The sequence below is a fragment of the Bacillus sp. FSL W8-0640 genome (assembly GCF_038007725.1).
Classification (GTDB): Bacteria; Bacillota; Bacilli; order Bacillales; family Bacillaceae_G; genus Bacillus_A; species Bacillus_A cereus.
Window position 1 is genome coordinate 3,147,742 of record NZ_JBBOXT010000001.1, and the last position, 57,671, is coordinate 3,205,412.

The window sequence follows — 57,671 nt, forward strand, 5'->3', positions numbered from 1 at the left end:
CAAAAACAGCAATGGCAATTGCATGGGGCGATGCTTGGACGAATTTAATTCAACCTTTCTGGGCATTACCAGCATTAGCGATAGCTGGTTTAGGTGCTCGTGACATTATGGGATTTTGTGTTGTGAACTTACTATATGCGGGTTTTATCATTAGTCTATGTTTCTTATTTATTTAAACAAAAAGCTAGTTTTATACTAGCTTTTTTACATAATAAATCACTTATTTCCCATGCGATTTATAATCTTCTTCCACTCTACCTCCGTAAGATGTAATGACTCAAATGCAAAAAAATCTTCACACACTTTTTCAATTAAATGTGGATTTTCCCTCAAAAAATTCCACTGTAATACTTTAGGAAGAAAATGCATTTCATATTCTTTACTTCCCTGTACTACCTCATCTACTTCTCTTTCACAAATTCCTCTTATCAAGTAGTCATTTCTTAACTCTATTTGAATTTGCTGAAATGTTTTACTACATTTTTTCAATTGAAGTAAACACGTAACATACTTCCGAAAAAGTTCGCCATCATACTGAACACAGTTTATAATACGGTCGACTTCATTCATAATGTACGAGCCTTTTCTTCTATTTGTAATAACCATTTTTCACGCTTTGATACTTTACTCGTTTTCACAGATTGAAACACTGAACGTTTTATATCGCGAATGCCACAAAAACGTAAAACACCTCTCTTCATCATAATCCAATCTGCTGATCGATATAATAGTGCGACGTACCATAGGGGCGAGTCTAACTTATTAATAACCCATGCTTTTTTCCCTTGCAATAATCCTTTCGGCAGAGCCCCTTCATATTTATAAGCAAATCCAGCTACGAAAATACGATCGATAAATCCTTTTAAAATCGCTGGCATCCCCCACCACCATATTGGATAGATGAATAAAAGTGTATCTACTTCTTCTACTAACGTTCTGTACCGAGCTGTTTCTTCTTCATTTACTAAATCACGTCTTTTCTTCTCTTCATTAAATACGAGGACTGGATCAAATTGTTCTTTGTATAAATCAAGCAGCGTAACTGAATGATTTGTTTCCGGTAGTCCTTTTTGCACATGATTTAAAATCGCCGCGTTAAAACTTGAAGGATTAGGATGAGCGTATACAATTAGTACGTTCACTACATAACAACTCCCTCTATACGTTAAAGTTTCCCCTTCTTTAATAACTTCTCTACAATTTGTACGTTTTTCGAACTTTGCAATAATCGATTCAATAATATAAGTAATTCTTCTTTTTCTAAATCTTTCAGTTTCTCTTTAACTGCACTCTCACCAGCACCTTGCATATCATAAACAACTGCCGCCATATGCTTACAAAGATTCTCATATGGACATTCGCAGCTACTTTCTGAAAAATCTTCGAGATCGATAACTACTTCATAATTTCCGGCATTTCCAGTAACGAAAGCAAACACTTTTTTATCATGTATTTCAACATCTTCTACATGTCCATCTTCATAATATTCATATCCCTTATCTACAATGTACTTTGGGATCCATTTCGTTATATCTTTTAATAAGTAAGCGTACATAATTGTACCCCTTCCTTTAATTCCCTTTTGACTTCAAAAATCCTGTATGTTATTCTAATAACTGTCAAATAGCAAGTCTATATGACAAAACGACTGACACCTATTCGGCGAAGGTGTCTCTTTTCATTTGCAGCCGATATGAATTGCCTCTTTCAGGCACATTCAATTTTTGACACTACACACTCAACACCATTCCCTGTATCAGGCTGCTTTAGCAGTCTTTTACTCTACATACTCCGTTATTTTAAGAAAAAAAGAGAGCTTAGCTCCCTTTTCTCGCCTTATACAATACCCCTTTTTCAGCATAGAGATATTCATCAGCTAATGTAATTTTCCCATCCAGTTTTAGTTCGTCTAATAATCTTGATAAATAAAATTGATGCAACATCTTTTTCGTGAATTTTCCTTCATGATGCGAAACGATATGTTCTTGAATATCTAACAATGATATCGGCTTATCTTGCTCTATCATATATTCATAAACTGTACTACGCAGTTTTACGTATTTTTCGAGTGTCACAGTAATGCGCAACCCCTTTCTTCTTAATATAAATTTTCGTAATCGGTTTTTTTGCAATAAAAAAACCTCTCCGATAAGAAGAAGTTACGTATATATCTTCGTCTTATCTCCCAGAACAAATATGTTCTGCTGGAATTAGCACCTGCATCGCGGTTGCTGGGTTTCATCGGGCCAGTCCCTCCACCTCTCTGGATAAGAAAATATTCACTTAATTCTTACTATACGTAATTCCACTTTAATTGTCAAATAAATATAACAAATTATATTTTCTTCCTTACTGTTCATACTACCCATATACGAACACGCAAGGAGGATTATGAAATGCATCAAAATGCTCGCGGATATGTACAAGATTCTTTTCAATCATTACAAGAAGCTAAAAATTGTTTAGAAGAAGCGCTCGAAACAGTTGAAAAAGATTTTAATCGCGCTCGTATTGAACAATCACTTTATGCTGTTGAACAAGCTATTCAACGTTGCGAGTACACCGTTCACATTTTAGAAAAAGATTAAAAACTTCCCATCAATTGATGGGAAGTTTTTTCAAATGGCATACTTCATAATTATTGCCGTTATGATTAAAAAATATACAGAATTAGCAATTTCTAAAATTCCTACTTTTATAATAGAAATTTTTTTGCCATACAACACAATTGCTCGAATGACACTTGGTATAAAAATAAGAGAACACCACGGATTAATCGCAAATACAATTATCGTTAATACGATATGATATCCCCAAGATATAAGACGATACTTCGGGTTATTTTTTTCACGAATCATCGTTTTCACATAGAACGTACTACCTAAAAAGTATAAAAATGAAATAAGTGCAATGAATATAGCTGTATGATCGATTTGCTTCATTGAAAAGTAATAACTAATTAACCCACCGATACAAAACACAATAATCGCACAAATATCATTTAATAGTGCTCTTTCATTTTTTTGACGAGCGTAATACATATTCACTATAAATAATGGAATCATTACTATTACGAATAAAAGAATTCGCCACTCATATAATAAAGAAATCATCCCAAATAGGAACGCAATAATGAAATAAACAATGGCAGCTTGTAAAAACTCTTTTTTTCGTCTTTGCTTTATGTACGTAAGAAATGGATACGTGGCTAAATAGATAAAAAACCACGCTAAAAACAATGGAATATGATAAATAGTAGGTTTCCCAAGTATGACACTTAATAAAAAAGGAATAACAAGCATAGCCCATGCACCATGTTGCTTCGGAATAACTAACTTCATTAACTATACACCTCCCTTTTGAAAGAAGTTCTCACCTACCATTATACAAATAATTTTATATAATAACGGATGTATATTAAATCGATTTTTTGACAAAAAAATGCTCCTTACAATATGTAAGAAGCATGAAAGAGGCAAACGAATATGTAAGTCGCGACCCTACCTTATATGAGTATGCTTTTCTATGTCACGTTATGCTCATCTAATATACCGTATTTCTTTTTAAATCTTGTAAGAATCGTAATCCATGAAGTACTAAATAGTAATAAGAAAATAACATTCGAAATCGCATGGCTCAAATCAAAGTAAAAACTTGCGATATAATACGAAATGACAGTTTCCCACGTTGCTTCTCGTATAAAACCGAGAAGGCCCCAGAAATTCATAATCCAGCCAAATAAAAAGCCAACAATTACTCCGTAAAGAAGTCTTCCCCATAGCTTTTTCATAAAAAATGTATTACGAAGTAGACCTGCTATAAAACCAATCATGCCCCACGAAAACATTTGCCACGGTGTCCACGGACCTTGTCCTAAAAAAATATTAGATACAATTGCTGCTGTAGCACCAATCATAAAACCAGTTTCACTTCCAAATACAATTGCAGAAACGATAATGACAAAAGAAGTTGGTTGTACACTTGGTAAAATAGAAAATGGCACCCGGCTTACTGCTGCAATTGCCGCTAATACAGCAACGAGAACAATTTCACGTGAAACAAACGCCTTTCTTTCAAAACGGATATAGAAAGGTAACATAATAACCGCTAATATAAACAAACTACTTAACATGTAATAACCGTCCATGACAAGTGTCGTAAAGAGTAATGTGCCGATTATTACTGCAAAGATACATATTATGAATGCAACATATCGTTTGGACAAGCTTCGTACACATCCTCCCACGTTAATGCATATGGCAATTCTTTTCGAATGAATCGGTTAATAGATGTTGTATAAAAGAAGTTGCCGCTAAAAAATTCTTTCGGTGCATCATTCATAATGACTGTTCCATCAAATAGCATCATACATTGATCAACGTATTTCGCTGCAAACTCAATATCATGCGTTGCCATTACAATTGTTGTACCTTCTTTTTGTAGCTTCCTAAATAGCTCTCCTACTCTTTCTTTCTTCCATGGATCTAATCCCTTTGTCGGTTCATCAAGTAATAATAAAGTCGGCTTTGATAATAACGTTGTACATAATGCAAGAAGTTGTTGCTCTCCCCCGCTACAATCATGCGGATGGCGTTCTTTAAGCGAGTACAACCAAACCTGTTTTAGCGTATCTTCTGCTATTTCTTTTCCTTGTTCTCCGTATAATTCACGCGCACGTTCATAAACCTCGTCCCATACTGTATCAAATGTAAAATGGTAATACGGATGCTGCGATACATACCCAATACTTTTAAAACGTTCTTTCGAATCAATTTTATGTATTACTTTTCCGTTCCACTTTACTTTCCCTCTTCTCGCTTTTTGTAATCCTGCTAAAATCGTTAACAGTGTAGACTTACCTGTACCATTCTTCCCAACGAGTGCTACCCATTTTCCTTTTTCAATCGAAACTGATAAATCACGTAAAATAAGCGGACTATTTTTTTCATATTGGAACGAAATATGCTCTGCGCTTAAAATTACCTCTTGCTTTTCACTTTGTGCTATTGGCTCATTTACATATGATATCGCTGCAAAATCATTCATTTTCATTTGCGCCTCTCGCACTGTAAACGGAATATCTCTCACATTCCACTCTAAAAATAGCCTTGGAATTTGCGGAATAAATGGACGGAATGTTTCTACTCCCCACATATCCGTAATAACAATTTTAGGACTACCATCATACATAATACGGCCATTATCCATACAAACAACGCGTGTTGCAAGCGGGATAACTTCATCTAAACGATGTTCACTTAAAATAATCGTAATTCCAAGTTCTTCATTAATCCGTTTTAATAATCCTAAAAACTCTTTTGCAGCGATTGGATCTAACTGCGCTGTCGGTTCATCTAATAATAGCAATTTCGGCTGCATAACTAATACCGCAGCTAAATTAACAAGTTGCTTTTGCCCACCAGATAACGTGTGAACAGATTGATGCAATAAATCTTGAAATCCTAAAAAGCTAATAAGCTCTGCTATTCTTTTTTGAATAATATGTGATGGTAATCCGATATTTTCTAAAGAAAATGCTAATTCTTGAATCACTGTATCCATAACGATCTGGTTTACTGGGTTTTGAAATACCATCCCAATTTCTTGGGCAGATAACAAATCAGCTACTTCCTCTATTAAAACACCCTCATAAAATATCTCTCCAGAACGCGTACCAATTGGAAGTAACTCCTTTTTAAAATGTTTTAATAACGTCGTCTTCCCAGATCCCGATCCTCCAGCAAGTGCAATAAACTCACCTTTTTGAACAGAAAGAGAAATATGCTGTAACGCTTTTTCATTTTCATCAGCATATACAAATGATAAATTGTTTATTTCTGCATGCGCCACCATATCCATTCTCTCCCTTCCATTATGATTGGTAAACTAATAAACATCGTAAATACGACAAACATCATCCCATCGTATTGCTGAAATAGAATCGATTCGACTTTCGGATAAATAATCAATTTCCCCCCGCCATAATTACTACATATAATAGCAGCTATAAATAAAATGATTAAATAACTGAGCGTATACCAATCGCGCCTTTCCATTCTATAGCGAATATACGTCGTACGCTTCGTTACACCAAATCCACGAGCTTGCATAGAATCTGCCGTTTGCAGTGCATCTTCTAATGAACAAATTAATAATACTTGCAGCAATTGCATACCATTTTTGACGCGTTCAATTATCGAACCTGAATCTACCTGCACACCTTTCGTCTTTTGAACGAGTGTGATTTTCTTTAATCGCCTCATAAACAAAGGAACAAATCTCACTGTAATCATCGTTAACAATGCAACTTTCGGTGAAATTCTTGAAAACAAATATAAAAATTTATGACTGGAAATAATATCATTGTATGACGCAAACGTAAACATAACTGCAACTAGTAATAACCCCATTACTATTCCAAACATAATCGCCTCAAGCTTAATACGGCTATCACCTAACCAAAATAACGTAGTTCGACCTCTATGCGTTAATAACGAATTAAATAAAATTACCATAAAAAAGAAAACAATTGTGCTCGGTAGCATCTTTCTTATCTTTTCGCTATTTCCTTGCATCACATTTAACATAATAATTAATACTATTGCTCCAATTAAAAAAAGAGGATGAAGACACATCATACATAGTATCATCACCCCGATATAATAGAAAAAATTCACAAAAGGATGTAAAGAAGAAAAACTTATTTTCATAGCCCTTTACCGAATGCCTTTCTTATTGTAATACGTATACCCACTCAATTGTATCTCCTGGTTTTACCGTAGCTACACCAGCACTATGGTTTGGAAAAGCACCGTTCACACGATATTTCCATCCACTAGTATCCGCAATATCTTTTTCATATAAATCATTAATACCTTTTACATAAATACTATCTCTAGATCCGCTTGCATCAACATCTAATCCTGTACGTTGTAATACTTTATACACAGTATCGCCATCTTGTACATCCATCTTTTTCGCACCCATTATATATCCGTTATTTCCTTTTACCGAGATTGTTACTTGTTTTGCTTGCGGTTTCGGTACTGGTACTGGATCTGGTTTTGGTGGTTCAGGTTTTGGTACTGCCGGAGTCGGTATCGTTTTCTCCTCTTTATTCGGATCAACTTTTTGCTCCTGCTTCGGTGTTTCTTTCGGCTGATTCACAACCTTTGCTTCTTCTTTTACTTCTGGTGCTTTCGGTTGTTGTTTCTCTTCTTGTACTTGTTGCTGCTCTGGTTGCTTATTTACAGCAGGTTGCTCTTTCGGTTGTTCCTGTTGTTTCTCTTCTTTCTTTACCTCTGATTGTGCCTGCGGCTTTTCCTCTTTCGGCTTCTCTTCTACTTTTTGTTCTTGTTTCTCTTTCTGCTCTTCTTGCTGCTTTTGCTCTGATTCAGCTTGCTTTTCTTCTGTTTTTTCTTCCGGCTTCGCTTCATCTTTTTGTTCTTCTTGTTTCGCTACCTCTTCTTGCTTCGGTTCTACCTTCTTCTCAGGCTTTACAGCTGCCTCTTCACATCCGGCAAGTAGCCCGAGCGAAAGCAGTAAAGAAATGAACCATTTCACCTTACTCATCCTATCTCTCACCTTTCATACGAAAATTAGGAGCAAATATTTGCTCCTAATTTTTTGTTAAGCTGCTTTACGTCTCCATAATACATATGCAGAAGCAATACATAATACACCCATACCTACTTCTGTTGCTGCACTATGAGAAGATGCTCCTGTTTTTGGTAGACTGTTACCGTTTCCGATTTTTTTATTCTTAACCGGTTCGTTATCTACAACTACTTTTAGATTTTCATCTTTTGTTTCTTGTTGTACTTGGTCTTGTTCTTTCGGTTCTTCAGTAACTTCTTTTTCTACTACATTATTTTCTGGTTCAACGACCTTTTCTGGCTCTTCAATCGGTTTTGGCTTAATTACATCACCAGCGTCTACATTAGACCAATCATAAATAGATTTTCCCATTTCCTTAAATTGAAGTAATGCTAAAAGAGCCTGTTCTGTAGCCATTCCGTTACCATTTTGATCACTTGGTAACCATTTAAATTCACCATTTGAAAGTTGATATGATAATAGGTTTTGCATTGCCTTATGAAGACGATTTTGATCTACATCTTTAACAAGCGATAATCCAATAATTGCTTGCGCAGTACTATTTGAATTTTCTTGTCCATCAGCTGAAAAACCGCCATTTTGCAGCTGTTCGTTATATAAATACGCAACAGCTTTTTGTATAGCTGGTTTCACATCTGATCGCTCTTGATAAGGAGCTAATGCTGATAAAACCATACCTGTTACATCAACGCTACTAGCACTATCTTTACTACCTGAACTATTATAAGTCCATCCACCGTCTGTATGCTGATTATTTAACAGTGCTTCCACTAGAGCAACTCTATTCCATTTTGATTCAACTGGAATCTCATACTTTTTCGTATCAAATGCAAGTAAAGCAAATGCATAACCTGTAACAGAATTCACTTTATCTGACTCATACAATTTTTGAACTAAATTATGTCCACCTACATTTTTAGGGTCTGCACTCATTGCATTCATCATAATAATTGTTCTAGCTAAATCTGTCGCTGAAAAACGGTTAATACGCTTTTCTACTTTTTCAGTTACTGACTTAACATAATTTAATTTTGCCTCAATTGGCACATTCTTTCCAGAACGAGAAAGCGCTACAGCTACCCAGTCACTTTCAATTCCATCTTGTAACATCTTATCTGATGTTTTAGAAATGGCTTCGTTTAATTGTGCACTTGGATCTTGAATGTTCTCTTGCTTTGGTTGTTCTGGTTTTTTATCATCTTGACCTTCTGGTTTTGGATCAACTGTCGGTTTACCATTTTCACCTTCCGGTTTTGGATCGACTGTCGGTTTACCATTTTCATCTTCCGGTTTTGGATCGACTGTCGGTTTACCATTTTCACCTTCTGGTTCTGGTTCTTCTGTTTTGCCACCGTTAGGTTCTTCTGTTTTACACGTCCCGAACTTATCTAACGTTTCTTTCAATGTTTCCTGGCTTATATTGCTCCAGTCTGAAACAAAGCGAAAGACAACAACATCTCCAGATTTTAATTTATAACTATCTGCTCCGACTTCTGCAGACTTATCATTTACATCATACAGCCAAGCACTTGTAGCCCCGGCCATTAAACCATCGATGCCTTTTACATATGTTCCAAACGACATCGTTTCAGATTCTACCTTGTCCCCCATGACCTTTTGCAGCAAACTTAAAGCTGTTTCCCCATCTTTAATTTGCTCTTCTTTCGGACATAACATAATGCCTTTTTGTGATTCCCCAATAATTGCAAGTTTTGCTGTATTTTCTTCAGCAAACGTAATATGTACTGTATTCGCAAAAGAAACAAATACAAGTGTCACTGCCATTAACGACGTAAGCAGCCACTTTTTCAACATTGCCATCCCAAAATTTCCTCCCTTACTACCATTTACACAAAAAAAGGCCCTTCAAGGGCGTGCGATTGACACTCTCTTTTTGTAAGTGTCGAACAAAAATGTACAACACCTCCTACCCGCATTATTCGCGGCTATATTTGTATAGGAAAAATAATTTTGTTTATGAACGTATCATTGTGATAACATTCACTTTTCTTGGCACAACTTACTTCCATTTAAGTTATCGTAAAACGATAAACCTATACATTCTGTAAATTTTAAATTTCTGTATTATTTTACTATTGACAAAGAATTTTGTCCATGCTTTATCGGATTTATTTTCTAAGAATAATAACTTATTAACTCTTAACTATGTAAACTCTTTTCACTAATAATGACGCCATCTTCATCCGCATAAACATATTCATTTGGATTCCAATCCACTTGTCCAAAATGCAATGAAATATTTCGTTCTCCTTTTCCTTCTTTCACACTTCTATTTGGCATTGTCCCTAACGCTAAAATACCAATATTAATATTCTTTAGTTCACTAGAATCACGAACATACCCATTCACAATAATTCCTGCTAGCTTTCTTTCTTCCGCAATAGCTGCCAAATTATCACCAAGTAAAGCACAATTCCTAGACGCTCCGCCATCAACAACTAATACTGTTCCTTCTGGTAATGTTTGCAATCCTTCCTTCACTAGTACATTATCATCTTTCACTTTTACAGTTGCAATTTTCCCGTGGAATTGTTCTTTCTTCCCAAAAGACCGAAAAGACTGGCGACATATTTGTAATTCCTTTTCAAACTCATCACATAGATCTGTAGTTTTCCACATCTTGTTCCCTCTTTTCCTTTTTCTTTCTACATAACATATTCTTGGCTTATTATCGTTTCCCTGTCTAATATTGCAATAATTTGTATGTACGGGAAAAGGATACAAAAACTATTGCCTTAAGAAGCTACCTTTATTATAATCTATTTCACGGATTGAATTCAGAATATTAAAATTAATAAAGTGAAGAAGGAGGAATTTTATGCAAATACAAACTGAGGCAAAAAAACAACCTAGTAAACAAAAGTTTAAAATGCCTGATGCGTACGTACTACTATTTTTTATTGCCTTACTTTGCGCCATTGCTACGTATTTCGTTCCTGCTGGAGAATTTAAAAGAGTTACAAACGGGACCGTTACAACGACAATACCAGGTAGCTATCATTCTGTTCCGCAATCACCTGTAGGATTTGTTTCTTTTTTTACCGCTATTGAAAAAGGAATGACACTTGCTGCTCCGATCATCTTTTTAATTTTATTTACAGGCGGTGCCATTGCCATTCTTGAAAAAACAGGTGCTCTTGACGGTTTAATCTATCATGTTATAAACAAATTTCGTAATCAGCAATTACTTTTCATTTGTATCGTTGCCGCACTTTTTTCTATTCTCGGAACGACTGGCATTATCGTTAATTCAGTTATCGGTTTTATCCCCATCGGTATCATCGTTGCACGCACATTAAAATGGGACGCTATTGTTGGTGTAGCAATTATTTATTTAGGCACTTATGCTGGTTTTAACGCTACTATTTTATCCCCCTCACCTTTAGGCATTTCACAAAAGATCGCAGAACTTCCGATGTTTTCGGGAATTGGTTTACGCACAGCTATCTATATATCTTTTTTACTTGCCACTATCCTTTATATTAATTGGTATGTAAAGCGCTTGAAAAAATTGAATAAAGGAAGCATTCTTGGCGACAACTGGTTTCCAAGTAACGCTCTTTCAAGCGAAAAGGAAGCAGAGAAAAAAGAAGTTCCTTGGACGATACGTCATAAATTAATTTTACTCGTTTCAGCTTTATCATTAATTGCATTTTTAATAGGCGCTTTTCGTCTACATTGGACGGACGCAGAAATGACCGCTACTTTTATTTTCATAGCAATTACAGCCGGAATAATAGGTGGCATGAAAGCAAACGATATCGCTTCTACTTTTCTAAATGGCTGCCAAAACCTTATCTATGGTGCTTTAATTGTCGGAATGGCTCGCTGTATTTCAGTCATTTTAGAACAAGGCAAATTACTTGATACTATCGTTAACCAGCTCGCACAGTCTCTTGAAGGACAAAGCCCTGTATTTGGTGTTATCGGTATGTACGTAAGTAGTGCCGCATTACATTTCCTTATTTCATCCGGAACAGGAGAATCGGTTATTTTTATTCCGATATTAGCTCCATTAGCTGATTTCATGCACATTACACGCCAAGTTACAGTACAGGCTGTTATGCTCGGCGAGGGTGTAGTAAACTGCCTTAATCCAACTTCCGGTGTTTTAATGGGCGTTCTCGCAGCGAGCGGCATTTCTTATGGAAAATGGATTCGTTTCATGGCTCCACTTGCACTCATTTGGTTTATCATTGGACTTGTTTTTCTTATTGTTGGGGTGAATATTGAGTGGGGACCTTACTAAATACTTAACTAGATAAATAAGTACTATCGTTCCATATAAATATCTATTCTATTTCCCTCACTAGTCCTATAAAAATCATTTATTCTAGTAAAAATATAAGAAGGGATTGATCATAATGATCAATCCCTTTTATCAAAATATAATACCTTTAAAAATCTTAGTTCCAGATTTTATTTACCCATTCTGGATGATCAATAAAAGGATTGCGGTTATGTTGATATTTTGTAAAAATCACTTCATTACGCTTTCGCTCTAAATCATCGACCGGGTCTTGTTCATTCCATTTTAATAAGACAGATAGTTTCCCCATGTATGGATCTTTATTGTTATTCACTTTTTCATTTAGTTCTAAATCTATTTCGCCGTTGTCTCCCTCGTAACGAACAGCCATATAAAACAGCATTCTAGCAATATCTCCTTTTACACTATCACGAGGTTCCCAGGAATCACTATCATATTTACACTCTGTCGCTTCAGAATGATTCACACCACCATTATCAAAATCTAGATTTCCACGTGAACTATTTACAGATACATCCGTCGCTCTTAAATGATGTAGATCTGTTCCAGGTCCTGCAGTCGTTCCAAAGTCACCGTGAGATTTTGCCCAAACATGCTCTCGGTTCCAGTTATTTACTCCTGATCCATTCGTAAGTTTCCCTTGCGAACGACCAGTATATAAGAGTATCACATTATTTTTATTATTTGGGTCCTCATCAGTATCTCTTAGCGCTTCCCAAACCGCACTGTATGATAGCTTTGTATGATTATCAATAATATTATGCAGTTCCTTCTTTAATTCTAAACCCGTTTTTCCTATTGCGTTATTATAATATGTATCGTCATAATTTTTCACAATACTCTCTTGTGCTGATGCAGGAGCTACTTCACCGTGTATAGTATCTGTGAATGATAGCGATGCAGAACCTAAAATAAAAAATGAAGATAGTGTAACCATAGCAAGCTTTGTATTTCGAAACTTCATATACCCATTTCCCCTTTAAAATATAATTTGAAGCTATTCACTAAAAAATGCTTTCTAACTCCCGAAACCTTTTAGAAACCCCTACCCCTTTTCTGTTTATTTAATACAAGACTCTATCCAGTCTGTATCACTTCTAAACTTTTTATTTATTCACATTCCAAACAATTTCACTTTTTACAAGGAATATCCTTCTCTTATAAAGATTATTAACATATTCTTTACAACTAAAAAGTAGTTTAATATTAACTTATAAATTTTAATTTATTTATGCAATAATGCATATTTAATAAATACTTAAAAAAATAGTTTGAATAAAATGCATTCAAAGAAAACCGTGCAACAAAACAGATACAGTCTAAGACAGAAATAATAAAAATCAAGATGATAGCTCGACTTTTCCCTTTTCCATAACTGTCTTTATTTTTGTGTAAAACCTTTTTTTCTCTGAATAATACGTACAAAAATAGATTGGATACCATGTAGGCACCAATCTATTTTAATTAAAGAAACTGTGTCAATTCTGAGTTCACAATACGTTGTGCAGTAATGATAACACTGTCAGCTGTTAGTCCATAAACACTATATAGTCCACCAGGTTGATTAGGAACAATTTGAACTTCATATTCAAATGCTTGTCCAAAAGCAGGATGAACTAAACTTAGAGTTACAAAAGTAGAAGCATTAGAATTCACATTGAAGTTTACCTGTTCAATTAATACTAATGAACCGTCAAGTCTAAAAACTCTAGCTACTCCAGTAAGTGGGCCCGCAGTACGGTTAAGGATTTTCACCCTAACTCTATTTGCATTAGCAGGTTGATTTCCTACGTTTTCAATTGGTCCTGTAGTAAGAGCCATATAACATCACCTCCATTATATTATTATGATATTCAACGATAAACATTAATGTTATAGTCTAATTACCCAATTTATTTAAAATAAAAAAATGTTCGTTTTTATCGCGTTAATTAATAAAAACGAACATTTTATAATGAATGAATTCGCAAAAAATAAATTCATATACTAAACTAAATCAACCTACAACAACCGTTTTTTTTTACAGACAATTACTCTCCCTTCCGACTTCCTCACTTTCGCCTAATATTGAACCGGAACTCTTTCTACCCGCATGTTGCGAGATAAAATGCGTATCCATCCAATTCACAATTATTTCTTCCAGCTCTGGATGAAGGGGCTTTCCCGCTCCTTTTTCATAATTCTGTTTAAACTCTAAAGCTTTGAACTCCCCCTCAAAACTTTTTAAACTATGATCCATATCTTTTATTACATGTACTGCAGAATCACCCTTCACATACTCACCGATCCGCTTCGCTCTTTCAGGATCAGCCTGAATATCTTTATCACCAGCAATAGCTAGTACTGGACATGTTACTTGTTGTAAATCTTTATAAATATCATGCTGAAAATGCTCTCTAAACCATTTTGCATTCATCGGTTTAAAACCAACTTTAATCGTATCTTTTTCTGTGTTCATCATTTTCTCTTTTATTTTTTCCATCTGCTTTTCTCCACGTTTCTCCACATTGAGAAGACGCATTAACTTTCCTTTTATTCCTTTCTGCGCTTTTAATTCTTTATAAGCAATCTCTCTTTGTCTTTTCGAAGCCTCTTCTAATGATTCCGCAGCTCCGGTAAGAAGGATGAGCCCATTAACTGGTGTTCTTGCATTGACTACCGTTGCCAACATACACCCTTCACTATGACCAGCCAAAATGATATTTTCTGGATCAACAAATGGTTGTTCTTTTAAATACGTAATCGTAGACTCTATATCACTAACTAAATCCCACATTCCAGTCTTCAGAAATTCTCCGTCACTCTTTCCTACTCCGCGCTTATCAAAACGAAGCGTCACTACTCCAAGCTTCGCCATTACATGTGCTAAAGCTTTATATATGTTCGACTTAAGCTTTAGCGGTACTATCGTTCCATCACGATCAATCTCTCCAGATCCAGCAATAATGACAACCGCAGCACACTTCCCGTCGGCTTTCGGTTTAGTAATCGTACCGCGCAAAGTAAATTCATTATTTATCGTTACTTCATATTCATCAAAGGTCATTATATTTATCCTCCCTCTAATCTGTTATATCCAATTTAAACTTTAAACTCGCTATTATATTTTTGTACTCTCTTACATCCTTCATCGGAGCGAAAACTGGATTCTCTGCAATACTTTGTAACATGCTTCGCTTTATAACCTCTTCACTCCTAACAGTTTTAGTACCGAGCGGAAATTCTGCAAACCATTCATCAATTGCATCAAAATATGAATCGCCGTGTAAATGCAGGCTATTTACTGTGAAACTAGCTGCACAAACTGTTGCATATTTCTGCAACATTTCTAATGCTCTTTCAAAATCTCCTAGCATACAATATACTTGCGCAGCAGCATAGTATACTTTTAAAGTCATATTAGGATGTAGTTTTTCTATTTCATATATATCTATTAACAGGAAAGCTCTATTTAAAATTACCTCTACCTTTTCAGTGTTTGAAGCATTTACTACTATATAATTCGGTATTGTCGCAACGAGTTGTATTAAATGTTGGTACATACTAATTTGCATCATTTCATTCGCCTTCTCAGTATTTCCAAGCATTTGATACGCTTGTGCGATTAAATCCTCTTCTGGAAAATTAGGACGTATCGTTTCGCCAAGTAATTGAAGCACCTCATTTGGTTTATTGAGTATAAGATAGCAAGTTGCTTGAAACGATATCGCCTCTTTCACAAGTGAAACATCATCACTTTCTTCCTGCACCCTGCTAAAAAGAGACATTGCTTCTTCTAAAATTTCAATTTTTTTATCCGTATCCTCAGTTAACATATGGTGATTAATAAAAAGAAGTCCCATTTGAAGTAATAACGGAAAACAAGAATAATATTTTTTGATTATTCCTCTGCACTCTATCATTACTTCATCAAACGTTTTTTCACTAAAAGCTTCTGCGAGTCTATGATATAAATTTTTAATATCTTCCTGTTTCATTTGCGGTGTATAACTAATTAGTTCATCTATACTAATGTTAAAGTATGATGCTAACAGTGGTAAAAATGTTATATCCGGATAACTCTGTCCTGTCTCCCATTTGGAAACAGATGCCTTCGTAATACCGATATACGTCGCTAACTCTTCCTGCGTAATTCCCTTTTCTTTTCTCTTATCTGCAATGATTTTATGAATATGAATTTCTCTCACTGTATCACCTCATACTTTTATTATATGTTTTTTATTTCACACAAAATATGGATTTAAAATCAACTTTCATTAACAAAATCAACCGCTAGGAAACATCCCCCTAAAATAAAAAGAAGTCCCATAAAATCAGAACTTCTTTTTCTATGTATATTTACTTCGTTATCTCACCAAACTGCGCTCTCGTCACTTTCGCCAAGTCATCTACTTTAAGCTCAATTTGTATACCGATTTTCCCTCCACTTACAATGATCGTATTAAGTGATTGGGCACTTTCATCAATACATGTAGAAAATAGCTTTTTCATTCCGACTGGCGAACACCCACCGCGAATATATCCTGACACTTTCGTAATATCTTTAACGGGAATCATTTCAATTTTCTTTTCACTTACTGCTTTTGCGGCAGCTTTTAAATTTAGTTCCTCATCTACCGGAATGATAAACACATGATAATTTTTACTATTCCCTTGAGCAATTAACGTTTTATATACTTCTCTCACTTCTCGTCCAATTTTCTCAGCTACTGATACGCCATCAATTTTTCCATCGTCTGGATCATATGACATCATCGAATATTCAATTTTTTCTTTATCTAATATTCGCATCGCATTTGTTTTATCTTTTTTCATAACGTTCTCCTTAAAAGGTTATTTCATATTATTAAGTTTTATTATACACCCTTTTCCATTTCTCCTACATAACTTCACGTATATTTCAAAACTAAAAATATTGATAATTCAAAAATCATCTGATATAATTTGGAAAAACTTATGTTAAGGAGAGATTTGTCATGCGAAATGTTAATACTTCTTTCCAACTTCATCATCATACGTAACGCCGTGTATCCGAAGAAAAATTTTTCTTCGTGGGTACAGGGCTTTTCCTGTTGACCCACGAAGCGTTCATAAAGCTATGTGGGTATTTTTATACCTGCATAGCTTTTTTTAATTTAAAAAAGGAGTGATTATGATGGAAATGAGAAATGTAAAAGGAACGAAAGACTATTTACCAGAGGAGCAAGTGCTGCGAAATAAAATTAAAAGAGCTTGTGAAGATACGTTTGGACGATACGGATGCAAACCTTTAGAAACGCCGACGTTAAATATGTATGAGCTTATGTCTTACAAGTACGGCGGTGGTGATGAAATATTAAAAGAAATATATACACTTCAAGATCAAGGAAAACGTGATATTGCCTTACGATACGATTTAACTATTCCATTCGCAAAAGTTGTGGCAATGAACCCGAACCTCCGCCTCCCTTTTAAACGTTATGAAATTGGGAAAGTATTTCGAGATGGGCCAATTAAACAAGGAAGATTTCGTGAATTTATACAATGCGACGTTGATATTGTCGGTGTAGAATCAGTCATGGCTGAAGCGGAACTCATGAGCATGGCGTTTGAGCTGTTCCGAACATTAAACTTAGAGATATCGATCCAATATAATAACCGAAAATTGTTAAATGGTATTCTTCAGGCCATTAACATCCCTACTGAATTAACAAATGACGTCATTTTATCATTAGACAAAATCGAAAAGATTGGGATTGATGGTGTACGAAAAGATGTATTAGAGCGCGGAATTTCTGAAGAAATGGCTGATACAATATGTAATACTGTATTATCTTGTCTAAAGCTTACAATTGTTGACTTTAAAGAAGCTTTCAATAACCAACTCGTTGCCGATGGCGTAAACGAATTGCAACAATTACAGCAATATTTAATCGCTCTCGGAATAAATGAAAATACGATATTCAATCCGTTTTTAGCAAGAGGACTGACAATGTACACAGGTACTGTATATGAAATCTTCCTAAAAGATGGCTCAATTACATCTAGCATAGGTAGCGGCGGCCGTTACGATAACATTATCGGAGCATTCCGTGGTGATAGTATGAACTATCCAACAGTCGGTATTTCATTCGGTTTAGACGTTATTTATGCAGCACTATCGCAGAAAGAAACAATCTCATCTACAGCGGATCTATTTATCATCCCGCTCGGGACAGAATTACAATGCTTACAAATTGCCCAGCAATTACGTTCTACCACTTCCTTAAAAATCGAACTCGAACTAGCAGGACGCAAATTAAAACGTGCCCTTAATTATGCCAATAAAGAGAATATCCCTTATGTGCTTATTATTGGTGAAGAAGAACTTAGTACAAACACTGTTGTGCTGCGGAATATGAAGGAAGGTAGTGAGATGAAGGTTCCGCTTACTTCTTTGAAAAATAATACATTGAATAAATATTTTACTACGCCTACTACGTTATGACTGTGAAGTATTCTCAAAATGTAAATCAGGTAAACAAAAAAGGGCTGTCCGCGCATGACAGCCCTTTTCCCTTAATGAACAACACCTTCATAAGTGAAATTATATTAACGATTTTCCGAATATATCTATCATAATTTACACTATATCAACGATACATAGATTTTTCATTTGATAGATAACCGGGCAATTAGTTTACATAAAATAATTATACTCAATTTAATCTTACAAAACTTTAACATCCAATTACCTATTTTAATAATATATGGTTTTCTAATTTCACTACCAATTTAAGAAAAATTCATATCCTTCTCTACTATACCACTTTTATCTATTAACTTTTATTTTGTGCATTCCTACTCTCCAAAACTTTCTCCATATTATGAGTTGCCCATTCCATCATTAATAGAATCATTGGACGAAGTGATTCACCAAGCTCGGTTAACGAATATTCTACTTTAGGTGGCACTTCACGGTATACTTCACGATGTATGATGCCATCTGCTTCAAGTTCTCTAAGCTGCAGTGTTAACATTCTTTGTGTGATATTAGGTTTTAATCTTTTTAATTCATTAAACCTCTTTTTCCCATCTAATAAATGATACAAAATAACACCTTTCCATTTTCCACCAATCACCTCAACCATAGCTTCAACTGGACAAGAATATTTATTTAAAAATGGGTAATTTATATTATTTTCATTTGAACAATCCATAATAAATCCCTTCCCTTAACATTAGTATCTTTTTTGATACTATACCACATAAATGTGCGTACTTGTATCTATGTTACTTTAAAAATATAATTTACTTACAAAATAAATTAAAGAAAAGAGGAACTTTTATGACAAATACAAACGAAATTACAAAAGAGAAAATTATGGAGGCTTTTCATTTCAGACATGCATGTAAAGAGTTCGATCCTATGCACAAAATTTCAGAAGAGGATTTTAAATTCATTTTAGAAACAGGCAGATTATCTCCTTCTTCTTTTGGATATGAACCTTGGAAATTTATTGTCGTACAAAATAAAGAATTAAGAGAAAAACTACAACCGTATTCATGGGGCGCTGGTGGGCAACTTGCAACAGCTAGTCATTTTGTCATTGTTCTTTCAAGAAACATTAAAGATATGCATTATGATGCAGAGTATATTAAATATATGATGAACGATATTATTGGATTGCCTGAAGACACTCAAAAAATTAGATATGAATTCTTCAAAAAGTTCCAGGAAACAGATTTTAACTTATTACAATCCGATCGTACTGTATTTGATTGGGCATCTAAACAAACTTATATTGCTTTAGGTAATATGATGACGAGCGCAGCTCAAATCGGTATTGATTCTTGTCCGATAGAAGGATTCGATAAAGAGAAAGTAGACTCTTTACTTCGTCAAGAAGGCATTATACAGGGCGATAATCTTGAAGTATCTGTTATGGTTGCCTTTGGTTACCGTAAAGAAGATCCAAAACGTGATAAAACAAGACAGACTATGGATACAATTGTTGAATGGATTAAGTAATATAGCACACACAAATAATGCTCCTAATAGCTGGATACTTATACTAAAGAACTATTAGTCGTTTTTCTTATGTATGAATTTGGTTTTTCATGGAAAGATATATTAGTATGTATGCAGTTTGAGCACTCTATTTTTTAGAGTCGAACAGGAGGAGAATGAATATGTCTGATATTGAAGTTGGCGAAGTGTTTACTCTTAGTGATGAGAATAACGAAGAGCAAGAAGTAGAAGTACTTGGAGCGATGGATGTCGAAGGCGCAGAATATATTGCAGTTGCCTTTGTTGAAGATATCCAAACAGAAACTGAGGAAGACATTGATATTTTCTTTTTAAAAGTAGAAGAAGATAATGAGTTTTCATACATTGAAAATGATGAAGAGTTTGATAAAGTATCTGCTGCGTTTGAAAAGATTTTGGATGAGCAAGAGCAAGAATAGTATGAATGAAAAACACGAGGGCGGATGCATATCCGCCCTCTTTTTATTACTCATCCAGAGACTCACGCAGTAATTGCAGTACATCTTTCATCGCAAAAGGTCCATCTTTTTTAACATGCTCCGCAAATTCTGAAACGAGACGTAATGTTCTCACACTTTCGATTGGATGTTCTCCTGATGCACTTTCAGCTGAAAGCATAACTGCATTCGTCCCGTCCAGTACAGCTTGAAACACATCAGTCACCTCAGCCCTTGTTGGAATAGAATGATCTACCATAGATTGAAGCATTTGTGTTGCTGTAATGACATATGTATTCGTTCGATTACATTCCTGAATCATCATTTTCTGTAAAAGCGGAATGCATTGATACGGTAACTCTACTCCTAAATCGCCCCTTGCAATCATAATTCCATCTGCTTCTTTACATATATCCTGAAAATTCTCGATTGCTTCCATCGTTTCTATTTTTGCAATTACATTAGGTGACGTTTCTTTATACTGTTGTATAAAATCTCGTATTTCTTTTATATGACTAGGTTTTCTTACGAAAGAACACGCGATAAAATCAACATTCTCTTCTAAAAGAAACTGAATATCTTTTTTATCTTTCTCTGTAATAGCTGGTAAACGAACAGCCGCACCTGGTAAATTAACTCCTTTATGGGATGAGATATTGCCACCTGTTTTTACCTTCGTTTCTATTTTGTCCGTACTTATCTTTTCAACAATTAATTCAACTTCTCCATCATTAATTAAAATTCTACTGTCTACTTTCACATCATTCGGTATTCCTTCATAATCAACGCTTGCTTCTGTATTACTCCCTGTAACTGGTTGTGTATGTAAAATAAAAGAATCTCCTGCCTGAAGTGTAATTTGCTCTCCCTTCACTTCACCTAATCTTATTTTAGGTCCTTGTACATCACCCAAAAATTTAATAGAGTCATCTAATGATTTCACTAAACGAATGATGTCTTTATGACTTTCATGCGTGCCATGCGATAAATTCAGTCGAACAATTTTCATACCATTCTTTATTAACTGTGCTAACGTTTCTTTATTATTACTTGCGGGTCCAATTGTACAAATTCGATCGATTGTCATTTTTGTCACCATCCTTTTTTTAATAAGTTTCCCATATGAACTTAAAAATAACAGAGATTCTGACATGAATAGATTTAAATTTACATGAATTTCATAAAATTAAACCTGTATCCCTTGCTGGCTAAGCATTAGAAGATATATTCGCTTTTTTGCAAATGAAGACATGTTGAATCGAAAGTAAAAGAAAAGTTAAGTATGGGATAAACCATTGAGAGTTTCGAAATTTTCATATATTGTATGAATTGAGTTCGAACTCAAAAATTTAAAAAGGTGGGAAAATTAGTGAATATGAAAAAATCTTTATCGGTGACAACTTTAGGGTTAGCGGTTTTAGGTTTTGGTTTTACTAATAACGCAAGTGCTTCAGAGATCGATACTGTAGACAAGCAGCCCGTTTTAGTTGACTTTGATACAATTCAATCAACAAAAACATCTAGTGTTCCTAGTTTGACTATTGCAGCTGCACCTAAGAATGACTCTAACATTAGCGTATATACTCCCTTTTTTGGTAACCCATATGCAGTTGCTAAATCGAAATCAACTACGACCGAAGACTATGTTTATGCAAAAGCAAGAACTTTCAATGGCGATGGCTCATTAGTAAATACGAAAAGTAATAGTGCAAAAAAATCATCCTTTGTAAGTGCTACAGCGACCAACACAAGCATTTATTATGGAGATGATTACGCTATCGGTAATCATACCTATAAATTAAGTGGTTATAATGATGTGAATCACGAAACAAAAGCTTTCTGGTAAGAAAGAGAAAAAAGATATGCATCTTGCATATCTTTTTTCTCTAATATTTTACATATATTGAGGTGCTATTTATGAAACAAATATATATTATTAGCGGTGTTTTACTTATTTCATTACTTACAATTTATATTTTGTTCAATACTTCAATCATACAACCTCATCCACCTTCCATAGAAAATAAACGCGAGCAACAAACCAATACTATTTCTTACGGATTGAAGGATAATCAAGGCCAACATATTAACAATGGCAGTACAATTACTAGTGAGGATAATAAAATTAATGTAACATTATCATTCGTACATACTATTAATGAAAACCGAAAATATGGATTAATTGTTCTAGAAGATTACGAACAAAAACCTTTTAAAATAGAAGATACTACTAATGAAATATCACACTATTTTTTTGATATGAAACCAAACAGTTCAATGACTACGAAAATCTCTTTACACACTTCTCCTAATGCAAGTGAATTAACCTTTTTAATAATAAAAAAACCTGAATACAAATTAAAAGATAATAACTTAAATAAAGCAGCTATTTTAGAAGATATTCTAAGTATGCGATATTCAATGCATCCTCTTCAGAAAGAAAACGAAAAAATAAAACTCCCCCTTATAGATCCAGATGCTATTTTAAAAGATGGTCTTTACGAACCAGTATTTGTTACGAACCGTGAAGAGAACTTACAAACTGTCTTCTTTGAAAAGGAAGGCAAGCAATTAATTTTATCAAACGGTAATGAAACAAATGATGAAATGACCTACGCAATCGTGGCTTTTAAAGATTGGAAACAAGTTGAAATATTTAACAATAGAAAAGTCGTTTATACTAAGGTTGCACCTGAAACAAGACAAATCTTTAATTTCACATTGCCTTCAGTGGATCAAGAAAGTAATTTTCAACTCGTCGCTTTTCCATTTCCTTATAAAGTTAGCGAAGAAGATTATGTCAGTCAACAAGCATTCAGTTCCTTTCGCATCGTAATTGAAAATGAAAATAAATAAGTTATACTGTGCACATTACAACAACCTAAAAAAGGCCTACTCACAGGAGTAGGCTTTTGAAACTATGAAAGTTTCGTCAATAACTGATTTAAATCTTTTTTCGTTTTCGTCGTTAATGATTTCATTTTATTAACATCAATCTTTTCCTTCTCCGCCCCTACAATTAACGGATACATACTTTGACCGATTGTTTTAGAATCCGTCGGATGTGATGCTTCTAGCTCTTTTTCAATCACATCCCACTTTTCGTTAATTTGTTTGCCAAGCTTATTCACTGTTTCCAATTTCGGATTAGCAGCTAACTGCTTGTCCAAGCTATCAATTAATGCTACAACTTCTTTAACATTCGTTTTCACAGCAACACTTTTCTTCGGATCTTTCGTTGCCTTTCCGTTATTGTTTGTGCTTGTACTTGTGCTTTGATCTGCTGTTTTCCCGCTAGTCGTTTGATCATTCGTTTTTCCTGTCGTTTCTTTTTCTTTTGTTTTTACATTTTCGTTTTGAGTTGACGTTTTGCCGTTACTTTCTGTTCCTGATGATTCTTTCGTATTTTTTGCATCCTTATCTGTTTTTTCATTTGAAGAAGTATTTGTTTCTTTTTCAGTATCTTTCGTTGTTTTTGAAGCTTCATCTGCACTTGTCGTTTTTGCTTCTCCATCCTTTTGCGCAGTTACTTGCTCTTTCTTTTCCGTTTCTTTATCTGCTGAAGGACTACAAGCTGCCATAGTAAGCATTGTACCAATTGTAATCGATGCGATAGCGACCTTTTTCATTTTCATATAAATCCCCCTATGTTTTACATAATTTATCCTCCCCTTTACGATTCGATTTCCCCTTAAAAAATCCCTTTTCACATGAATTACCATCTTTCCGACAGTAATCTTCATAATAATACGGACAAAAACTGATAAACTCATTTTAATATTCGAGTTTCTTCTACTTCATTTTTCTGCTCGCAAGTAAAAGAAAAAGAGTATATTGTCACATTAAGAATCACTATCTTCATATGACGATATACTCTTCTATCAAATTTTTATCTTTCTTGACATTTTATTTATACAAAAAAATAAAATTTTCTTTCGTTTTTTGTTTCTCAGCATTTGTTAACATAATATTTTTATGAATAACCACCATTCGAGTGAATGACTTGCCCAGTAACCCATTTCGCTTCTTCACTTACTAAAAAAGAAATTAAGCGCGCAGCATCCATCGTTTCTCCAACTCTACCTTGCGGGAATTTCCATACTAAATAATGTTTTAATTCCTCTGTAATCCACCCTGTATTTGTTGGTCCTGGATCAACAGCATTCACTGTAATCCCCTTCTCCATCGCAACTGGTGCTACTGACTTTGTAAATGCTTCAATTGCCCCTTTCGTTGCTGCATATGCTAGTTCATCTGGCATTGGACCTACTGACTGTCCTGAAGTAAGATTAATAATACTCCCGCCCGTTTTAAGTGAATAATGTTTTATAAACAATGAACTTAATAGCATAGTAGCCCGAACATTAACTGTATAATGTTTATCCAACTGCTCTACATCTAATTCCTCAATCCTCGTATGAGTAGAATATACTGCATTATTAACTAGAATAGATGGATCACCTAACCGTTCTGATACCATATAAAACAAACGATTTGGCGAATAAGACTGCGATAAATTGATTTCTGCCATTTCACATCGAACATCGTAACTTTCAATTTCCTTTTTCAGCAAAAAGGGTTCTTGATCACTCATTCCCCATGGCATCGCTTTATCATACTTTGGCCAGTACGTGAAAAAAATGTCTATCCCCTTTTGAGCAAGCACCTTGCATACAGCTGCACCAATTCCATTCAGACGAGTTGCCCCTGTTACAATTGCTATTTTCTTCACCTTTTTCTCCTCCATCTATACACAGATCCCCTGCATGAATACAGAGGATCTATCTTCTTATTGAATATTTGACAGTATACGTTCAGCACCTAATTTTAACATTTTAATAAAGATATAATTTACAATCGTAAACATTACAAATAAAACGATAAACATAACCCATAGTCCGACATGAAGGAAGAAGTATAATACACTTACTCCCGCCACAATAATTAAAGCTATTAAAATATTAGCTAAAAAATTCCAAAAAGTTGTATATCGACTTTTAAATAATTTCTGCTCTGTATCCCAATGAATATCTGCAGTTTGTGCGTCCCAACGTGTTCCGATTAAATTAATTAATAACAACCCGTTCGCACTTAGTAAAAACCACAGTATCATAAAGACTGGAGAAATCCCAGCTACAACTGCCATCGTAATACCGAATACTGCTAAAATGATCACATTAATTAACCAAGCAGTGATTGCTTTCGCAAAAAAGATATCCGAAGCCTTTACTGGTAAATAACGATTCACAAACCAAGAGCTTCCATCTCGCGAAAATGACGTTGTTGCAATGACGTTACTACCCATTAAAAATAACGATGCACAAAGGCCCACGCCAATTGCAAGGCCTGCTGATTTTGGGTTATCAATATACCCTGTAATCCACTTTAAATTCCCGTCTTGCACGAATAAAACAAAGAATAACATAATCGGCATAACGAAAGTTTGTACAATACAATTTAAGAAAAATTGTGGTGTACGGAATAACGTTTTAAATTCCTTTTTCACATACGCTTTTAAATGTGAACTTTGTACCGTTGATTTCTGTAATCCTTCGGCTGAAATGACTTCTTTTTTTGCTGTACTCGTTGAAAGTCCAATAACCCCTTTTAAATATGTACGCTCTGCAATGTAATAAAACAACACAAAAAATACAAATGAAATAAGTGCAAAGATTAATACATATAAAGGACCCTTCCAATTTGCATTTTCTACTAATGCCACTGCTCCGAAATATGTAGTTGGAAAATAGTTTGTCATTTGTACTAAAAGAGAAGATTGGTTGTTCGCAAGGTAATCCGCAATTGCATCTTCAGAAAACGAACTTTTATTTTTCCACTGTAAAAATACATTAATTCCTACAATAAATAGTATACTTACAATTCCAATAAATATATTTCCTCGGTCTTTATTTTTTGCTATATTTGTATACCTCATAATAACTGTCATCAGTAACGAAGCTAGTACTAACGGCACAATCGGGAAGAGTAAGTAAATAAAAATCATGTATATGTAATATGTAATAAATGCGCCACTTTTTAATCCGTACGTAATAAAGATTGGTAATAAAATGAATGAACTCATTACGTATTGTGTTATTAATACTGTTAAAAATTTTGCCGAAATAATCTGGGCTGGTTTTAATGGTAATGGTAGTAACATTTCAATATCATTGCTGTAGTAAAATACAGTTAAAATGTTCGTTATACTCATTAAAAATACCCATATACTCGCAATCGCAAGTCCCATTGCGATAATCATTCCTGGATCTTGCCCTAAATGTATCATTCCCTCATACATTGCGTGCGTGATAGAACCAAATAGTAAAAAGCCGACAAATAAAATGGCTGCAAATGAAAATACATACGCCCATCGCTTCTTCTTATCTGTTATAAAATCTGCATAATTTAATTTTAATAATACTTTCGTTAACGTCCAAATTTTACTCATTGCCCGTCATCTCCAAGAACATTTTTTCAAGTGATTCATTGGATTTAAAATGATCTCTCATTTCATCTAAATTCCCTTTAAACTGAAGATTCCCCTTATTAATAATTGCAACCCGGTCACATATTTTTTCCGCTACTTCTAATACGTGTGTAGAGAAAAATACAATCTTTCCTTTATCCGCATGTTCTCTCATCATTTCTTTTAAAATATATGCAGATTTCGGATCAAGCCCAGTTAACGGTTCATCTAAAATCCATACATCTGGTTCATGCACGAGCACACCAATAATAACGATTTTTTGTCTCATACCGTGCGAATAACTTTGAATTTGATCAGATAATGCATTATAAAGATCAAACTTCTTCGCTAAAGACTCTATTCGTTCTTGTCTTACTTCTTTCGGCACTTCATACATATCAGCCATAAAGTTTAAATATTCAATTCCTTTTAAACGTAAAAACATATCTGGGCTATCCGGCACATAACCAAACGTCTTCTTCGCTTCCATCGGCTCTTCCATAATATTTTTTCCGTTAATCGTAATAGTCCCTTTGTCTACCCCGTGAATACCAGTAATCATCTTAATTGTCGTTGATTTACCCGCACCATTCGGTCCTAAAAATCCAAAGATTTCGCCGCTAGGTACAGATAAACTTAAGTCTTTTACTGCATAGGTAGACCCATTATAACTTTTTGACACATTCGTAATTTCAATCATTCCATCCAATCCTTTCCTTAATTACCAAATAACTATATTGATATTATAGCATAGTTCTATTTTAAGATTTTTACATTTTTCAGTATATTTAACCTTTAAAATAAATATACACCCCTAATCCAACAACTAAAACGACAGCTAGTATAATATAAATCATTGTTAAGCGTTTAATATTCCCCTTTGTCGCTTTGCTATAATTTGCATCACCATTCCGCCCAATTAACACCGTCGCAATGACAGTAATCACTACAAGTAATACAACGATCATGATCCAAGTTAGCATTTCTTCCTCCCCCTCCTTACAACCATTTTACAATATTATCCTCTTTATTTCGCAGCATATTTCCTCTTTTTACTATTATTATGAAGCAAACTGGAAAACTATTATTACCATTCCTATCCAATTGCGATATATTTATAACATAACGTGACTTATTTCTAACAACATAAGGAGGACCTATCATGAAAACAACTTGGATAAAATATTTAGGATTTCTCGGTTTCTTCGGTTTCCTCGGATTTTTTTATGAAAAAGGATTGTTTACTATGTTCTGTTTCTTCTCCTTTTTCACATCGTATAGAACAGTTCAACACGATGAACTGTTTGAACAAATTGTCAATAAATCGTGTCGCAATGCATTTATCGTTACGTTACTAACTACCACAATCATTATGTTTATTGAAATGTTATTTCCAAACCCTACGCTACAAGAGATTGATATCGCTCTTATTTTCGGCACACTCATTCTTACATTCGGCTTTTCTATGTTCTTTTTCGATAAACCAATTGATGAAATGGAAGATGCACCATGGCGTTCGTAACGAGAATAAAAGAATACCGTGCCAAATTGAACATGACACAAGAAGATTTAGCGAAGAGCGTTGGTGTGCGACGTGAAACAATTAGTCATCTCGAAAAAGGTAAATACAATCCTTCCTTACAACTTGCTCACGATATAGCGAAGGCATTACATAGTACGATTGATGAGATTTTTATTTTTGAGGATTGATTAAAGACGTCCAGTCACAAGAATCACATAAAAAAATACCGTCATTCTTTCCAAGAAGAATGACGGTATTTCCCATTGATTATCCATATAAAACCGCATGAAATACGCCTAATAGCAAGTATTGATCCTGCATGTAATCTTCATCATATACATTCATCTCAATGTAATACATATCTTCCTCAAGACGAATATTCCAATCTGCAATTACATAGCCCTTTCGTAATAACTTTCCCATTCCAAATGAAGTTTTATGAACAACATATTCTTCTGCCTTATATGTAAAGGTAAATAAGAAATTTGCATCCAATAACTTTCCGTCACATACAAGTATTTCATGCTCTGCATCATGATTATCTTTGTACGTTACTAAAATCCTTCTTTGGCGCTGCCTACTTACATCCTTTGCAATGACGCGAATATTGTCCTTACTATCCTTTATTTCATAAATAATATTACTACCAATTTTTGGAATGAAATCCAACACTCTCATCAGCGTATTTTTATAATAGCCCCTTACTACGCCTACTTGCTCACTTCCATTATAAACCTCTATCGGTGTCGTATCTGCTTTGCTATCACACGGTCGTTTGTAAGAGAGCTGCATCATTCGCTCTCCTCTTAAGTACTGATCAAACGTCACAGGATATTCTATCATGCGCAGTTCTTTATTTAGCTCATACAAATAGCGTTGAACACTCTCTATTAATGTTGTAGTAGCTATACGCTCTTGAAGTTCAAATTCTTGCCAGCTGGAAAAAACATTCCATTGATTATGATCCTCTTCATAGAAGAAATCAAGAATTACCTCTTCACGGTCAGCCGTTTCATATTTCATAGGCACGTTCTGCCCATGTTGAACTTGTTCCATCCACTGACCTAAATAAATGCCCAGCTCTGCAACCTTCATACATGATTTTTGAAAAAATACGCTGTCACTCGCGCAAATCGTTACATCTCCTTCGATAAAGCCCTTTGAATAAGCATCATACCGTGGCTCATCCTTCTGCGGGATACTCTTATCTAACTCAAATAAAAACGTTAACATCCTTTATTCACCTCTAGTTGTTACACTAATCATACATGACATCGCATCACTCTGAGAGACTATTTATATACGCATATTTAATTCACGCATTATAACACGTGAATGATCTTGTATAGTAGCGCTATTTTTTGTTCTATATCTTAGTATATGAATTTATATGAGCGATTTTTCAAATATATCGATTTTTCGACAAATATCAGCACAATTAAAATGAAGCTACCTTTTCTTCAGCCACTTCTACAATTTCTAAAATTTGTAGCAGACTCTCCACTTCATAAGTCGGATTAACACTCGTCTTATTCTCTTTCAAACTCGGATTATACCAACACGTATCAATGCCGAAGTCTTCTCCGCCTTTCATATCAGAAGTTAGCGAATCTCCGACCATTAGTACACTTGATTTATCCGTAATTCCAAATTTCTCAAATGCATAATCAAAAATCTCACGCGCTGGTTTTTGATGACCAACTTCTTCAGAAATAATAATGTGATCAAAGAAATTACATAAAGGCGAATTTCCGATTCTTGATTGTTGCACCTTCGTATATCCATTCGTAATAATACCTAACTTGCAATCTTGAAGATTTTCACATAATTGTACTGCGCCTTCTATAAGATGTACTTCCTTCCCTAAATTTTCAAGGTATACATCACTAAATTGCTGCGCATCTACGGCTATATTATGAAGTGCAAATAATTGTCTAAATCGCTCTACGGCTAATTCACTTAGCGTAATCATTTTATTTTCTAAATCTCTCCATAATCCATTACTAATCTCTTTATAACTTGCAAGATGATCATTATACCCTGTAGGCATGCCAAACTGTACAAACGCATTATGTAATGCGTGTCTTTCCGTTTCAGGGAAATCTAATAATGTATCGTCTACGTCGAATAATATAAATTTGTATTTCATGATGTTCTCCTCAATTCCTATTTTAAAAGCTTCGTTCTCATTGCTTATAAGTTTTTATATATGTCGTGATGAAGCGCTTTAACCCGCTCTTTATAGAATACACCTTTATCTTTTTTTTTCAAATGTGCTATAAATAAATTTGCTAGCATGACTGCTGTATCTAGTCTATAAAATAAACTAACAATATGAGGAGTAACATTAAAGATACTATCATTCTTATATCCATCTTTAAATTCATCCCAACTAACCTCATTTGTTTCAGCTATTCTCATAAGCTCCAGCAATGGATGACCAATTAAAGCATTATCCCAATCAACTGTTGCTTTAACTTCTCCATTATACCCGATTAAATTGGCTGGTCGAATGTCCATATGTAATAAACAATTTACATGATCTGCTGTACTAAGAATATATTCAATTGTTTTTGTATCCGGAAGATTAATTTTGCAGTTCGTGATTGTATTAAACCCTTCTATCCGTTTCACAATTCGTTCTGCTATATACTTACTAATGGGCTCTCTAATATTTTGTTTGTAATACAAACCATCAATTGGCATACTATGAAGATTGCTCACTAACTCCCCTATTTTGCATGCGGAAATTGGCATACGATCAGCATACACACAATCCGAAATTAAAAAATCAAGTTTGGTTGAAAGATACAATCCGTGTATCCTTGGTACTGGAATACCTTTTGAATGACAATACTTAGACAGCTCCGCTTCCTTTTGCAACGAAATCCGACTGTTAAATAAGTCTTCATTTATATTTTCCACTTCTCTTTCCCACGGTACTCGAAATGCCAAAGACCCCTTTTCTGAATCTCCTTGAAAAACAATATTTTGCACTCCCGTTCCAATCACCTTTAAATCTTGAATAGCTAGTTCCTTATACTCTTGACTTAGTATTGTTGCCAGCTTTTCTCTTAACCCCTCTGCTTTTACACGTGTATGAATCATTTTATCCCCCGATTCTTAAGTTCTTTTCATCCATTTTCTCCTCTGTGCACAACATCCTCATTAACAAAATTATAGCAACAATAGTAAAAGGAGGCTAATCCGCTCAGCCTCCTTCTCATTATTAATCTTCTAGCAATAACTCTTTCATTTCCTCTAACGACTCTTTCGTAAAGCCAAGAGCTTTTTCAGCGTATGCTTCAACTGATCCGTATTGCTTTTGAATTTCACCAATCGCAGCTTGCAAGTATTCAGCACGTGCTTCAAACATTGCACCTAATATCGCTCTGCTCTCATCGTTTTGTAATTTCGCACCTAAAAAGGCCATCATTTTTTCATTTAGCTTTTCACGGAATCCGTTACTTAGTAAGTAGTCTTCCATTACTGTTTTTTCTGGTACACCTAGTAAAAGTAGTAATAATGCTGAACCAAATCCAGTACGATCTTTTCCAGCTGTACAGTGGTTTACTAACGGTAAGTTTTCCGGGTTTTGCGCTAAGTTTAAGAAGCTCACGAATGCCTCGTTACCACTTACGAAATCTTGATTCATTTTCACAAGATACTCACCTGGTTTTCCTAACATAGAAAGGTCACCAACTTGGAAAAACTCATTTATATTTAAGTCTTTCGCTAAGTCTTGCATAACTGGTAAGCACACTTGACGAGCACCCGTAATTTCTGGATTCGGCTTATGCTTCACTTCAAAGTCTGTACGGTAATCGCAAATTAACTTTAAACCAGACTTTTGTAAATAGGCAATATCCCATTCAGTTAGCCCTGCTAATTCTTCAGAGCGGTATAATTTGCCCCATTTTACTTTACGGCCTTCAGTCGTTTCATATCCTCCCATATCACGGAAGTTAAACGCACCTTGTAATGGCAATCTACGCTCGGCTACTGTTACTGCTTGTCCATTACTTCCTACTAATCTAAAATATGGACGTTCATTTTCACTCGGGTTTTCAATTGTATATGATAATTCCCCATTTACTGTTGCAAGTAATTCTCCATTTTCTTCAATATGATCTGGTGAAGTACTCCAATAAATACGAACTTCTTCTATATTATTTTCCCACTTTATTTGTAACGTATTATCTTTATTTCTTTCTACAGTTGCTTGTAACCAATTTCTTTGCTGTCCCATTCTTTCACCAACGCTTTCTCATATAATCAAATCTCACTCTATTGTATTATACAAATATCTACTTTGTCGTTCTCATTTTTCTTTTTATCTTACAAACAGGCGAAAAGTTCTTTTACTTGTTCAAAATTTGTACAAGGGTTCTCACTAAATGTGTCCCAGATTATATCCTAAAACTTCCTTACATACCGCTCAGTACAACTCAGCAACTGACATCCATTCTTTTCAAAAACATCCTTCATCCATTCATTTTGTATATTTGTCTCACCAATATAATAAGATGCACCTATTTCCTTTAAGACAAACATCGCACCTGCAAATAATGCCGCTTCATATCCCTTATTACGCATATTTGGAGTAACTGCGAAGTACATAAGTTTCCCTTCTTCTAACGTACCTCTTTCAATATGCGGGATTACAATTCCTATCGGCTCTTCATCGACACTCGCTGTTAAGCAATGTTCTTTCCATTGCTCACCAATTTCTTGTAGCATCATATGCACAAATTGATCATGAGCGACTGGTTCTCCCGTCGCTTCATTCCACAGTGAATAAAAAGCCTCTTCTCCAACTTCTTCAATAAGCTTAAAATCCATTTCACTTTCTACATCTTCTACTTCATATATATCTTTAAATACAATCATGTTTTCCGTAACATATTCAAATGAATACGTTTCAAAACATTTTTTATACACATCATAATTTGGACTTTTTGAAGAGATTTCAAAATGTAGTTTTTCTAATTCACTTTTTTTAGCTTCAGCAACGCAATATTGCATCATTTCCTCTAATTGCTCTTCTGTAAAAATCTCTGCATTATTTTCTTTTATCATAATAGAAGAAGCACTTCTTCTTATTTTAAAATGTTTTTCTAACTGTTCTATCGTCGTCATATTCTTCCCTCATCTATATCATACTCGAATTTCTAATCGTTCTCCTTGCATGAGCAGGATTGTCCTTGAATATATAGAATACTAGAAAAGATCGCATCTTTAAAGTGCGGAGGAGGTTCTCCAGTGGATATTACAGCATTGCAACAACAGTTAGAGCTTATACAACAAAATGACTATACGCAACTACAGCATATAGACGTAAATGAGTTAACTTTGAACATGCTTCAGTATATCGGAACGACTGATAGCTACGTTCGTTACCAACTTATATATAAATGTTTTGCGCATTTCATTCATCATGAATTCCTTATGGACGATCAGCTGAAATTACTTCTGCAAACTTGTTTAAGTGATGAGTATTTATATTGTGACATTTACTCCCCACATACAGATGGGGTTTTCACACGTTCTTACACTGTTTCGTTAATTGCGTTAATACTCCAATTCGCTAATTCGCACTACTTTTGTACAGAGGAGGATATCGAAGAAATAAAAAATAAACTCATTACATACACAAACTTAGAAACGGATTTTCGGGGCTATATCGAAAATAAAGGATGGGCTCATTGTCTTGCTCACGTATCTGATGCCTTTACTGAAATTGTTCATAATACGTATACAACTTTTGAATGGTACGAAGAATTAATTCATTGTTTATTAAATAAAATCTTTATTCCATCTGACCTTTTTCATAATAACGAAGATGAACGCATTGTTACTCCATTACTAGCAATGCTGTATCATGATTTTCCTCAAAACGAGTTAATTTCTATTATTCATAAAAAAATAAAAAGGCTTCCTCAAATTAGAAAACGCCTTTCGCTTAATGAGTATTGTATTTTATGTGCCAATATTAAAACCTTTTTACGCACATTATTTTTCAGAACGAAAGACGACCATAACTTAGCCTTTACAGCACGTAAAACAGAAAGAATGTTAAAAGAAATTCCTAACTATTATTAAATATAAGGAGCAATGACATGGGTTATATTGAAGATATGAGAAATCTAGTAGGAAATCATCCACTTATTCTAATAGGATCACACGCCATTATATTAAATGAAAAAGATGAAGTATTGCTGCAGCTCCGTACAGATTTTAACCGCTGGAGCATTATTGGTGGTGCCCTAGAATATAACGAAACGTTAGAAGATGCTTTAAAACGAGAAGTGTTTGAAGAAACTGGACTTATTATTAAAAATCCAGAACTATTCCGTACATACTCAGGGCCAGACTTCTTTCAAATCTATCCAAACGGCGATCAAGTACACGGTGTACTCGTTGTTTATATTTGCCGAGAATTTCATGGTGAACTTGTATGCGATCAAAGTGAATCAAAAGAACTACGCTTCTTTTCACTTAATGAATTACCTAATAATCTTCCCTCTGTTATTGAGAGGATTATTACAGATTATCAAAAAAAATAAGGGAACGCTTAACGTTCCCTCTCAAATCCAATCCGTTTTTTAATTTCCGCTAAATTTACCTTTGCAATAGCGCGTGCCTTCTCAGCACCGTTTTCTAATGCTTCATATAATAAATCCAGCTCATTCATATACATTGCGTACTTTTCACGAGGTCCAGCTAACTCTCGATCTACAACGCGAAACAACTCTTTTTTTACATCGCCCCATCCGATTCCAGTCTCATATTTTTCACGTAATGACTGTATTTCGTCTTCTGTCGCAAATTCTTTATAAATTGTAAATAAGGTTTCTAGTTCTTTCGGTTCATTTGGAAGTGAAGAATCTGTTTTGATTTTAAATATTAACTTTCGTAGTTTTTCTTGCTCTGCAAATAATGGGATCACATTTCCGTAACTTTTACTCATCTTCCTTCCGTCAAGACCAGGTAAAATAGCTCCTTCTTCTTGTATGACATACTCCGGAAGTGTAAATGTCGTGCCAAATGTATGATTAAAATACGTCGCAATATCACGCGCAATTTCAATATGCTGAATTTGGTCTTTTCCAACTGGTACATGGGTAGCTTGAAATAATAATATGTCAGCTGCCATTAAAATCGGATACGTATATAACCCCATATTCACTCCTGCATCGACCTCTAACCCCGCTTCTTTATTTTGCTCCACCTTCGCTTTATACGCATGAGCACGGTTCATAAGACCTTTCGGAGTTAGGCAAGCTAAAATCCAAGCTAATTCTAGAATTTCTGGTACTTCTGTTTGCCGATAAAAAACAACATCTTCCCCAAGTCCAAGCGATAACCAAGTAGCTGCTACCTCTTTCGTATAACTGCTGAACTTTTCTGAATCATGCACAGCATTTAATGCATGATAATCAGCTATAAAGTACAATGCTTTTCCTTCATTATTCTTTGACATTTGTAATGCAGGTTTAATCGCACCAATATAATTCCCTAAATGCGGATAACCTGTCGGCTTAATTCCTGTTAACATTATTTTTTCACTCACACTAACTCCTCCTTTCGCAAAATAAAAAGAGCCCCTCATCCTTAAAAAGGACGAGAGACTCCCGCGGTACCACCTTAATTAGCTATCATTAGCTCACTTCATACTTCAATAACGTGAAGTAACCGTCTTTACCTACTCATTTCAGTTAGAAGCTCCAGAGTCCATTCCATATTCATCCCTTACTGATTCTCACCACATATCAGCTCTCTGAAAAGTTTCGAATATGTACTCTTCTCTTTCATTGCTTTTTCGTTATTTTTTACAGTTTATCACATTTCACTTCCAAACAAACCCGAATTTTCTATTTTATATAGCAGGAATTTCCACTTCAATTGTCTAATATTATATAGGTTTGCAGAAATATTCGAAACAACTTTGGAGGTTTTTTCATGGTAAAATATATATCCATTTTAGGTTCCACAGGATCCATCGGCACATCTGCATTAGATGTCGTTTCAGCTCATCCTGAACATTTCAAAATCGTCGGTTTAACCGCAAATTATAATATCGATCTTCTTGAGCAACAAATCAAAACGTTTCAACCTCGTATTGTAAGCGTTGCAACAAAAGACTTAGCAGACACGCTTCGTACGCGTATTTCAGCGAATACAAAAATCACATACGGAACTGATGGCTTAATTGCGGTAGCTACTCACCCTGATTCAAATCTTGTATTAAGTTCTGTTGTCGGAGTTTCCGGACTACTTCCAACGATTGAAGCATTAAAGGCGAAGAAAGATATTGCCATCGCTAATAAAGAAACGTTAGTTGCAGCTGGACATATCGTAACTGAACTAGCGAAACAAAACGGATGTCGCTTAATTCCAGTAGATAGCGAACATTCAGCTATTTTCCAATGTTTAAACGGAGAAAATAATAAAGAAATTGAGAAATTAATCGTTACAGCTTCTGGCGGTGCATTCCGTGATAAAACACGTGATGAAATGCAAACATTACAAGCAAAAGATGCTTTAAAGCACCCAAACTGGTTAATGGGCGCAAAACTAACGATTGATTCTGCCACATTAATGAATAAAGGGTTCGAAGTAATGGAAGCGAGATGGCTATTTGATATTCCATATGAAAAAATTGATGTAATGATTCATAAAGAAAGTATCATTCATTCTTTAGTAGAATTTATTGATGGATCAGTTATGGCACAGCTCGGTGCTCCTGATATGAGAATGCCGATTCAATATGCGTTTCACTATCCTACTCGGCTACCTTCTTCCTATGAAAAATTAAATTTATTAGAAATCGGTAGTTTACATTTTGAAAAACCAGATTTAGAGAAGTTCCCTTGTCTACAATACGCATATGAATGTGGCAAAATCGGTGGTACTACTCCCGCTGTATTAAATGCAGCAAATGAAATTGCGAATGCACTATTCTTAAAAAATGAAATTGCCTTTTTCGATATTGAAAAAACAGTTTACAAAACAGTTGAAGCTCATCATAACGTAAAAGATCCTTCACTAGATGCTATATTAGAAGCGGATCAATGGGCACGCCAATATGCAAATGAATTGTTAATAAAAAAGAGCTAAAACAGATAATACTGTTTTAGCGCTTTTTTCACGTATTCAACTTAACAAATCTATAACCGTGCGTAACTAACACTTTTAATATCGCATATCCTGGAATGGCTAAAATAATGCCCATAATCCCGAATAAGTTTCCGGCAGTTAAAATGATAAAAATGATAGTAATCGGATGAATATCTAACTTTTTACCCATAACTTGCGGAGAAATAAATTTACCTTCTGCTAGTTGTACAACCATCATAACGATAATTACTTTTAACACCATTGCTGGCGAGTCGATGAATGCGATAATTAACGCTGGTGTAATCGCGATAATTGGTCCTACGTACGGAACGATATTTACAATCATCGCTAAAATCGCAAGTAATACCGCATATTTAATACCAATAATAAGATAACCAATTAATAGCATAATACCGATAAATAAGCTCACGATAATTTGACCTCTAATATACGAGCTAATCGCATAATGCATATCATCTAGTATTCTCATTGCTGCTGGTTGTCTTTGCTCTGAAATAAACTTTAAAAAGTGATTCGGCAATTGCTCACCATCTTTTAAAAGATAGAACAATATAAATGGAACCATTACAAATGTTAAAACAACCTCTGTAACAGTACTCAAAAATCCAGTTACATTCCCAGTTACTGATGATAATGACTTTGTAAAATCAACTGTATAGTCTTTTACCATATTCGCAACATTAATATTTAAATTCTCCTGAATTTTACCGAGTAAATTACTTTCCCCGAATCTACGTGCTGCTTGTTCAATCTCATGGCCAAAATACGGTAAGTTATCAATTAATGCATCAATTTGATCTTTAATAATAGGGATAACCGTTACAACTAAAAATACAAATAATCCTAGTACGATTAAATATATAGAAGCTATCGATACGATTCTTGAAACACCTTTCTTTTCTAAAAGCGAAACGAATGGATGTAAAATATAGAATAGTACGCCTGCTAATAGTACTGGGAAGAAAATTGTTTTTAAAAATACGATAAACGGTGTAAAAACAAATGATATTTTTGTTAGCAATAAAATATTAATGAACAATAACGCAAATCCAAGTAATACCGCCAAATAATTTTGTTCTCTAAAAAACTTTCTTAACTTATCTCTTTTTCTTATATTTATTTTCTCCAATGAAACCACCTCTTCGAATGATGAAAAGCCCTTATTCAGGGCTCTTCATCATAATCTATATATCTATTTCTTTGCAGCTTTCACTACAAATGATACAATAAAAATTAACACGATTGCACCTAATAATGCTGGCACTACATGAATCCCACCAAATGATGGCCCAAAGGATCCAAATAATCTACCACCTAACGAAGCACCTAATAAACCTGCGATAATATTTCCGAACATACCACCCGGGAAATTTTTACCCGTTATAGAACTAGCAATTGCACCTATAATAGCACCAACTATTAATGTGATAATCCATCCCATTTTTAGCCCTCCATTTCTATTATAGTTTGTATGATTTAATACAAACATATGTATTTATCATTGCTAATCATATTTCACTATAGAAATATATTTACTACTATTTTACATATGGAGATACATATATTATATGCAAAAAAGAAAAATATTGTCAAACTCACCCATAAAGCAATTATATTCATATACCATATTTAAAGGAGGCTTCATTATCTATGATTCTTAAGTTAAATTCCAGTTCTTTTGAAGTAGCAACATCCATTTTACAGGTTCAAATTCCAGCTTATAAAGTTGAAGCAGACTACTTAAATAGCACTGCCATACCTCGTTTATATGATACTGTAAACGATATTCAAAGTTGTGTTGAAACATTCTATGGATATTTTTCTGAAAATAAACTTGTCGGTTTTATTTCTTTTGTACAAGAAGAAAAACTAATCGATATCCACAGGTTAGTTGTATCCCCCGATTTTTTTCAAAAAGGAATCGCAACAAAACTCCTAATTTATATATTTAACATGTTTCCCTCTTCAATGACATACATTGTACAAACAGGTAAAGCGAATACCCCTGCTATTACTTTATATAAAAAACACGGATTCATTACAGTATCAGATACAATACTTCCTGACGGTATGATTCTTGCGCAATTAAAAAAGACAGAATACACAAAATAATTTGACTTGTTCGCTCCTTTATGTTATTTTTTACTTTATAAAACCTTTTGCTGAGTCCAAATTTTGGAGCGGGGGAACCATTTTTGTAGCTATGCTACTTGGGGCGAATCTTTTTTAAGTAGGGAAACTCTCACTTCCCGAGTCCGACAGCTAACCTCGTAAGCGTAATGGGAGAGGAAGGTGCTTTTTGCCTATGTTACACATTTTGCCTCCTTAATTATAAATATGGGATCGATATCAAATAGTCACCTATATTTATAGAAAAGGAGAATGTATTATGTTACGTTTATCTGATCACGCAATTAAAATGATGGAGCAAAGACTTCGAATTGAAAAACAACGCACATATCAAGCAAATAAGGTTGTAGATAACTTACATCACAAATACTTCTTTCAGCATATTTTTCAACCGAAAAGATAAAGAAAATGTTTATTTAATATTAAAAAACACAAGGTGTGTCTTACAAAGACATTCCTTGTGTTTTTTATATTCTTTATAAAATTCTCACTACATTTAAGCTTGCTGTAATCGCACCTGCTATAGTAGTCACATGCCCTACACCTAACGGGCCATTTTGTAATATTAATGTTGAATTGGCACTCGTCACATTCACAAGAAGTGTATTTGAAATGGCTGGTTCGATTACTACAGTTGATGTCGTTACGTTTTGTATAAAACTCCCTGTTAGTTGCGTTCCATTTAATAGCAATCTAACAGATACTGTCTCATTCCCACCATTTGCATCCCCTTGAAAATAGTAGCTTACTAAATATATTCCTGGCGTCGTTACTGTGACTGTCGTAGCACTAGTTAAAGATACACCAGTTCCATATACAGTGGATCCAGAATTAATTGGGATGTTGGCACTTGCTGCAATTGTGCTTGTTGATGTAGAGAAGAAATAGCCACCACCTGTCGATATAGCAGATGATCCTGTTGCTCCTGTCAAGCCAGTTGGACCTGTTGCTCCTGTTGGGCCCGTTACCCCCGTTACCCCTGTTGCTCCAGTTATTCCTTGTATACCTTGGATTCCGGTTGGTCCAGTTGCACCAGTCACTCCTGTCGCTCCTGTTGCGCCGGTTGCTCCCGTCACACCTTGTGGGCCTTGAATTCCTTGGATTCCTTGTGGGCCTGTTATTCCAGTCACTCCTGTTGCTCCCGTCGGACCCGTTATCCCTTGCGATCCTTGGATTCCTTGGATTCCTTGTGGACCTGTTACTCCCGTAGAGCCGGTCGCTCCTGTTGGGCCTGTTACTCCTTGTGGACCTTGAATTCCTTGAGGACCTTGAGGACCCGTTACTCCCGTCGGACCTGTTGCTCCAGTTGCACCGGTTGGACCCGTCGAGCCAGTTATACCTTGTATGCCTTGAGGTCCAGTCGGGCCTGTTGGACCAATCGGACCTTGAATTCCTTGCAGACCTTGAATTCCCTGTGGACCGGTTGGACCTTGTATCCCTTGTATTCCCTGAATCCCTTGCGGGCCTGTTGCACCAGTTGGACCGGTTGGACCCTCTGGGCCTTGCACTCCTTGTATTCCAGTCGCTCCCGTTGGACCTATATCTCCTTGTGGACCTTGAATACCTTGTATTCCTTGAGGACCAGTTGGACCTGTTATACCACTTATCCCTTGCACTCCTTGTAAACCTTGAGGACCGGTTGGACCGAGTGGACCTTGGATTCCTTGTAGCCCCTGTAAACCAGTTGGACCGGTCGCTCCCCTTACTCCTTGCTCACCTTGTATGCCTTGTAGACCTTGAGGGCCGGTTGGACCGATTGGCCCCTGTGCCCCTTGCACTCCTTGTGGACCAGTCGGACCGGTTGCTCCTACCGGTCCCTGGATTCCTTGTAGACCTTGCGGACCAGTCGGACCGGTTACTCCTTGTATCCCTTGTGGACCTTGAATGCCTTGATCACCCGTTGGACCCGTTGCCCCCATTGGTCCCTGTACTCCTTGCAAACCTGTTACACCAGTTGCTCCGGTCGGTCCCTGTATTCCTTGTACCCCTTGAATTCCAGTCGTTCCTGTTGCTCCGGTCGCTCCTGTTGCCCCTGTTGCTCCAGTCGGACCAGTTGGACCCCCTGGTGATCCTGCTGGACCGGTTGGACCAGTTGGACCTCCTGGTGGACCAGTTGGACCGGTTGCTCCAGTCGGGCCAGTTGCAGAACCTGTCGGACCAGTTATCCCAGTGGCTCCTGTTGGGCCAGTTGGACCTGGATCACCTTGTAAACCGGTTGGACCAGTCGGACCGATTACACCTTGCACTCCTTGTATTCCTTGTATTCCTGTTGGACCTACCTGCCCCATCTCTCCCTGGGGACCTTGTAAACCTTGAACACCAGTTTCCCCTTGTGGACCCATTGGTCCTTGCTCCCCTTGAATTCCTTGAGAACCAGTTGGCCCTGTTGGACCAATCGGACCCTGTATTCCTTGTATTCCGGTTACACCTTGTAAACCACTACCTCCTAAATTACCTTGCACACCTTGTATACCAGTATTTCCAGTTGGTCCAGTCGGACCAATTTCCCCTTGCACTCCTTGTATTCCTTGTACTCCTGTTGGGCCGGTTGGACCGATTTCTCCTTGCATTCCTTGTATGCCTTGTATTCCTGTTGGACCGGTCGGACCGATTGGGCCAGGAATTCCTTGTATCCCTTGAATACCAGTTGGACCAGTCGGACCTCTTTCTCCTTGTATTCCTTGAACACCTTGTATTCCCTGTGGGCCTCGTTCTCCCATAGGTCCTTGATTACCTTGAGAACCTTGTGGTCCAGTTAAACCAGTTGGGCCGGTTGGACCATTTTCTCCTTGCACCCCTTGCACTCCTTGTATTCCTTGTGGGCCGGTTGGACCGATTGGACCTTGTACGCCTTGTATTCCTTGCGGTCCAGTTGGTCCACCTAAAGCACCAGTTGGACCGGTTGGACCAGTGGGCCCCGTAATACCTGGCGGTGGAAAAGGAATAGGTGCTTGAAACTTACTACACTTATCTTGATTCTTCACAAGCATCTCCCCCGTTATAACTAACGTATCAAACTATTTTTAATACATTTAAACTAGCTGTTATCACACCAGATAATGTCGTTACATGCCCGATAGCTAACGGACCATTTTGTAAAGACAAAGTTGCATTTGAAGAAGTAACTTCAATGACCATCGTATTCGAAACTGCTGGTTCTAATATAAAAGTACCTCCTGTAACATAAAAAATAAAACTTCCTGCGACTTGTATTCCATTTAAAGTAAGCCTCACTGAAATTGTTTCATTTCCGGCAGTTGGATCGCCTTGAAAATAATAGCTTACTAAATAAATTCCCGGCGTACTTAACGTTACAGTTGTTGCATTTGTTAAACTGACATCAGAACCAAAAACTGTAGATCCAGAATTAATTGGTATTAACGCATTCGCTGCAATTATACTCGTTGAAGTAGAAAAGAAATAACCTCCCCCGCTAGGTAAGCCAGTCGCTCCTGTCGCTCCCGCTATTCCCAAGAAACCTATTGAACCTGCACTACCAGTTGCTCCTGTCGGTCCCACCACGCCACTTGGGCCCTGACTACCTTGTGCTCCAACTGGGCCTATACTACCACTAGCACCTGTCACCCCACTTGCTCCAATTGGGCCTTGCAACCCTTGAATCCCTTGTATACCTTGTATTCCTTGCGGACCCGTTGCACCTGTATTGCCTGTCGTTCCCGTTATTCCTTGTATTCCCGTAATCCCTTGAACACCTTGCACACCTTGTAGTCCAGTTGCCCCAGTTGCTCCTGTGGCTCCAGTTTCGCCCGTTGCTCCTGTAATTCCAACATTTCCTTGTGGGCCTTGTGGGCCTTGACTACCTTGCGCTCCTTGGACTCCTTGTGAGCCTGTTATACCGACTTCCCCTGTATTTCCTTGGGGACCTCTAATTCCTTGTGCACCTGTTGGGCCGATAATTCCTTGCACTCCTTGTATTCCTTGCACTCCTTGCGCTCCTGTTGGACCCGTTATTCCTTGTAATCCTTGAGGACCTTGCAAACCAATAGCTCCAGTCGGTCCTATTATTCCTTGCACTCCTTGAGGACCTTGGGCACCTTGTGTACCTGTCAATCCGGTAGTCCCTTGTATCCCTTGAACACCTTGAGGACCTTGTGTTCCAGCTGCTCCTGTTTCCCCTTGAATTCCTTGAACTCCTTGTATACCTTGTGCTCCAGCAGGACCAGTTGCTCCTCGGATTCCTTGTGTTCCTTGAGCTCCTTCCGCTCCTGTAACACCAACTGGACCAGCTATCCCTTGTATTCCCACCATTCCTTGTGCACCTGTTGGACCTATCACACCTTGTATACCTTGAATACCTTTAGGACCTTCTGCACCAGTTGGACCAGTTACTCCCAGCGGACCTTGTATTCCTTGAGAACCTTCTGCACCAGTTGGACCTGCTATACCTTGGTTACCTTGAGGACCTTGTGCTCCTTGTACTCCAACTGCTCCAACTACACCTTGGGAACCTTGCGCTCCCCTTACACCTTGAGAACCTGTTGGACCTGTTATACCTTGCACTCCTTGCGCTCCAATTGGTCCTATCCCTCCGCTTACACCTGTTGAACCGGTCGCACCCGTTGGACCTGTTGGACCTCCTGGTGGACCGGGTGGGCCAGCTGGTCCAGTCACCCCACTAGAAGGGCCAATTGGACCGGTCACTCCCGTCGGACCGCCCGGTGGTCCTTCTGAGCCTTGAGTGCCAATACTACCCGTCGCTCCTGTTATACCTCTTATTCCCTTTATCCCTTGAAAACCTGTTGCTCCCGTTATACCTTGTATTCCTTGCACACCTTGTGGTCCTTGTAAACCTATTACACCTGTTATCCCCTTTATTCCACTTATACCTTGGGCACCTTGCATTCCAGTAGAACCAGTTGGACCCACTTCACCTTGTATTCCTTGAGCTCCTTGTGGGCCTTCTTCTCCAGTAATTCCTTGTATTCCTTGGAAGCCGTCTTCCCCTTGTATACCAATAGCCCCTTGCTCTCCTTGTATTCCTTGAACACCTTGAGGGCCTTGTGGACCAGTTATACCCGAGACTCCAGTTATGCCCCTCTCTCCCTGCATTCCTTGTGCCCCTGTTTGTCCTCGCTCACCTATTTCCCCTTGTATTCCTTGTATGCCTTGTATACCTTGACTACCAGCAGGACCCGTAGCTCCTTGTATTCCTTCTAATCCTTGTACTCCAATATCACCAATTAGACCTTGGTTACCGATTAATCCTTGAGCACCTTGGAGACCAGTCGGGCCAGTTATACCTTGCTCTCCTGTATCACCAATAGCCCCTTGTATTCCTTGTGCTCCTGTTGTCCCTTGGGGACCTTGTATTCCCCTGATACCTTGAGGACCTTGGGGCCCAGTTGCTCCCGTCGGTCCAGTCACCCCTGTAGGACCAACAGGACCTTCATGCCCTCCAGTTGGACCGATTGGACCACTATTACCTGTCGGACCCGTTGCTCCTATAAGCGGAAGAGGCAGTGCCACTCCAAATTTTTTGCACTTTCTATGATGACGCACAACAATCCCCCTTCCCCAAAATAATTACACCTTTTATATGAAATGCATTTTTATAAGAAAAGTACACCTTTGACCTCATTTTTTTAAAATAAAGAAGCCTATCATTTCATCTATTTGAAATCATAGGCTTCTTTTATAAAAACACTTTACTTTCTAGCTTTAATAATAAAAGTAGTCGGCACCATTCTAGCTTTATATAAAGAATAATACTTCGTAGACGGCTCAGCTAGTTCTCCATCAAACGAGCTTGATGGTTCAGGCTCTTCTATTCTCTCAATTTTAAATCCCGCTCTATTTAACTCATTTATGTATGTACTTATTTTTCTCTTATATAATGTCGCTTGTACATTTTCTCCTTTAAATGTTTCAAACGTAATGGGCGTTTCCTCATGATAAGAAGACTTTATAGCAACTTCTTCTGTACCATACTGTAAGTTTGAATATATGGGATGCTCCCAGCTAAAAATAAAACTTCCTCCTGGCTTTACATACGAATAAATCAATTCCAACGTTTTTCTTAAATCCGAAGTCCAGCCTAATGCATAAATGGAGTATACAATATCAAAATAATCTTTCGGTATATCCCCTTCTTCTTCCATTGCTCCACATATTAACTTTGGATTCCAACTCTTTAACGTTTCATTCGCTATTTTAATTTGTTCACTTGAAAGATCCAGGCCCCATACTTCCTCTGCTCCATGTTCCCCCATATATTTCAGCGAATGCCCACTTCCACATCCAATATCAAGTACCTTTTTATCTTTAATTGAATCGAACAAATGAATCTCATCTTCAGACGCCGTATAAGGACCATATTTCGGTAAACAATCCACTTGAAAGAAATAAGGTGCAACTGTATCCCAACACTTTTTATTTAAAGCTAACATTTGTGTACCTTTCATATGCTACATTCCCCCATCCATTTTCTTCCCCACTATTAATTACACATCATAACCCGTTCTTCCTTTTCTCTTCGCTCGGTAATTTTTCACTTTTGCAATTGTACCGCACGCTCTTCCTCCTTCTTCTCCAGCATACATACCGCACCATCTTTTACTTCCATTACGCGAATGATCATAAAATACCCAGCGGCAATCTGGACATGCTTTTAACCTTCCCCACACATTTTCTTGAATTGACATTAACACAATGCTTAACACTTTTGTATACACATTCTCTTCATATACTGGTTCATATGTAATACCTTTCATATCATCCTTTATATGTACATGAAATGGGTATTTCTCTAACCACTTTTGCAATGATTCTCCGCCTTCAATTGTCATCCGAATATCTTCTCGAAAACCTCTTAATTCCTCTATCGTATGAAATGGAAACTCTTCATCAAAATATTCTTTCATAAAGAGCTTTATATCTTCTTTTGTTTGCAGCAAATCAATTGGCTCTCTCGTATCGTTTGGTATTCTCCATGTATTTAAAAATTCCCGAATATATTCTAGTTCATTTGGAGCGTTTTGATTCAATTCGATCCACCTTCTTCTTAAAATTTACTTTTTTCTGACTTTATGTATAATTATAGTATAAAATAGTTAACCATCAAATAATTTTACTGGTTACATAATTAGGAGGATTTCTATGAAAGGTTTCTCAACACCGATACGTTTCATGCTTATTTCTTCATTTTTTATGTCTTTTGGGTATTTTGCAGTATACGCATTTTTAGCTATTTATCTATTAACCTTTCTTCATTTTTCTGCTGTCCAAGTAGGAACAGTGTTGACGATTATGACAATTACATCACGAGTTATCCCATTATTCTCAGGGTTAATTGCTGACAAAATAGGCTATATCATTATGATGATAGCCGGATTATTTTTAAGAGGAGTCGGATTTATCGCTTTAGGAATATGCTCTGATTTCTATACAATTTCTATTTCTTCTGCACTTATTGGCTTCGGAACTGCATTTTACGAACCTGCCGCTCGCGCTATATTTGGCTCACAGCCAGCTCATTTGAGAAAAAATTTATTTACATATTTAAACCTTAGCTTTAATTGCGGTGCAATAATCGGACCAATTGCAGGAGGATTCTTACTCTTACTCGATCCACTCTACGCTTTCTCTCTAACAGGATCTCTTATGCTGTTATTTGCTTTTATTTTTTACTTACTTAAAAATCACTTCCAAGTCACTACTGAAAACACGTCTATTACATTAGGAATACAGGTCATCTTACAAAACAAATCTTTCCTTCTGTTTTCCTTTATCATGATTTTCTTCTATATTATGTTTACTCAGCTTACTGTCGCACTTCCACTTCATATGAAAAACATTAGTAATAGCAATCAACTTGCTACACTCGTTATTACGATAAATGCGATAACAGGCGTCATATTTATGGTATTATTCCGAAAATTATTCCACAAATACAACACACTTTCGATTATTAAATACGGTGTTTTATTAATGAGTATTTCCTTTTTACTCATTCCTTTATTTCAACACCCATATTGGCTCTTTATTTGTGTAATTTTATTTACAATCGGTGAAACACTCGTATTACCTAACGCTGATATCGCTATTGCAAATTACAGTAATGAATCATATACAGCCACTTTCTTCGGATTTTATCAACTATCACTCGCATTTGGTTTTATCATTGGTAATTATACCGGTACATCTTTTACATCCAACTTAAGCGGAATGTATACACCATGGCTTATTTTTGGCGGAATAGGACTTATTGGTTTTATTTCACTACATATTTTGAATATAAAAAAAGTGGCCTCTAAAGAGGATATACACCTATGTAATACAAGCGACCTATAACGAAAAAGATTCGACCATCATATGTGACAGTCGAATCTTTTTATTTTTCATATTCAAGGTGATTATGTCTTTTACAACCAAATAAATAGCAAGCGCCTATATAATCAGTTTCAAACTCTAATCCTGGAACGTATCCAGATTTGATACGTTCTACCATTGTGTTATAACAATTATTCTCTTCTGTATATTCCTCAATTAACTCTTTCTTATCATTTTCTGTCCAGTTTTCTTCTACTTCTTCACTCTGAACATCTTCTATTTCTGCTGTTTTCGCTTCGATAGATTCCCGTATAACTTCATTTATACGGGAGAAATTATTCGTTTTATATAGAGCATACACAAATCTACCAATCCAATTAGGACTTTTCCAGCATTCTTTATATCCCTTTTCGAACCATTCAATTGCTTCTTTATAGCAATTCAATTCAACATATAAATCTGCTACATTAATTTCCCCTAAAAAATTATCAGATTCCCTGTTAAAAGTATCTAACTTCTCTTTTGCTTCTGTCGTTCGTTCTAAATCAATTAAACATTTTACATAGCTATACATGATATAGTCCGAATCCCCTGCAACTCGTAAAAAAAATTCCGAAGCTTTTTCCAGCTCTCCAAGGTTATAATGAGCTACAGCTACATTATGATATGCTTCATCCGATGGTTGAATCGAAATAGATTTTTGTAATACTTCTTTCGCTTCTGTCCATTTTTCTTGTTTCATGTAAATGTCCCCTAAGATGTTATAAGGAAAGTATGAAGAAGGATTCAACTTAACAATTTCTCTTATTAATTCAAGAGCTTTATCATCATTCTCTTCCTCATAGAAGTACATCCAAGCAAGATTATTGAGAGATTGTACGTCTCTAGATTAATGTACTGCTTGTTGAAACAGTTCCATTGCTTCCTCATATTTATTTTGTTCAAACATTTCAATTGCCTTCTCGTTAATGTTCAAATAACTACCTCCGAAGTGAATAAATTCATCTACGCTTTATCATTATTTTAAGATGTAAAAATTGAAATTTCTATAAAAAATTTCTTTATCCTGTCTACATTTCGATTGAACTAGAAGCTAAAACACACGAATTTACAACAATAAGTAAATTTTTCAGTCTCTCTTACATTGGATATACAGCCTTTTTTAATTTACATATTATGGTACAATAAAAAGAGTACTAACTAAACATTTACGCTCCACACTAGTAATCTAGCAATACCAAAATCAAAATTCACATGGAATTGAGGGATGTTATGAAACAGAAATTAGCTGTTCTTCTATTCACTGGAATCATATTATCAGGATGTTCAACTATAGCAGAGAATTCTTTAGAAAGCGGGAAAGGCAGTATGGAATTATTAACACCAACGATCACAGCAAAAGATAATGAATTAGAAATTAAAACTAAAGGCATTGATGAAAATAAAGTAACTTTTATTTATGTTGCTAATAAAAAAGTATTGGAACAAAAACTAAAAAATGGTGAATCCTACAAGCTTAACATTAAAGATATCGAACACGCTCATAGGACAGACTACAAACCAAAAGTTCAACTTTTCCAAACGAAAGATGATAATGATGATGGAGAAATGGTAACCTTCAAACAAGTTAGATATACAGTTAAAAACTGATTTTAAAGTTGTTTCATTATAAATGTAACGAACGAAAATATACTTTTAACAGTAGATAAATGTAGGGGGTGCTAACATGAAAAAACGATGGATTTCTTGGTGGATTGGTAACATATTTTGGATTATCGTTTTTGGAATATGGGCCGCTATTATTTGGCTACGAGATGTTGATAGGGCTGGTGTTATTCAAACACCTGAAATTAAATCAATATCACTTATCGTTTTATTAATTGCGTTTATCATACCGGTATTTTTTCAAATTATATGGCTAATCATTAATTTGAGAATGAGTAAAAAAATAATTATACGATTTAGTTTTTTTGAATTAATAGATGAATATTTTTCATAAAAAAAGAGAGAAATCTACATCAAAATAGATTCCTCTCTTTTACATTTGGACTTATACTGCACTTTTAATGCAGCACTACTCCTCTTTTTTTACGATGCATGTTCATCTTTCTTTTTCATTAACGCTCTTTTCTTCATCGCCTTCGTTAAATATCCACCTTTAAACGAGCGAATTTCATACGAAGACATAAACGCTTTCGGTGCAATTTCATTAATGATTTCTAAAAGCTCTTTCTCTCTAGAACGCTTTGCAACGATATCTAAGCGATAACGTATAGAATTAATACCTTCGCCTTCAAATACTGTAACACCAAATCCAGAGTGACGTAATTCATCTACTAATTCATTACAACGGTCTAGTAAACTAACTTGATACGTAATATAACCAATTGCTAATTTATTCTCTATATAACCGCCTAATAACAGTCCCGCACTAAAGCCAATGACATAGGCAACGATGTTCATCCAATTTGATAAATCTTGAAACACAATACCTAAACTGACAATGTAAATAGCTCCTTCTAACAATCCAACACCAGCAGCGGATCTTGTTTGATTCTTTACAAGCAAAATCGTACGGATTGTTAAAATTGGAACGTAAATAATTTGTAGCACAAAAATAAGTAGCGCTTGTAACATTGGTATCCACCTCTTTCAAAAAGTCTTTTGTCATAATAACATACATAACCTTTAGAAATCGATGGGTTTTTTAAAATTTTTTTATTATTTTTCATACTATTGAAAAACGTAAAAAAGAAGCGTATTATATTTGTCGTTAATTTGTTTACTTGTATCAAATCACTAAAATAAAAAAGGAACCCGATTAGGTCCCTTTCATCATAGCTCTATGTTTTTCGAAGCATGTTCCCTTTGCTTCTCTTCTTCTTTCACTAACTGCATATTTGCATACGCTAAATTTGCAATCATTAAAAAGTGGCCACCTAAAATACCTGTACCGAATGCCCACATTTCCATCTCATGCTCAATTTCATACATGATGATAGCTCCTAAAATGGCAGCTGCACATCGGTTTAAAACTCCTAATCCAGGAGCCTTTTCCTTCATTACGATACTTTTTCCGAGTTTCTCCACTCTGCGAGCTAATAACCAAAGGCAATAGGCGCTTACTGCTAATCCAATACCGAACCCTGTCACTTGTTTTCCAAACGGAGTAATCGTCCACATAAGTAGTAAACCACTAAAGATCACATACAATTGTAATCGATATACACGTAAGGCTTCTTGAATCAAAATATCCGCTCCTAAGTTCTCATTTTTTGTACTTTTAGAAGAAAAGCAGCAACTTACACAGTTGCTGCTTTCTCTTCTTCTTGTTCTTGTTCCATCTTACGAATTTCAACACGTTTAATTTGGTAAGCGTCTTTTTCTAACACTTTAAATTCATAACCTTCCGCGTCAACATGTTGTCCTTCTTCGATTTCATGATTTTGCATCATAATCCATCCACCGATTGTATCCACATCATCTTCTTCGATGTGTAATCCAAATAAATCTTTCACTTCTGAAATAAGCACTTTTCCATCAACAATGATATGTTGCTCGTTCACATGTTGAATTGGCGGTGCCTCATCTTCATCATATTCGTCACGAATTTCGCCGACGATTTCCTCCAAGATATCTTCAAGCGTTACAATTCCGGCTGTTCCTCCGTACTCATCATATAAAACAGCCATCGGAATTCGCTTCTTCTGCATTTGAAGTAATAAATCGTGAATTGGAGTCGTTTCCATCACTTCAATAATCGGACGCATATACGAGCGAATAGATGATAAATCTTTTTGATCCTCGGTCATATATCGAATAAAGAAATCTTTTACGTTGACCATACCGATAATATCATCTTTATCTTCTCCAAAAATCGGATAACGTGTGTATCGCTCATTTTGGATTACTTTCATGTGTTCTTCTACTGAATCTTCCAGGTAGAAACCAACGATTTCTGTTCGCGGTACCATAATCTCTTTTGCAATACGATTATCAAATTCAAAAATGTTATTTACATACTTGTATTCAGCTTGATTAATTTCGCCACTTTCATAGCTATCTGAAAGGATAAGACGTAATTCTTCTTCTGTATGAGCTACTTCATGTTCTGAAGCTGGCTTTAAACCGAATAAACCAGTTATCACACGAGCTGAACCGTTCAATACCCAAATAAATGGATACATTACTTTATAGAACATCATTAATGGACCTGCCAATAATAACGTTACCCTTTCAGCCTTTTGAATTGCCATCGTTTTCGGAGCTAATTCCCCTACTACAACGTGTAAATACGTCATAATCATAAAAGCAAGACCAAATGTTAATACTGATGAAATAGAAGGATTTAAGTTCCATTTCTCAAATAACGGGTGTAATAACTTTTCAATTGTCGGTTCACCTAACCAACCTAATCCCATAGCTGTAACTGTAATACCTAATTGACAAGCAGATAAATATTCATCTAAATTTGTTGTTACCTTTTTCGCTGCTAAAGCACCGCGTTTTCCTTCCGCAACAAGCTGATCGATACGGCTTGAACGTATCTTTACAATCGCAAACTCTGCTGCTACGAAAAATCCAGTAAATGCGATTAAAATCGCAACCATGACTAAATTAAATATTTCCAATGAATCCCCTTAGTTAAAAAACTAAGGTGTCCACCTCCTGTATACTATAATGTTTTCTTATTTGTTTGTTAGAAAACATAGCCCGATACAAAAATTAAAGAGGTCGGATTTCACTTACTCTATAATAATAGAGCAAGTGTCTGTATTAAAGCTGTCGTTTGACCAGATAAAGATTTCGATATTTTTTCACGTTGTGAATCAGTCAATCCATCTAAAAGCGGCTTTAACTCAGTAAGCTCCACTTCTAATTGATGAATATGGTCTGTCACTTCATTCACTTGTTTCGAAACGTGTTCATTGATACCGAGCAGCTTCTTCTTCTCCTCGATTTTCTCTTTAATCTCACAAAGCGGCATATGCATTTCTTTGCACTTCTCAATAAATTGTAATGTCTCAAATGCTGTTTCGTCGTAATAGCGATAATTAGATTGAGATCGCTCCGCTTTTAAGATACCTAGATTCGTATAATAATCAATCGTTCGTTTCGACACGTGAGCCATGAGAGCCAACTGTCCGATTCGATACACCTTCCCAACGATCTTCCCCCCTTGTTTATATTACTTACATCATACAACACATAAACTGTACAGTCAAACGTGACGGTTTATTATTCACAATTTATACAAAATTCCAATCTCCTCCTATGATGATTCAATACGAGTAATCTACACTTATACAATAAAATTACTAAACTACTACCTAATCACTACATTGTCTGCCACTTTTAACCTTTCTTATTTAAAAGCATATCCTACTAATAATGATTGCTTGTATAGGAGGGAATTAATATGAAAAAGACAATCATTTCTCATTTTTATAATGAAGAATACCTACTTCCATGGTGGCTTATGCATCACACGAAAATATTCGATCACGGCATTTTAATTAATAGAGGGTCTACAGATCGTTCCGTAGAGATTTGTAAACTATTAGCACCCCACTGGGAAGTACGAAATTCAAGATTTCTTGAGTTTGATCCAACTAATACTGATATTGAAGTGATGGAAATTGAAAGAGAAGTTTCAGGTTGGAAAATCGTTTTAAATACTACTGAATTCTTTTGTTGTAATAATACTGAAGAATTTTTTTCATCTCTTCATACACTAGGCCAAAACATGTATGCGATTAGAATGATTTTAATGATAGATAATCATAATTATAATTATTCAAAGCCTAGATATTCTATCCCCTTAGTAGAACAGCGATACCACGGTGTCTTCCCTTATAACCCAAATCTCGGATGTGCTTGGAGATTTATTCACAATCATCTAGACGGTGCATATTTACCTGGTAGACATCATTCGCGGCACGGATATATAATTTATGACTATCCTTCATTTATTTTAAAATTTTATTTTAGCCCTTGGAATGAACAATCAAAGGCAAGAAAATTACAAATTACACCTACCCTTTCAAAAAGGGGTGTTCAAATGGGACTTCAAACACATTACGGTCAATCTCCTGAAGTACTGGACATACGTTTTTTAGAGCTTAGTAACCTAACACAAGACCTCCGTCATAACCCTGAATATCAAAAATTATTTCCAAAATTCAAACCGTAATATTTTCTGCATCGTCATCACCTCAAACATTTTCATTCACTTAATCAAAAACAATCTCATTTGCATAAAACATGAATACTGTATAAATAATAAATTTTTATTTTAGGAGGAAAAAATGAAAGCTGTTATTCTTGCTGGTGGGTACGGTACAAGAATTGGGGAAGAAACACATTTAAAACCGAAACCTATGATTGAAATTGGAACAAAACCCATTCTATGGCACATTATGAGTTTGTATAGTCATTACGGGATTACTGAGTTTATTATTTGCTTAGGCTATAAAGGATATGCAATTAAAGAGTTCTTTCTAAATTACAACTTACACATGTCTGATTTCACAATACAGTTAAACGATAATACAATTACTACCCATTCTCATCGTGTAGAACCATGGAAAGTTACACTAATCGATACTGGTGTAAATACCGAAATGGGTGGCCGAGTGAAAAAGATTCAAAATTATGTCGGAGACGAACCTTTCTGCCTCACTTATGGTGATGGATTAAGTAATGTAAATATAAAAGAACTTATTACATTCCATAAAAAACATGGAAAAATGGCTACTGTTACTGCCGTACAACCTCCTGGTAGATTCGGTTCTCTCATATTAGATAAACAGTCTGTAACATCTTTTCAAGAAAAACCATTAGGTGATGGCGGATGGGTTAACGGTGGATTTTTCATTTTAAATCCTGAAGTTTTCAATTACATTAGTGGAGATAAGTCTGTTTTTGAAACAGACTCTTTAGTTCAGTTAGTAAATAAAAATGAATTGGCCGCATATCAACATTCTGGTTTTTGGCATCCGATGGATACATTGCGCGATAAAAATAAATTAGTCGAGCTATGGGAAAATAATAACGCTCCGTGGAAGGTTTGGTAATATGGCTTCATCATCTTTTTGGAATAAGAAAAAAGTATTTATTACGGGACATACTGGATTTAAAGGCTCCTGGCTCACCCTTTTCTTAAGTTCTTTAGGTGCAGAAGTAGTAGGCTTTTCTTCTCATCCCCCATCCATTCCTAACATTTTTGAACAAGGTAACGTAGCAAAAGAGTGCACGACAATGAAAGGCAATATTACAGATTACCATTCTTTATTTCATGCCATGAAGCAGCATAAACCTGACATAATATTTCATTTAGCAGCTCAGCCAATCGTAACCGCTTCATACAAAAACCCTATCGATACATTCAAAACGAATGTTTTAGGTACTGTTCACGTGCTAGAAGCAGCAAAGTCCGTCGAAAGCGTACGTGCCATTATTAATGTGACAAGCGATAAATGTTATGAGAATGACGGTAGTGGCGACCGAGCGTTCGTGGAAAATGACCGACTAGGAGGTTTCGACCCTTATAGCGCTAGTAAAGCTTGCGCTGAAATAGTGGCAACATCCTATCAAAAATCATTCTTCCGCACTAATACCCAGAAACTCGCCTCAGTCAGAGCTGGTAACGTCATCGGCGGTGGTGATTGGGCAGAAGATCGATTATTCCCTGATATCATTCGGGCATATTTGCACAATCATACTTTGTGTATTCGAAACAAATATGCCGTCCGTCCGTGGCAACATGTTTTAGATCCTCTACATGGCTATATCCTTTTAGCTGAGAAACTTTGGAATGATGCTAAATATGCAGAAGCGTGGAATTTCGGCCCAATGAATGAACCTAACAGAACCGTTCATGATGTCATTGAATCTGTAATAAAATTATGGAATAACCCACTAACAATCATTTCCTCCTCTACAAATACTCCTTATGAATCACCTGTTTTAACACTCGATAGTACAAAAGCAGTAAACAAACTCGGCTGGACTCCTAAGTTATCAACAGATGATTCTATCGCTTGGACTGTTGATTGGTACAAAAAATATGCATCTGGTGAAAATATAGAATCTTTCACACGACAACAAATCGATGCATTCAAAAATTTATAAAGGGGCTATAAAATGGAACAGAAAAAATGCCGTTTTTGCCACTCATTACTAACCAACACTTTTTTAGATTTGGGCGTTTCCCCTCTCGCTAATTCATTTGTAGCTCCTGAAAGCTCATATAAAATGGAACCTTTTTATCCGCTGCACACATTTGTTTGTCACTCTTGTTTACTCGTACAGCTAGATGAATTTGAATCCCCGCAAAATATTTTTCATAACTATTTATACTTCAGCTCTTACTCCTCAAGTTGGCTACTACACGCTAAACAATATGTAGAAATGGCGATTAAGCGTTTCAACTTAACGAAACATTCAAAAGTGATTGAAATCGCAAGTAACGATGGGTACTTATTACAATACTTTAAAAAAGAAAATATCGAGACATTGGGAATTGAACCCGCGAAAAACGTAGCAGAAATTGCTATCAAAAAAGGAATTCCTACTCATGTGAATTTTTTCAGTAATGACTTAGCAAAAAAATTGCCACAAGCTGATTTAATCGTCGCAAATAACGTATTAGCACATGTTCCAAACTTGCATGATTTTGTTGCTGGTTTAAAAACACTATTAAAACGTGATGGCACGATAACAATCGAATTCCCGCACTTATTAAACCTTATATCCTTTAACCAATTTGATACCATCTACCATGAACACTTCTCCTACTTCTCACTTATAAGCCTTCAAAAAATTTTAGCTCATCATCATTTACAAATTGTTGATGTAGAAGAGCTTTCAACACATGGTGGTTCATTACGTATTTTTGTAAACCATCTAAGTTCCCAATCCACTATCCATTCCAACGTTACAAACTTACTCCAAAAAGAAGTCAATCACGGACTCGATACATTAGATTGCTATCTCCTTTTTTCTAAACGAGTGGAACAATTGAAAATAAATATTTTAAAGTTTTTTATCAAAGCAAAAGCTTTAAACAAACAAATCATCGGCTACGGCGCTCCGGCTAAAGGAAACACCCTGTTGAATTATTGCGGAATAGGTAAAGAATTTTTAGCGTATACAGTAGATAAAAATCCTCACAAACAAAATCTCCTTTTACCAGGAACTCGTATTCCAATAAAATCTCCAGCAGAAATTAAACGTACAAAACCGGATTACATTCTCATACTTCCTTGGAATTTGAAAGACGAAATTATAAAAGAATGCTCTTTCATTCGTGAATGGGGCGGTAAATTTCTAGTGACAGTTCCAGAAGTTGAGGTGATTGAGCCATGAAGAAAGTTGTTGTAACAGGTGGTAGTGGCTGGATAGGTAAATATGTTGTAGATTCACTTATACAAAAGGGATACGAAGTGCACGCCACGTATAATAAAAATAAACCCTCTCACCTCCCTTGCCACTGGCATAAAGTAAACTTGCTCCGCAATGACGAAGTAAAACAATTCATTTACGACGTTCAGCCTAGCCATCTCATTCACCTTGCTTGGGAAGCAGTGCCACCAGCATGCTATGTATCTATTAATAATTACTATTGGCTAAAGTCTAGTATTTCATTGATTCAGCACTTTACAACATGCGGCGGAAAGCGTGTTGTCGTTGCAGGTACTGGCGCAGAATACGAATGGTTTAACGGCGTATTATTTGAAGATTCACCGCTCCTTTCCTATAAAACCCCG

62 protein-coding genes, 1 pseudogene, 2 riboswitches and 1 other annotated feature (2 of these 66 only partly in view) are annotated in these 57,671 nt (G+C 35.9%); of the genes and pseudogenes, 23 read left to right on the forward strand and 40 right to left on the reverse strand.

Annotation, left to right across the window (positions count from 1 at the left end; genetic code table 11):
• Positions 1-176, forward strand: partial view of a short-chain fatty acid transporter gene (locus N2V80_RS16255; protein WP_000490013.1) — the 3' portion only. It extends 1,171 nt beyond the left edge of the window; 176 of the gene's 1,347 nt are visible here — the last part of the coding sequence; its start codon lies off the left edge, out of view; the stop codon is at positions 174-176.
• Positions 177-216: 40 nt separating this feature from the next.
• Here the strand turns inward: N2V80_RS16255 and N2V80_RS16260 are convergent, their stop codons facing one another.
• From N2V80_RS16260 to N2V80_RS16275, 4 genes are all read right to left on the reverse strand, one after another.
• Complete coding sequence (locus N2V80_RS16260; protein ID WP_061654928.1) at positions 217-570, reverse strand: hypothetical protein; 354 nt, start codon at positions 568-570, stop codon at positions 217-219.
• Entirely contained in the window at positions 567-1,142 is a 576-nt protein-coding gene (locus N2V80_RS16265) for an NAD(P)H-dependent oxidoreductase (RefSeq protein ID WP_061654929.1), read from the reverse strand. The genes N2V80_RS16260 and N2V80_RS16265 overlap by 4 nt, the downstream gene beginning before the upstream one ends.
• A 23-nt stretch (positions 1,143-1,165) precedes the next feature.
• Positions 1,166-1,555 carry an SWIM zinc finger family protein gene (locus N2V80_RS16270; protein ID WP_000271524.1) on the reverse strand — a complete coding sequence of 130 codons (390 nt, stop codon included), beginning with the start codon at positions 1,553-1,555 and terminating at the stop codon, positions 1,166-1,168.
• A gap of 262 nt (positions 1,556-1,817) precedes the next feature.
• Positions 1,818-2,075, reverse strand: coding sequence for a hypothetical protein (locus tag N2V80_RS16275; RefSeq protein ID WP_000171476.1), 258 nt, complete (start codon positions 2,073-2,075; stop codon positions 1,818-1,820).
• 100 nt (positions 2,076-2,175) lie between these two features.
• Positions 2,176-2,274: riboswitch (SAM riboswitch) on the reverse strand.
• 122 nt (positions 2,275-2,396) lie between these two features.
• On the opposite strand from N2V80_RS16275, the gene N2V80_RS16280 reads away from it, so the two are divergent.
• Complete coding sequence (locus tag N2V80_RS16280; protein WP_000554032.1) at positions 2,397-2,588, forward strand: hypothetical protein; 192 nt, start codon at positions 2,397-2,399, stop codon at positions 2,586-2,588.
• A gap of 30 nt (positions 2,589-2,618) precedes the next feature.
• On the opposite strand, the gene N2V80_RS16285 is transcribed toward N2V80_RS16280, so the two are convergent.
• From N2V80_RS16285 to rraA, 7 genes are all read right to left on the reverse strand, one after another.
• Positions 2,619-3,341, reverse strand: coding sequence for a YwiC-like family protein (locus tag N2V80_RS16285; protein WP_061654930.1), 723 nt, complete (start codon positions 3,339-3,341; stop codon positions 2,619-2,621).
• A 182-nt stretch (positions 3,342-3,523) separates the two neighbouring features.
• The gene (locus N2V80_RS16290) at positions 3,524-4,225 is read right to left on the reverse strand and encodes an ECF transporter S component (RefSeq protein ID WP_000044901.1); all 702 of its coding nucleotides are present in this window, start codon (positions 4,223-4,225) and stop codon (positions 3,524-3,526) included.
• Positions 4,198-5,859 carry an ABC transporter ATP-binding protein gene (locus N2V80_RS16295; RefSeq protein ID WP_061654931.1) on the reverse strand — a complete coding sequence of 554 codons (1,662 nt, stop codon included), beginning with the start codon at positions 5,857-5,859 and terminating at the stop codon, positions 4,198-4,200. The genes N2V80_RS16290 and N2V80_RS16295 overlap by 28 nt, the downstream gene beginning before the upstream one ends.
• Positions 5,832-6,710 (reverse strand): energy-coupling factor transporter transmembrane component T, encoded by an 879-nt coding sequence (locus tag N2V80_RS16300; protein WP_061654932.1) that lies wholly within the window; start codon positions 6,708-6,710, stop codon positions 5,832-5,834. The genes N2V80_RS16295 and N2V80_RS16300 overlap by 28 nt, the downstream gene beginning before the upstream one ends.
• A gap of 22 nt (positions 6,711-6,732) precedes the next feature.
• On the reverse strand, positions 6,733-7,572 hold the full coding sequence (locus tag N2V80_RS16305; protein WP_000048895.1) for a DUF4430 domain-containing protein: 840 nt from the start codon (positions 7,570-7,572) through the stop codon (positions 6,733-6,735).
• Between the two features lie 57 nt (positions 7,573-7,629).
• Positions 7,630-9,438, reverse strand: coding sequence for a DUF4430 domain-containing protein (locus tag N2V80_RS16310; RefSeq protein ID WP_061654933.1), 1,809 nt, complete (start codon positions 9,436-9,438; stop codon positions 7,630-7,632).
• Positions 9,439-9,777: 339 nt separating this feature from the next.
• Entirely contained in the window at positions 9,778-10,257 is a 480-nt protein-coding gene (gene rraA / locus N2V80_RS16315) for a ribonuclease E activity regulator RraA (RefSeq protein WP_000266033.1), read from the reverse strand.
• Positions 10,258-10,456: 199 nt separating this feature from the next.
• Here rraA and N2V80_RS16320 point away from each other — a divergent pair, with 199 nt between their 5' ends.
• Complete coding sequence (locus tag N2V80_RS16320) at positions 10,457-11,887, forward strand: YfcC family protein (RefSeq protein ID WP_001166970.1); 1,431 nt, start codon at positions 10,457-10,459, stop codon at positions 11,885-11,887.
• Between the two features lie 157 nt (positions 11,888-12,044).
• On the opposite strand, the gene N2V80_RS16325 is transcribed toward N2V80_RS16320, so the two are convergent.
• The 5 genes from N2V80_RS16325 to ybaK all read right to left on the reverse strand — a co-directional run bounded on the left by N2V80_RS16325 (position 12,045) and on the right by ybaK (position 16,723).
• The gene (locus N2V80_RS16325; RefSeq protein WP_061654934.1) at positions 12,045-12,872 is read right to left on the reverse strand and encodes an endonuclease I family protein; all 828 of its coding nucleotides are present in this window, start codon (positions 12,870-12,872) and stop codon (positions 12,045-12,047) included.
• A gap of 500 nt (positions 12,873-13,372) precedes the next feature.
• Positions 13,373-13,729, reverse strand: a complete 357-nt coding sequence (locus tag N2V80_RS16330; protein WP_001229426.1) for a hypothetical protein — start codon at positions 13,727-13,729, stop codon at positions 13,373-13,375.
• 199 nt (positions 13,730-13,928) lie between these two features.
• Positions 13,929-14,954 (reverse strand): alpha/beta hydrolase, encoded by a 1,026-nt coding sequence (locus N2V80_RS16335; RefSeq protein WP_000141813.1) that lies wholly within the window; start codon positions 14,952-14,954, stop codon positions 13,929-13,931.
• 16 nt (positions 14,955-14,970) lie between these two features.
• Positions 14,971-16,095: a helix-turn-helix domain-containing protein gene (locus N2V80_RS16340; protein ID WP_001206780.1), complete on the reverse strand. Its 1,125-nt coding sequence runs from the start codon at positions 16,093-16,095 to the stop codon at positions 14,971-14,973.
• A 151-nt stretch (positions 16,096-16,246) separates the two neighbouring features.
• On the reverse strand, positions 16,247-16,723 hold the full coding sequence (ybaK, locus tag N2V80_RS16345) for a Cys-tRNA(Pro) deacylase (RefSeq protein WP_000710862.1): 477 nt from the start codon (positions 16,721-16,723) through the stop codon (positions 16,247-16,249).
• Between the two features lie 337 nt (positions 16,724-17,060).
• On the opposite strand from ybaK, the gene N2V80_RS16350 reads away from it, so the two are divergent.
• Positions 17,061-18,374 (forward strand): histidine--tRNA ligase, encoded by a 1,314-nt coding sequence (locus N2V80_RS16350; protein WP_100240250.1) that lies wholly within the window; start codon positions 17,061-17,063, stop codon positions 18,372-18,374.
• A 331-nt stretch (positions 18,375-18,705) separates the two neighbouring features.
• Here N2V80_RS16350 and N2V80_RS16355 read toward each other — a convergent pair whose 3' ends face one another.
• Positions 18,706-19,086 carry a winged helix-turn-helix transcriptional regulator gene (locus N2V80_RS16355; RefSeq protein ID WP_000340650.1) on the reverse strand — a complete coding sequence of 127 codons (381 nt, stop codon included), beginning with the start codon at positions 19,084-19,086 and terminating at the stop codon, positions 18,706-18,708.
• Positions 19,087-19,214: 128 nt separating this feature from the next.
• Here N2V80_RS16355 and N2V80_RS16360 point away from each other — a divergent pair, with 128 nt between their 5' ends.
• Positions 19,215-19,898, forward strand: a complete 684-nt coding sequence (locus tag N2V80_RS16360; RefSeq protein WP_000185718.1) for an NAD(P)H-dependent oxidoreductase — start codon at positions 19,215-19,217, stop codon at positions 19,896-19,898.
• A gap of 155 nt (positions 19,899-20,053) precedes the next feature.
• Positions 20,054-20,335: a DUF1292 domain-containing protein gene (locus tag N2V80_RS16365; RefSeq protein ID WP_002005464.1), complete on the forward strand. Its 282-nt coding sequence runs from the start codon at positions 20,054-20,056 to the stop codon at positions 20,333-20,335.
• Positions 20,336-20,381: 46 nt separating this feature from the next.
• Here N2V80_RS16365 and N2V80_RS16370 read toward each other — a convergent pair whose 3' ends face one another.
• Complete coding sequence (locus N2V80_RS16370; RefSeq protein WP_000151081.1) at positions 20,382-21,440, reverse strand: pyruvate kinase; 1,059 nt, start codon at positions 21,438-21,440, stop codon at positions 20,382-20,384.
• A gap of 282 nt (positions 21,441-21,722) precedes the next feature.
• Between N2V80_RS16370 and N2V80_RS16375 the strand changes: the two genes are divergently transcribed.
• Both N2V80_RS16375 and N2V80_RS16380 read left to right on the forward strand, forming a co-directional pair.
• Positions 21,723-22,199: a hypothetical protein gene (locus tag N2V80_RS16375; RefSeq protein WP_001056346.1), complete on the forward strand. Its 477-nt coding sequence runs from the start codon at positions 21,723-21,725 to the stop codon at positions 22,197-22,199.
• Between the two features lie 71 nt (positions 22,200-22,270).
• The gene (locus N2V80_RS16380; RefSeq protein WP_048568378.1) at positions 22,271-23,209 is read left to right on the forward strand and encodes a hypothetical protein; all 939 of its coding nucleotides are present in this window, start codon (positions 22,271-22,273) and stop codon (positions 23,207-23,209) included.
• 62 nt (positions 23,210-23,271) lie between these two features.
• Here the strand turns inward: N2V80_RS16380 and N2V80_RS16385 are convergent, their stop codons facing one another.
• The 5 genes from N2V80_RS16385 to N2V80_RS16405 all read right to left on the reverse strand — a co-directional run bounded on the left by N2V80_RS16385 (position 23,272) and on the right by N2V80_RS16405 (position 27,802).
• Complete coding sequence (locus N2V80_RS16385) at positions 23,272-23,988, reverse strand: hypothetical protein (RefSeq protein ID WP_000782538.1); 717 nt, start codon at positions 23,986-23,988, stop codon at positions 23,272-23,274.
• A 338-nt stretch (positions 23,989-24,326) separates the two neighbouring features.
• Complete coding sequence (locus N2V80_RS16390; protein ID WP_002103389.1) at positions 24,327-25,085, reverse strand: SDR family oxidoreductase; 759 nt, start codon at positions 25,083-25,085, stop codon at positions 24,327-24,329.
• A 57-nt stretch (positions 25,086-25,142) separates the two neighbouring features.
• Positions 25,143-26,801 (reverse strand): putative ABC transporter permease subunit, encoded by a 1,659-nt coding sequence (locus tag N2V80_RS16395; protein WP_061654935.1) that lies wholly within the window; start codon positions 26,799-26,801, stop codon positions 25,143-25,145.
• Positions 26,794-27,519 (reverse strand): ABC transporter ATP-binding protein, encoded by a 726-nt coding sequence (locus N2V80_RS16400; RefSeq protein ID WP_000570204.1) that lies wholly within the window; start codon positions 27,517-27,519, stop codon positions 26,794-26,796. Before N2V80_RS16400 ends, N2V80_RS16395 begins: the two co-directional genes overlap by 8 nt.
• 88 nt (positions 27,520-27,607) lie before the next feature.
• Complete coding sequence (locus N2V80_RS16405; protein ID WP_000958863.1) at positions 27,608-27,802, reverse strand: hypothetical protein; 195 nt, start codon at positions 27,800-27,802, stop codon at positions 27,608-27,610.
• Positions 27,803-27,981: 179 nt separating this feature from the next.
• Here N2V80_RS16405 and N2V80_RS16410 point away from each other — a divergent pair, with 179 nt between their 5' ends.
• Positions 27,982-28,341 carry a DUF3796 domain-containing protein gene (locus tag N2V80_RS16410; RefSeq protein WP_000859225.1) on the forward strand — a complete coding sequence of 120 codons (360 nt, stop codon included), beginning with the start codon at positions 27,982-27,984 and terminating at the stop codon, positions 28,339-28,341.
• Positions 28,329-28,529, forward strand: coding sequence for a helix-turn-helix transcriptional regulator (locus N2V80_RS16415; protein WP_000896323.1), 201 nt, complete (start codon positions 28,329-28,331; stop codon positions 28,527-28,529). Before N2V80_RS16410 ends, N2V80_RS16415 begins: the two co-directional genes overlap by 13 nt.
• A gap of 79 nt (positions 28,530-28,608) precedes the next feature.
• Here the strand turns inward: N2V80_RS16415 and N2V80_RS16420 are convergent, their stop codons facing one another.
• From N2V80_RS16420 to N2V80_RS16440, 5 genes are all read right to left on the reverse strand, one after another.
• On the reverse strand, positions 28,609-29,574 hold the full coding sequence (locus N2V80_RS16420; RefSeq protein ID WP_061654936.1) for a tubby C-terminal domain-like protein: 966 nt from the start codon (positions 29,572-29,574) through the stop codon (positions 28,609-28,611).
• 205 nt (positions 29,575-29,779) lie between these two features.
• A complete protein-coding gene (locus N2V80_RS16425; RefSeq protein WP_000875414.1) occupies positions 29,780-30,490 on the reverse strand; it encodes a YjjG family noncanonical pyrimidine nucleotidase in 711 nt (236 codons plus the stop codon).
• Between the two features lie 44 nt (positions 30,491-30,534).
• On the reverse strand, positions 30,535-31,449 hold the full coding sequence (locus N2V80_RS16430) for a phosphotransferase family protein (protein WP_061654937.1): 915 nt from the start codon (positions 31,447-31,449) through the stop codon (positions 30,535-30,537).
• Between the two features lie 121 nt (positions 31,450-31,570).
• Entirely contained in the window at positions 31,571-32,590 is a 1,020-nt protein-coding gene (locus N2V80_RS16435) for a tyrosine-protein phosphatase (RefSeq protein WP_000531496.1), read from the reverse strand.
• Between the two features lie 167 nt (positions 32,591-32,757).
• Positions 32,758-33,480 (reverse strand): GNAT family N-acetyltransferase, encoded by a 723-nt coding sequence (locus N2V80_RS16440; RefSeq protein ID WP_061654938.1) that lies wholly within the window; start codon positions 33,478-33,480, stop codon positions 32,758-32,760.
• 123 nt (positions 33,481-33,603) lie between these two features.
• On the opposite strand from N2V80_RS16440, the gene N2V80_RS16445 reads away from it, so the two are divergent.
• Entirely contained in the window at positions 33,604-34,443 is an 840-nt protein-coding gene (locus tag N2V80_RS16445) for a DUF2785 domain-containing protein (RefSeq protein ID WP_000355452.1), read from the forward strand.
• Positions 34,444-34,460: 17 nt separating this feature from the next.
• A complete protein-coding gene (locus N2V80_RS16450; protein ID WP_061654939.1) occupies positions 34,461-34,907 on the forward strand; it encodes an NUDIX hydrolase in 447 nt (148 codons plus the stop codon).
• Positions 34,908-34,915: 8 nt separating this feature from the next.
• On the opposite strand, the gene N2V80_RS16455 is transcribed toward N2V80_RS16450, so the two are convergent.
• The gene (locus N2V80_RS16455) at positions 34,916-35,914 is read right to left on the reverse strand and encodes a tryptophan--tRNA ligase (protein ID WP_061654940.1); all 999 of its coding nucleotides are present in this window, start codon (positions 35,912-35,914) and stop codon (positions 34,916-34,918) included.
• A 43-nt stretch (positions 35,915-35,957) separates the two neighbouring features.
• Positions 35,958-36,165: a binding site (T-box leader), on the reverse strand.
• A gap of 138 nt (positions 36,166-36,303) precedes the next feature.
• Here N2V80_RS16455 and N2V80_RS16460 point away from each other — a divergent pair.
• Positions 36,304-37,461 carry a 1-deoxy-D-xylulose-5-phosphate reductoisomerase gene (locus N2V80_RS16460; RefSeq protein WP_061654941.1) on the forward strand — a complete coding sequence of 386 codons (1,158 nt, stop codon included), beginning with the start codon at positions 36,304-36,306 and terminating at the stop codon, positions 37,459-37,461.
• 28 nt (positions 37,462-37,489) lie between these two features.
• Here the strand turns inward: N2V80_RS16460 and N2V80_RS16465 are convergent, their stop codons facing one another.
• Both N2V80_RS16465 and N2V80_RS16470 read right to left on the reverse strand, forming a co-directional pair.
• Positions 37,490-38,611 (reverse strand): AI-2E family transporter, encoded by a 1,122-nt coding sequence (locus N2V80_RS16465; RefSeq protein WP_000411481.1) that lies wholly within the window; start codon positions 38,609-38,611, stop codon positions 37,490-37,492.
• 63 nt (positions 38,612-38,674) lie between these two features.
• Entirely contained in the window at positions 38,675-38,923 is a 249-nt protein-coding gene (locus tag N2V80_RS16470; RefSeq protein ID WP_000539730.1) for a GlsB/YeaQ/YmgE family stress response membrane protein, read from the reverse strand.
• Positions 38,924-39,132: 209 nt separating this feature from the next.
• Here N2V80_RS16470 and N2V80_RS16475 point away from each other — a divergent pair, with 209 nt between their 5' ends.
• On the forward strand, positions 39,133-39,594 hold the full coding sequence (locus N2V80_RS16475; RefSeq protein WP_030026548.1) for a GNAT family N-acetyltransferase: 462 nt from the start codon (positions 39,133-39,135) through the stop codon (positions 39,592-39,594).
• Between the two features lie 38 nt (positions 39,595-39,632).
• Positions 39,633-39,775, forward strand: a riboswitch (cyclic di-AMP (ydaO/yuaA leader).
• A gap of 96 nt (positions 39,776-39,871) precedes the next feature.
• On the forward strand, positions 39,872-40,015 hold the full coding sequence (locus tag N2V80_RS16480; protein ID WP_000945243.1) for a hypothetical protein: 144 nt from the start codon (positions 39,872-39,874) through the stop codon (positions 40,013-40,015).
• A 73-nt stretch (positions 40,016-40,088) separates the two neighbouring features.
• On the opposite strand, the gene N2V80_RS16485 is transcribed toward N2V80_RS16480, so the two are convergent.
• The 4 genes from N2V80_RS16485 to N2V80_RS16500 all read right to left on the reverse strand — a co-directional run bounded on the left by N2V80_RS16485 (position 40,089) and on the right by N2V80_RS16500 (position 46,616).
• On the reverse strand, positions 40,089-42,602 hold the full coding sequence (locus N2V80_RS16485; RefSeq protein WP_061654942.1) for a BC_3345 family exosporium-associated protein: 2,514 nt from the start codon (positions 42,600-42,602) through the stop codon (positions 40,089-40,091).
• Positions 42,603-42,624: 22 nt separating this feature from the next.
• Complete coding sequence (locus tag N2V80_RS16490; RefSeq protein ID WP_061654943.1) at positions 42,625-45,132, reverse strand: collagen-like protein; 2,508 nt, start codon at positions 45,130-45,132, stop codon at positions 42,625-42,627.
• Between the two features lie 146 nt (positions 45,133-45,278).
• Complete coding sequence (locus N2V80_RS16495; protein ID WP_000679180.1) at positions 45,279-46,034, reverse strand: class I SAM-dependent methyltransferase; 756 nt, start codon at positions 46,032-46,034, stop codon at positions 45,279-45,281.
• A gap of 39 nt (positions 46,035-46,073) precedes the next feature.
• The gene (locus N2V80_RS16500) at positions 46,074-46,616 is read right to left on the reverse strand and encodes a CGNR zinc finger domain-containing protein (RefSeq protein WP_048568364.1); all 543 of its coding nucleotides are present in this window, start codon (positions 46,614-46,616) and stop codon (positions 46,074-46,076) included.
• Between the two features lie 112 nt (positions 46,617-46,728).
• Here N2V80_RS16500 and N2V80_RS16505 point away from each other — a divergent pair, with 112 nt between their 5' ends.
• Positions 46,729-47,922 carry an MDR family MFS transporter gene (locus tag N2V80_RS16505; protein ID WP_000675759.1) on the forward strand — a complete coding sequence of 398 codons (1,194 nt, stop codon included), beginning with the start codon at positions 46,729-46,731 and terminating at the stop codon, positions 47,920-47,922.
• A 40-nt stretch (positions 47,923-47,962) separates the two neighbouring features.
• Here N2V80_RS16505 and N2V80_RS16510 read toward each other — a convergent pair.
• Positions 47,963-48,877, reverse strand: a pseudogene (locus N2V80_RS16510) (tetratricopeptide repeat protein).
• A gap of 278 nt (positions 48,878-49,155) precedes the next feature.
• On the opposite strand from N2V80_RS16510, the gene N2V80_RS16515 reads away from it, so the two are divergent.
• Both N2V80_RS16515 and N2V80_RS16520 read left to right on the forward strand, forming a co-directional pair.
• The gene (locus N2V80_RS16515; protein ID WP_002024430.1) at positions 49,156-49,551 is read left to right on the forward strand and encodes a hypothetical protein; all 396 of its coding nucleotides are present in this window, start codon (positions 49,156-49,158) and stop codon (positions 49,549-49,551) included.
• A gap of 76 nt (positions 49,552-49,627) precedes the next feature.
• On the forward strand, positions 49,628-49,900 hold the full coding sequence (locus N2V80_RS16520; protein ID WP_340980190.1) for a DUF3923 family protein: 273 nt from the start codon (positions 49,628-49,630) through the stop codon (positions 49,898-49,900).
• A gap of 89 nt (positions 49,901-49,989) precedes the next feature.
• Here N2V80_RS16520 and N2V80_RS16525 read toward each other — a convergent pair whose 3' ends face one another.
• The 4 genes from N2V80_RS16525 to N2V80_RS16540 all read right to left on the reverse strand — a co-directional run bounded on the left by N2V80_RS16525 (position 49,990) and on the right by N2V80_RS16540 (position 53,059).
• Positions 49,990-50,538, reverse strand: a complete 549-nt coding sequence (locus N2V80_RS16525; RefSeq protein WP_000938438.1) for a DUF2179 domain-containing protein — start codon at positions 50,536-50,538, stop codon at positions 49,990-49,992.
• Positions 50,539-50,736: 198 nt separating this feature from the next.
• Positions 50,737-51,150 (reverse strand): ATP synthase subunit I, encoded by a 414-nt coding sequence (locus N2V80_RS16530; protein ID WP_061655946.1) that lies wholly within the window; start codon positions 51,148-51,150, stop codon positions 50,737-50,739.
• Between the two features lie 53 nt (positions 51,151-51,203).
• Positions 51,204-52,532, reverse strand: a complete 1,329-nt coding sequence (locus N2V80_RS16535; protein ID WP_000402256.1) for a hemolysin family protein — start codon at positions 52,530-52,532, stop codon at positions 51,204-51,206.
• Positions 52,533-52,651: 119 nt separating this feature from the next.
• On the reverse strand, positions 52,652-53,059 hold the full coding sequence (locus tag N2V80_RS16540; RefSeq protein ID WP_000285635.1) for a MerR family transcriptional regulator: 408 nt from the start codon (positions 53,057-53,059) through the stop codon (positions 52,652-52,654).
• 261 nt (positions 53,060-53,320) lie between these two features.
• On the opposite strand from N2V80_RS16540, the gene N2V80_RS16545 reads away from it, so the two are divergent.
• From N2V80_RS16545 to N2V80_RS16565, 5 genes are all read left to right on the forward strand, one after another.
• Complete coding sequence (locus N2V80_RS16545; RefSeq protein ID WP_000750974.1) at positions 53,321-54,094, forward strand: glycosyltransferase family 2 protein; 774 nt, start codon at positions 53,321-53,323, stop codon at positions 54,092-54,094.
• 115 nt (positions 54,095-54,209) lie between these two features.
• Positions 54,210-54,977, forward strand: a complete 768-nt coding sequence (gene rfbF / locus N2V80_RS16550; RefSeq protein ID WP_061655947.1) for a glucose-1-phosphate cytidylyltransferase — start codon at positions 54,210-54,212, stop codon at positions 54,975-54,977.
• A gap of 1 nt (position 54,978) precedes the next feature.
• Complete coding sequence (rfbG, locus tag N2V80_RS16555) at positions 54,979-56,034, forward strand: CDP-glucose 4,6-dehydratase (protein ID WP_061655948.1); 1,056 nt, start codon at positions 54,979-54,981, stop codon at positions 56,032-56,034.
• 12 nt (positions 56,035-56,046) lie between these two features.
• A complete protein-coding gene (locus N2V80_RS16560) occupies positions 56,047-57,270 on the forward strand; it encodes a class I SAM-dependent methyltransferase (RefSeq protein WP_000435771.1) in 1,224 nt (407 codons plus the stop codon).
• On the forward strand, positions 57,267-57,671 hold the 5' portion of the coding sequence (locus N2V80_RS16565; RefSeq protein WP_061655949.1) for an NAD-dependent epimerase/dehydratase family protein. The gene runs 519 nt beyond the window's last position; the window shows 405 of its 924 coding nt (coding positions 1-405); the start codon lies at positions 57,267-57,269; the stop codon falls past the right edge of the window. Before N2V80_RS16560 ends, N2V80_RS16565 begins: the two co-directional genes overlap by 4 nt.

What these genes read in the sequence shown, in the direction of transcription:
- N2V80_RS16435 (WP_000531496.1), bottom strand. Translation starts at nt 32,590, where the DNA reads ATGGGACAGCAAAGAAATTGGTTACAAGCAACTGTAGAAAGAAATAAA.
- ybaK (WP_000710862.1), bottom strand. Translation starts at nt 16,723, where the DNA reads ATGAAAAAAGATAAAACAAATGCGATGCGAATATTAGATAAAGAAAAA.
- N2V80_RS16365 (WP_002005464.1), top strand. Translation starts at nt 20,054, where the DNA reads ATGAATATGTCTGATATTGAAGTTGGCGAAGTGTTTACTCTTAGTGAT.
- N2V80_RS16440 (WP_061654938.1), bottom strand. Translation starts at nt 33,480, where the DNA reads ATGACGACGATAGAACAGTTAGAAAAACATTTTAAAATAAGAAGAAGT.
- rraA (WP_000266033.1), bottom strand. Translation starts at nt 10,257, where the DNA reads ATGTGGAAAACTACAGATCTATGTGATGAGTTTGAAAAGGAATTACAA.
- N2V80_RS16415 (WP_000896323.1), top strand. Translation starts at nt 28,329, where the DNA reads ATGGCGTTCGTAACGAGAATAAAAGAATACCGTGCCAAATTGAACATG.
- N2V80_RS16285 (WP_061654930.1), bottom strand. Translation starts at nt 3,341, where the DNA reads ATGAAGTTAGTTATTCCGAAGCAACATGGTGCATGGGCTATGCTTGTT.
- N2V80_RS16480 (WP_000945243.1), top strand. Translation starts at nt 39,872, where the DNA reads ATGTTACGTTTATCTGATCACGCAATTAAAATGATGGAGCAAAGACTT.
- N2V80_RS16545 (WP_000750974.1), top strand. Translation starts at nt 53,321, where the DNA reads ATGAAAAAGACAATCATTTCTCATTTTTATAATGAAGAATACCTACTT.
- N2V80_RS16335 (WP_000141813.1), bottom strand. Translation starts at nt 14,954, where the DNA reads ATGACCTTTGATGAATATGAAGTAACGATAAATAATGAATTTACTTTG.
- N2V80_RS16310 (WP_061654933.1), bottom strand. Translation starts at nt 9,438, where the DNA reads ATGGCAATGTTGAAAAAGTGGCTGCTTACGTCGTTAATGGCAGTGACA.
- N2V80_RS16410 (WP_000859225.1), top strand. Translation starts at nt 27,982, where the DNA reads ATGAAAACAACTTGGATAAAATATTTAGGATTTCTCGGTTTCTTCGGT.
- N2V80_RS16305 (WP_000048895.1), bottom strand. Translation starts at nt 7,572, where the DNA reads ATGAGTAAGGTGAAATGGTTCATTTCTTTACTGCTTTCGCTCGGGCTA.
- N2V80_RS16320 (WP_001166970.1), top strand. Translation starts at nt 10,457, where the DNA reads ATGCAAATACAAACTGAGGCAAAAAAACAACCTAGTAAACAAAAGTTT.
- N2V80_RS16520 (WP_340980190.1), top strand. Translation starts at nt 49,628, where the DNA reads ATGAAAAAACGATGGATTTCTTGGTGGATTGGTAACATATTTTGGATT.
- N2V80_RS16355 (WP_000340650.1), bottom strand. Translation starts at nt 19,086, where the DNA reads ATGGATTGTTCAAATGAAAATAATATAAATTACCCATTTTTAAATAAA.
- N2V80_RS16280 (WP_000554032.1), top strand. Translation starts at nt 2,397, where the DNA reads ATGCATCAAAATGCTCGCGGATATGTACAAGATTCTTTTCAATCATTA.
- N2V80_RS16295 (WP_061654931.1), bottom strand. Translation starts at nt 5,859, where the DNA reads ATGGATATGGTGGCGCATGCAGAAATAAACAATTTATCATTTGTATAT.
- N2V80_RS16495 (WP_000679180.1), bottom strand. Translation starts at nt 46,034, where the DNA reads ATGAAAGGTACACAAATGTTAGCTTTAAATAAAAAGTGTTGGGATACA.
- N2V80_RS16425 (WP_000875414.1), bottom strand. Translation starts at nt 30,490, where the DNA reads ATGAAATACAAATTTATATTATTCGACGTAGACGATACATTATTAGAT.
- N2V80_RS16380 (WP_048568378.1), top strand. Translation starts at nt 22,271, where the DNA reads ATGAAACAAATATATATTATTAGCGGTGTTTTACTTATTTCATTACTT.
- N2V80_RS16450 (WP_061654939.1), top strand. Translation starts at nt 34,461, where the DNA reads ATGGGTTATATTGAAGATATGAGAAATCTAGTAGGAAATCATCCACTT.
- N2V80_RS16475 (WP_030026548.1), top strand. Translation starts at nt 39,133, where the DNA reads ATGATTCTTAAGTTAAATTCCAGTTCTTTTGAAGTAGCAACATCCATT.
- N2V80_RS16330 (WP_001229426.1), bottom strand. Translation starts at nt 13,729, where the DNA reads ATGGCTCTTACTACAGGACCAATTGAAAACGTAGGAAATCAACCTGCT.
- N2V80_RS16470 (WP_000539730.1), bottom strand. Translation starts at nt 38,923, where the DNA reads ATGGGATGGATTATCACATTAATAGTTGGTGCTATTATAGGTGCAATT.
- rfbF (WP_061655947.1), top strand. Translation starts at nt 54,210, where the DNA reads ATGAAAGCTGTTATTCTTGCTGGTGGGTACGGTACAAGAATTGGGGAA.
- N2V80_RS16420 (WP_061654936.1), bottom strand. Translation starts at nt 29,574, where the DNA reads ATGTTAACGTTTTTATTTGAGTTAGATAAGAGTATCCCGCAGAAGGAT.
- N2V80_RS16430 (WP_061654937.1), bottom strand. Translation starts at nt 31,449, where the DNA reads ATGATTCATACACGTGTAAAAGCAGAGGGGTTAAGAGAAAAGCTGGCA.
- N2V80_RS16360 (WP_000185718.1), top strand. Translation starts at nt 19,215, where the DNA reads ATGACAAATACAAACGAAATTACAAAAGAGAAAATTATGGAGGCTTTT.
- N2V80_RS16300 (WP_061654932.1), bottom strand. Translation starts at nt 6,710, where the DNA reads ATGAAAATAAGTTTTTCTTCTTTACATCCTTTTGTGAATTTTTTCTAT.
- N2V80_RS16405 (WP_000958863.1), bottom strand. Translation starts at nt 27,802, where the DNA reads ATGCTAACTTGGATCATGATCGTTGTATTACTTGTAGTGATTACTGTC.
- N2V80_RS16560 (WP_000435771.1), top strand. Translation starts at nt 56,047, where the DNA reads ATGGAACAGAAAAAATGCCGTTTTTGCCACTCATTACTAACCAACACT.
- N2V80_RS16460 (WP_061654941.1), top strand. Translation starts at nt 36,304, where the DNA reads ATGGTAAAATATATATCCATTTTAGGTTCCACAGGATCCATCGGCACA.
- N2V80_RS16395 (WP_061654935.1), bottom strand. Translation starts at nt 26,801, where the DNA reads ATGAGTAAAATTTGGACGTTAACGAAAGTATTATTAAAATTAAATTAT.
- N2V80_RS16325 (WP_061654934.1), bottom strand. Translation starts at nt 12,872, where the DNA reads ATGAAGTTTCGAAATACAAAGCTTGCTATGGTTACACTATCTTCATTT.
- N2V80_RS16370 (WP_000151081.1), bottom strand. Translation starts at nt 21,440, where the DNA reads ATGACAATCGATCGAATTTGTACAATTGGACCCGCAAGTAATAATAAA.
- N2V80_RS16260 (WP_061654928.1), bottom strand. Translation starts at nt 570, where the DNA reads ATGAATGAAGTCGACCGTATTATAAACTGTGTTCAGTATGATGGCGAA.
- N2V80_RS16525 (WP_000938438.1), bottom strand. Translation starts at nt 50,538, where the DNA reads ATGTTACAAGCGCTACTTATTTTTGTGCTACAAATTATTTACGTTCCA.
- N2V80_RS16400 (WP_000570204.1), bottom strand. Translation starts at nt 27,519, where the DNA reads ATGATTGAAATTACGAATGTGTCAAAAAGTTATAATGGGTCTACCTAT.
- N2V80_RS16270 (WP_000271524.1), bottom strand. Translation starts at nt 1,555, where the DNA reads ATGTACGCTTACTTATTAAAAGATATAACGAAATGGATCCCAAAGTAC.
- N2V80_RS16505 (WP_000675759.1), top strand. Translation starts at nt 46,729, where the DNA reads ATGAAAGGTTTCTCAACACCGATACGTTTCATGCTTATTTCTTCATTT.
- N2V80_RS16385 (WP_000782538.1), bottom strand. Translation starts at nt 23,988, where the DNA reads ATGAAAATGAAAAAGGTCGCTATCGCATCGATTACAATTGGTACAATG.
- rfbG (WP_061655948.1), top strand. Translation starts at nt 54,979, where the DNA reads ATGGCTTCATCATCTTTTTGGAATAAGAAAAAAGTATTTATTACGGGA.
- N2V80_RS16350 (WP_100240250.1), top strand. Translation starts at nt 17,061, where the DNA reads ATGATGGAAATGAGAAATGTAAAAGGAACGAAAGACTATTTACCAGAG.
- N2V80_RS16515 (WP_002024430.1), top strand. Translation starts at nt 49,156, where the DNA reads ATGGAATTGAGGGATGTTATGAAACAGAAATTAGCTGTTCTTCTATTC.
- N2V80_RS16485 (WP_061654942.1), bottom strand. Translation starts at nt 42,602, where the DNA reads ATGCTTGTGAAGAATCAAGATAAGTGTAGTAAGTTTCAAGCACCTATT.